This window comes from Spongiibacter sp. IMCC21906 (genome assembly GCF_001010805.1).
GTDB lineage: Bacteria > Pseudomonadota > Gammaproteobacteria > Pseudomonadales > Spongiibacteraceae > Spongiibacter.
In genome coordinates, this window is sequence record NZ_CP011477.1 from 2,551,321 (window position 1) to 2,608,991 (window position 57,671).

Annotated in this window: 46 protein-coding genes and 1 tRNA gene (2 of these 47 only partly in view); 19 read left to right on the top strand and 28 right to left on the bottom strand. The window is 51.1% G+C overall.

What is annotated here, in order from left to right; all coding sequences use genetic code 11:
- The 6 genes from aroA to gyrA form a co-directional block, all read right to left on the bottom strand.
- A protein-coding gene (gene aroA / locus IMCC21906_RS17095) for a 3-phosphoshikimate 1-carboxyvinyltransferase (protein ID WP_047012338.1) crosses the window boundary here: on the bottom strand, positions 1 to 1,187 show its 5' portion. It extends 115 nt beyond the left edge of the window; 1,187 of the gene's 1,302 nt are visible here — the first part of the coding sequence; its start codon is at positions 1,185 to 1,187; the stop codon falls past the left edge of the window.
- A 24-nt stretch (positions 1,188 to 1,211) separates the two neighbouring features.
- Positions 1,212 to 2,108, bottom strand: coding sequence for a prephenate dehydrogenase/arogenate dehydrogenase family protein (locus IMCC21906_RS17100; RefSeq protein WP_231580261.1), 897 nt, complete (start codon positions 2,106 to 2,108; stop codon positions 1,212 to 1,214).
- Positions 2,105 to 3,244 carry a histidinol-phosphate transaminase gene (gene hisC / locus IMCC21906_RS11825; RefSeq protein WP_047012340.1) on the bottom strand — a complete coding sequence of 380 codons (1,140 nt, stop codon included), beginning with the start codon at positions 3,242 to 3,244 and terminating at the stop codon, positions 2,105 to 2,107. Before hisC ends, IMCC21906_RS17100 begins: the two co-directional genes overlap by 4 nt.
- A 10-nt stretch (positions 3,245 to 3,254) precedes the next feature.
- Positions 3,255 to 4,412 carry a prephenate dehydratase gene (gene pheA, locus IMCC21906_RS11830; protein WP_047012341.1) on the bottom strand — a complete coding sequence of 386 codons (1,158 nt, stop codon included), beginning with the start codon at positions 4,410 to 4,412 and terminating at the stop codon, positions 3,255 to 3,257.
- Positions 4,413 to 4,416: 4 nt separating this feature from the next.
- Entirely contained in the window at positions 4,417 to 5,496 is a 1,080-nt protein-coding gene (gene serC, locus IMCC21906_RS11835) for a 3-phosphoserine/phosphohydroxythreonine transaminase (RefSeq protein ID WP_047012342.1), read from the bottom strand.
- 89 nt (positions 5,497 to 5,585) lie between these two features.
- Positions 5,586 to 8,255 carry a DNA gyrase subunit A gene (gene gyrA / locus IMCC21906_RS11840; RefSeq protein ID WP_047012343.1) on the bottom strand — a complete coding sequence of 890 codons (2,670 nt, stop codon included), beginning with the start codon at positions 8,253 to 8,255 and terminating at the stop codon, positions 5,586 to 5,588.
- 270 nt (positions 8,256 to 8,525) lie between these two features.
- Here gyrA and IMCC21906_RS11845 point away from each other — a divergent pair, with 270 nt between their 5' ends.
- The 4 genes from IMCC21906_RS11845 to IMCC21906_RS11860 are packed head-to-tail and all read left to right on the top strand — an operon-like array spanning position 8,526 to position 12,038.
- Positions 8,526 to 9,854: a TRZ/ATZ family hydrolase gene (locus IMCC21906_RS11845; RefSeq protein WP_047012344.1), complete on the top strand. Its 1,329-nt coding sequence runs from the start codon at positions 8,526 to 8,528 to the stop codon at positions 9,852 to 9,854.
- 7 nt (positions 9,855 to 9,861) lie between these two features.
- Positions 9,862 to 10,572: a bifunctional 2-polyprenyl-6-hydroxyphenol methylase/3-demethylubiquinol 3-O-methyltransferase UbiG gene (gene ubiG, locus IMCC21906_RS11850; RefSeq protein WP_047012345.1), complete on the top strand. Its 711-nt coding sequence runs from the start codon at positions 9,862 to 9,864 to the stop codon at positions 10,570 to 10,572.
- Positions 10,569 to 11,231, top strand: a complete 663-nt coding sequence (locus tag IMCC21906_RS11855; RefSeq protein WP_047012346.1) for an HAD family hydrolase — start codon at positions 10,569 to 10,571, stop codon at positions 11,229 to 11,231. The genes ubiG and IMCC21906_RS11855 overlap by 4 nt, the downstream gene beginning before the upstream one ends.
- A 30-nt stretch (positions 11,232 to 11,261) precedes the next feature.
- Positions 11,262 to 12,038, top strand: coding sequence for a YciK family oxidoreductase (locus tag IMCC21906_RS11860; RefSeq protein ID WP_369795763.1), 777 nt, complete (start codon positions 11,262 to 11,264; stop codon positions 12,036 to 12,038).
- A 136-nt stretch (positions 12,039 to 12,174) separates the two neighbouring features.
- Here the strand turns inward: IMCC21906_RS11860 and IMCC21906_RS11865 are convergent, their stop codons facing one another.
- Positions 12,175 to 13,011, bottom strand: coding sequence for an HDOD domain-containing protein (locus tag IMCC21906_RS11865; protein WP_047013384.1), 837 nt, complete (start codon positions 13,009 to 13,011; stop codon positions 12,175 to 12,177).
- Between the two features lie 195 nt (positions 13,012 to 13,206).
- Positions 13,207 to 14,382: an alanine--glyoxylate aminotransferase family protein gene (locus IMCC21906_RS11870; protein ID WP_047012347.1), complete on the bottom strand. Its 1,176-nt coding sequence runs from the start codon at positions 14,380 to 14,382 to the stop codon at positions 13,207 to 13,209.
- Positions 14,383 to 14,955: 573 nt separating this feature from the next.
- Between IMCC21906_RS11870 and IMCC21906_RS16860 the strand changes: the two genes are divergently transcribed.
- From IMCC21906_RS16860 to IMCC21906_RS11890, 5 genes are all read left to right on the top strand, one after another.
- Positions 14,956 to 15,120, top strand: a complete 165-nt coding sequence (locus IMCC21906_RS16860) for a hypothetical protein (RefSeq protein ID WP_156166040.1) — start codon at positions 14,956 to 14,958, stop codon at positions 15,118 to 15,120.
- A gap of 242 nt (positions 15,121 to 15,362) precedes the next feature.
- Entirely contained in the window at positions 15,363 to 16,505 is a 1,143-nt protein-coding gene (locus IMCC21906_RS11875) for a methionine aminotransferase (protein WP_047012348.1), read from the top strand.
- 17 nt (positions 16,506 to 16,522) lie between these two features.
- Positions 16,523 to 17,305, top strand: coding sequence for an amidohydrolase (locus IMCC21906_RS11880; RefSeq protein WP_156166041.1), 783 nt, complete (start codon positions 16,523 to 16,525; stop codon positions 17,303 to 17,305).
- A gap of 266 nt (positions 17,306 to 17,571) precedes the next feature.
- The gene (locus IMCC21906_RS11885; RefSeq protein ID WP_197085896.1) at positions 17,572 to 18,135 is read left to right on the top strand and encodes a glutathione peroxidase; all 564 of its coding nucleotides are present in this window, start codon (positions 17,572 to 17,574) and stop codon (positions 18,133 to 18,135) included.
- Positions 18,132 to 19,172: a DUF3080 family protein gene (locus IMCC21906_RS11890; protein WP_047012350.1), complete on the top strand. Its 1,041-nt coding sequence runs from the start codon at positions 18,132 to 18,134 to the stop codon at positions 19,170 to 19,172. Before IMCC21906_RS11885 ends, IMCC21906_RS11890 begins: the two co-directional genes overlap by 4 nt.
- Here IMCC21906_RS11890 and IMCC21906_RS11895 read toward each other — a convergent pair.
- Positions 19,169 to 20,635 (bottom strand): RimK family protein, encoded by a 1,467-nt coding sequence (locus IMCC21906_RS11895; protein WP_047012351.1) that lies wholly within the window; start codon positions 20,633 to 20,635, stop codon positions 19,169 to 19,171. The two genes, IMCC21906_RS11890 and IMCC21906_RS11895, sit on opposite strands and share 4 nt — an antisense overlap.
- A gap of 159 nt (positions 20,636 to 20,794) precedes the next feature.
- On the opposite strand from IMCC21906_RS11895, the gene IMCC21906_RS11900 reads away from it, so the two are divergent.
- Both IMCC21906_RS11900 and IMCC21906_RS11905 read left to right on the top strand, forming a co-directional pair.
- The gene (locus IMCC21906_RS11900) at positions 20,795 to 21,925 is read left to right on the top strand and encodes a GNAT family N-acetyltransferase/peptidase C39 family protein (RefSeq protein WP_047012352.1); all 1,131 of its coding nucleotides are present in this window, start codon (positions 20,795 to 20,797) and stop codon (positions 21,923 to 21,925) included.
- Complete coding sequence (locus IMCC21906_RS11905; protein ID WP_047012353.1) at positions 21,922 to 23,214, top strand: flavohemoglobin expression-modulating QEGLA motif protein; 1,293 nt, start codon at positions 21,922 to 21,924, stop codon at positions 23,212 to 23,214. Before IMCC21906_RS11900 ends, IMCC21906_RS11905 begins: the two co-directional genes overlap by 4 nt.
- 125 nt (positions 23,215 to 23,339) lie before the next feature.
- On the opposite strand, the gene IMCC21906_RS11910 is transcribed toward IMCC21906_RS11905, so the two are convergent.
- The 3 genes from IMCC21906_RS11910 to IMCC21906_RS11920 all read right to left on the bottom strand — a co-directional run bounded on the left by IMCC21906_RS11910 (position 23,340) and on the right by IMCC21906_RS11920 (position 28,010).
- Entirely contained in the window at positions 23,340 to 23,621 is a 282-nt protein-coding gene (locus IMCC21906_RS11910) for a pyrimidine/purine nucleoside phosphorylase (RefSeq protein ID WP_047012354.1), read from the bottom strand.
- Between the two features lie 81 nt (positions 23,622 to 23,702).
- A complete protein-coding gene (locus tag IMCC21906_RS11915; protein WP_047012355.1) occupies positions 23,703 to 26,807 on the bottom strand; it encodes an efflux RND transporter permease subunit in 3,105 nt (1,034 codons plus the stop codon).
- 42 nt (positions 26,808 to 26,849) lie between these two features.
- Positions 26,850 to 28,010 carry an efflux RND transporter periplasmic adaptor subunit gene (locus IMCC21906_RS11920; protein ID WP_047012356.1) on the bottom strand — a complete coding sequence of 387 codons (1,161 nt, stop codon included), beginning with the start codon at positions 28,008 to 28,010 and terminating at the stop codon, positions 26,850 to 26,852.
- 451 nt (positions 28,011 to 28,461) lie between these two features.
- Here IMCC21906_RS11920 and IMCC21906_RS11925 point away from each other — a divergent pair, with 451 nt between their 5' ends.
- Together IMCC21906_RS11925 and IMCC21906_RS11930 are read left to right on the top strand one after the other, a co-directional pair.
- Positions 28,462 to 29,244: a MotA/TolQ/ExbB proton channel family protein gene (locus IMCC21906_RS11925; RefSeq protein ID WP_047012357.1), complete on the top strand. Its 783-nt coding sequence runs from the start codon at positions 28,462 to 28,464 to the stop codon at positions 29,242 to 29,244.
- Entirely contained in the window at positions 29,245 to 30,009 is a 765-nt protein-coding gene (locus tag IMCC21906_RS11930; RefSeq protein ID WP_047012358.1) for a flagellar motor protein MotB, read from the top strand. It begins immediately after the preceding gene.
- Positions 30,010 to 30,860: 851 nt separating this feature from the next.
- Here the strand turns inward: IMCC21906_RS11930 and IMCC21906_RS16865 are convergent.
- Positions 30,861 to 31,001, bottom strand: a complete 141-nt coding sequence (locus IMCC21906_RS16865; RefSeq protein WP_156166042.1) for a hypothetical protein — start codon at positions 30,999 to 31,001, stop codon at positions 30,861 to 30,863.
- Between the two features lie 349 nt (positions 31,002 to 31,350).
- Here IMCC21906_RS16865 and IMCC21906_RS16385 point away from each other — a divergent pair, with 349 nt between their 5' ends.
- Both IMCC21906_RS16385 and IMCC21906_RS11940 read left to right on the top strand, forming a co-directional pair.
- Positions 31,351 to 32,787, top strand: coding sequence for a DUF3987 domain-containing protein (locus tag IMCC21906_RS16385; RefSeq protein ID WP_082117468.1), 1,437 nt, complete (start codon positions 31,351 to 31,353; stop codon positions 32,785 to 32,787).
- Entirely contained in the window at positions 32,781 to 33,260 is a 480-nt protein-coding gene (locus IMCC21906_RS11940; RefSeq protein WP_047012359.1) for a hypothetical protein, read from the top strand. Before IMCC21906_RS16385 ends, IMCC21906_RS11940 begins: the two co-directional genes overlap by 7 nt.
- A 356-nt stretch (positions 33,261 to 33,616) precedes the next feature.
- On the opposite strand, the gene IMCC21906_RS11945 is transcribed toward IMCC21906_RS11940, so the two are convergent.
- From IMCC21906_RS11945 to IMCC21906_RS11995, 11 genes are all read right to left on the bottom strand, one after another.
- Positions 33,617 to 34,663 (bottom strand): macro domain-containing protein, encoded by a 1,047-nt coding sequence (locus tag IMCC21906_RS11945; RefSeq protein WP_047012360.1) that lies wholly within the window; start codon positions 34,661 to 34,663, stop codon positions 33,617 to 33,619.
- Between the two features lie 100 nt (positions 34,664 to 34,763).
- Positions 34,764 to 35,432 (bottom strand): DUF4433 domain-containing protein, encoded by a 669-nt coding sequence (locus tag IMCC21906_RS11950; RefSeq protein WP_047012361.1) that lies wholly within the window; start codon positions 35,430 to 35,432, stop codon positions 34,764 to 34,766.
- 12 nt (positions 35,433 to 35,444) lie between these two features.
- Positions 35,445 to 37,235: a restriction endonuclease subunit S gene (locus IMCC21906_RS11955; RefSeq protein WP_047012362.1), complete on the bottom strand. Its 1,791-nt coding sequence runs from the start codon at positions 37,233 to 37,235 to the stop codon at positions 35,445 to 35,447.
- Positions 37,236 to 37,275: 40 nt separating this feature from the next.
- Complete coding sequence (locus IMCC21906_RS11960; protein WP_047012363.1) at positions 37,276 to 38,733, bottom strand: class I SAM-dependent DNA methyltransferase; 1,458 nt, start codon at positions 38,731 to 38,733, stop codon at positions 37,276 to 37,278.
- A gap of 61 nt (positions 38,734 to 38,794) precedes the next feature.
- Positions 38,795 to 41,239, bottom strand: a complete 2,445-nt coding sequence (hsdR, locus tag IMCC21906_RS11965) for an EcoAI/FtnUII family type I restriction enzme subunit R (protein ID WP_047012364.1) — start codon at positions 41,237 to 41,239, stop codon at positions 38,795 to 38,797.
- 248 nt (positions 41,240 to 41,487) lie between these two features.
- A tRNA-Ser gene (locus IMCC21906_RS11970) sits at positions 41,488 to 41,580 on the bottom strand.
- A gap of 214 nt (positions 41,581 to 41,794) precedes the next feature.
- Complete coding sequence (gene csrA, locus IMCC21906_RS11975; protein WP_047012365.1) at positions 41,795 to 41,977, bottom strand: carbon storage regulator CsrA; 183 nt, start codon at positions 41,975 to 41,977, stop codon at positions 41,795 to 41,797.
- 82 nt (positions 41,978 to 42,059) lie between these two features.
- Positions 42,060 to 43,274 carry an aspartate kinase gene (locus IMCC21906_RS11980; RefSeq protein WP_047012366.1) on the bottom strand — a complete coding sequence of 405 codons (1,215 nt, stop codon included), beginning with the start codon at positions 43,272 to 43,274 and terminating at the stop codon, positions 42,060 to 42,062.
- A 124-nt stretch (positions 43,275 to 43,398) separates the two neighbouring features.
- Positions 43,399 to 46,020, bottom strand: a complete 2,622-nt coding sequence (alaS, locus tag IMCC21906_RS11985) for an alanine--tRNA ligase (RefSeq protein ID WP_047012367.1) — start codon at positions 46,018 to 46,020, stop codon at positions 43,399 to 43,401.
- A 173-nt stretch (positions 46,021 to 46,193) separates the two neighbouring features.
- Positions 46,194 to 46,379 carry a Trm112 family protein gene (locus tag IMCC21906_RS11990; RefSeq protein WP_047012368.1) on the bottom strand — a complete coding sequence of 62 codons (186 nt, stop codon included), beginning with the start codon at positions 46,377 to 46,379 and terminating at the stop codon, positions 46,194 to 46,196.
- A 58-nt stretch (positions 46,380 to 46,437) separates the two neighbouring features.
- Complete coding sequence (locus IMCC21906_RS11995) at positions 46,438 to 47,265, bottom strand: M23 family metallopeptidase (RefSeq protein WP_047012369.1); 828 nt, start codon at positions 47,263 to 47,265, stop codon at positions 46,438 to 46,440.
- Between the two features lie 65 nt (positions 47,266 to 47,330).
- On the opposite strand from IMCC21906_RS11995, the gene greB reads away from it, so the two are divergent.
- Both greB and IMCC21906_RS12005 read left to right on the top strand, forming a co-directional pair.
- Entirely contained in the window at positions 47,331 to 47,837 is a 507-nt protein-coding gene (gene greB / locus IMCC21906_RS12000; protein ID WP_047012370.1) for a transcription elongation factor GreB, read from the top strand.
- Between the two features lie 38 nt (positions 47,838 to 47,875).
- Positions 47,876 to 49,105, top strand: a complete 1,230-nt coding sequence (locus tag IMCC21906_RS12005; RefSeq protein WP_052763514.1) for an alpha/beta hydrolase fold domain-containing protein — start codon at positions 47,876 to 47,878, stop codon at positions 49,103 to 49,105.
- Between the two features lie 88 nt (positions 49,106 to 49,193).
- Here the strand turns inward: IMCC21906_RS12005 and IMCC21906_RS12010 are convergent, their stop codons facing one another.
- From IMCC21906_RS12010 to IMCC21906_RS12025, 4 genes are all read right to left on the bottom strand, one after another.
- The gene (locus tag IMCC21906_RS12010; RefSeq protein WP_047012371.1) at positions 49,194 to 49,787 is read right to left on the bottom strand and encodes a DUF1134 domain-containing protein; all 594 of its coding nucleotides are present in this window, start codon (positions 49,785 to 49,787) and stop codon (positions 49,194 to 49,196) included.
- A 64-nt stretch (positions 49,788 to 49,851) separates the two neighbouring features.
- Positions 49,852 to 50,448, bottom strand: coding sequence for an NUDIX hydrolase (locus IMCC21906_RS12015; RefSeq protein ID WP_047012372.1), 597 nt, complete (start codon positions 50,446 to 50,448; stop codon positions 49,852 to 49,854).
- Positions 50,445 to 51,038 (bottom strand): uracil-DNA glycosylase family protein, encoded by a 594-nt coding sequence (locus IMCC21906_RS12020; RefSeq protein ID WP_047012373.1) that lies wholly within the window; start codon positions 51,036 to 51,038, stop codon positions 50,445 to 50,447. Before IMCC21906_RS12020 ends, IMCC21906_RS12015 begins: the two co-directional genes overlap by 4 nt.
- A 98-nt stretch (positions 51,039 to 51,136) precedes the next feature.
- A complete protein-coding gene (locus tag IMCC21906_RS12025; RefSeq protein ID WP_156166044.1) occupies positions 51,137 to 52,225 on the bottom strand; it encodes a peptidoglycan-binding protein in 1,089 nt (362 codons plus the stop codon).
- A 453-nt stretch (positions 52,226 to 52,678) separates the two neighbouring features.
- On the opposite strand from IMCC21906_RS12025, the gene gcvP reads away from it, so the two are divergent.
- On the top strand, positions 52,679 to 55,552 hold the full coding sequence (gcvP, locus tag IMCC21906_RS12030; protein WP_047012374.1) for an aminomethyl-transferring glycine dehydrogenase: 2,874 nt from the start codon (positions 52,679 to 52,681) through the stop codon (positions 55,550 to 55,552).
- Between the two features lie 398 nt (positions 55,553 to 55,950).
- A protein-coding gene (locus IMCC21906_RS12035; RefSeq protein WP_047012375.1) for a hypothetical protein crosses the window boundary here: on the top strand, positions 55,951 to 57,671 show its 5' portion. The gene runs 1,132 nt beyond the window's last position; 1,721 of the gene's 2,853 nt are visible here — the first part of the coding sequence; the start codon lies at positions 55,951 to 55,953; its stop codon lies off the right edge, out of view.

Genomic DNA, 57,671 nt, shown 5'->3' on the forward strand with positions numbered 1-57,671 from the left:
GATGCCACCGAAAACGCCATCGCAATTCTATGGTCGTGATGGGAGTTAATGGTCGCTCCCGCCATGGTACCGCCGTCGATCACAATCCCGTCCGGGGTAGGCTCTGCGTTGATACCCAGCGCCACAAGACCATCAGCCATCACTTGGATGCGATCACTTTCTTTCACCCGTAGCTCTTCTGCCCCCGTCAACACGGTGCGCCCCTTGGCACAGGCGGCAGCAATAAACAGCGCCGGAAACTCATCAATAGCCAAGGGCACCTGGTCTTCAGGGATCGCAATGCCCTGCAGCTCGGCGTAGCGTACGGTAATATCGGCTACCGGCTCACCGCCAACGGTGCGCTCATTAAAAACCTGTAAGTCGCCACCCATTGCTCGCAATATATTAATGACGCCGACGCGGGTGGGGTTAATTCCCACATGCTCAATGGTCAGCTCTGCACCGGGGGTAATACTGGCAGCAACCATAAAAAAAGCTGCCGAAGAAATATCCGCAGGTACATCTATATGCACTGCTTTTAATCGTCCACCGCCCTGCAAGCTCGCCTTGGACCCAGCCACCGTCACCGGATACGAAAAACCCTGCAGCATTCGCTCACTATGGTCTCGAGTCGGTGCAGGTTCTACTGTCGAAGTTTCACCTTCCGCATAAATACCCGCCAGCAGCACACAGGATTTAACCTGCGCGCTAGCCATTGGCAATACATAGTGAATGCCTTTAAGCGTTTGCCCGCCACGCAATGTTAACGGAGGGCGTCCACCCTCGCCGGTCTCCACCACCGCGCCCATGTCACGCAGCGGCTTGGCCACCCGCTCCATTGGCCGTTTATTGAGGGAGATATCGCCGGTCATGGTGACATCAAATTTCTGCCCTGCCAGCAAGCCGGCCAGCAAGCGCATAGAGGTGCCGGAGTTGCCGACATAAATGGGCTCGCTGGGCGCGTTTAAACCATCGCGACCCACACCATGAATCACTAACCGACCCTTGTCCGGGCCGTCAATTTTAACCCCCATAGCCTGAAACGCTTTTAGGGTACACAAGGCATCTTCGCCTTCTAAAAAACCATCCACCGTCGTGACGCCATCGGCAATGGCACCAAACATCACTGAACGGTGAGAAATCGACTTGTCACCAGGAACGCGAATTCGGCCCTTCACTTGGCCGCCCGCTTGGAGTTTAAATTCCACAATTATGCTCTCGCTGAGATAGGCTCACTCTGCCTTTTTAGCAGATTGTCCATTGAGATATTGACCCAAAAAATGCTCATCACGAGCCTTTTTTGCCTGGTCAAAAACGGTATAAATCTTTGCGCCATCGCCTTGCTCTATCGCGCTGCGCAGCTCCGCCAAATGACAACTAAACTGATCAATGCCCGCCAACACCGCATCGCGATTAGCCAACACAATATCGTGCCACATGGTCGGGTCGCTGGAGGCAATACGCGTAAAGTCCCGAAAGCCACCAGCGGCAAATTTGAAAATCTCTCCCGCCCGGCCATCTTTCGCCAAAGCGTCAACCAGGGTATAGGCCAATACATGAGGAAGGTGACTGGTAGAAGCCAGTACAGCGTCATGATCAGAAACGGACATGCACAACACCTCAGCGCCGCAGGCCCGCCACATTGCCCGAACCTTCGACACAGCATCAACATCGGTATTATCCAACGGTGTCAAAATCACCCGATGGTCACGAAACAAGTCTGCTTTAGCGGCATCAACGCCGCTCTGTTCCGAACCGGCAATAGGATGCGCCAGTACCAAATTGGCAGGCACTTCACCAAAAATACGCTCTGCAGCTTGCTGCATATTGCCTTTAACGCTGGCAACATCAGTGACAATCATATCCGCAGTCATTAACGGCGCCAAGGACTCCAACACCGCTTCTGCTACCTGGGTTGGCGTAGCGATCACGACCATATCTGCGCCGCGAACCGCCGCTGCCAAATCCAGAGTGTATTCATCAATTACCCCCAGCTCGACACCGCGCTGCAAAGACCCACTGCGGCGGCCTGTCGCCACCACCGTATTAACCATGCCCTGGGCTTTCAATGCGGCCGCAAGAGAGCCGCCCATTAAACCCAAACCAATAATGCAAAGCCGGTTAATCACTGAGCGCGCTCCTGCACCCATTTTTTCAGTTCAGGGCTATTTAGCACTGTCTTAAGGGCAAGCAAAAAACGGGCATTTTCCTGCTCAAGGCCGATGGAAACTCGCAGATGATTGGGCATATCGTATATGCCTACTGGCCGAACAATGACGCCTGACTCTAGCAAAGCCTGATAAATCGGACCTGCTGCACAAGGCAACTCAATAGCAATAAAATTACCCACTGAGGGAATATACGGAACGCCCAACGCGTCGAGACCACTGCAAAGCTGAGCCATGCCCGCACGGTTCACGTCTTGACTGCGAGTAAGATAATCGGCATCTGCCAGCACTGCTTCGGCGGCAGCCAACGCAGGTACAGTCACATTAAAGGGTGCCCGTACCCGGTTCAGTAAATTGGCAACATCTTTATGGCTCACCGCATAACCCACTCGCAAACCGGCCAAACCGTAAGCTTTAGAAAACGTGCGGGTTAAAATTAAATTAGGGTATTCTTTTAATAACGCCAGCCCATCCTCACCCAAACCAGTGCCGACAAACTCAACGTAGGCCTCGTCCAAAACCACCATCACCCGCTCAGGCACCTGGGCCATAAACCGGCGAATATCGGCGAAATCCAGACAGGTCCCGGTGGGGTTATTGGGGTTGGCGATAAACAGCAAGCGAGTGTCGTCCTCAATCGCTGCGGCCATTGCATCCAAATCATGGCCCCACTCTTTGGCCGGGGTGACAATGGCCCGTGCACCTACCGCCTGAACGGAAATAGGATAAACAATAAATGCGTATTGGGAGAAAACCGCCGAACTATTCTTATCCAAAAACACTCGGGCAATTACGTCCAACACATCGTTAGAACCATTGCCCAATGTTAACTGGTCTGGATTAACACCCAGACGGGGCGCCAAGGTGTTCTTTAACGCAAAGCCACTGGCATCGGGGTATAAATGGCTTTCTGCCAGGGCCGCGGTGGCAGCCGCCAAAGCTTTAGGCGACGGTCCCAAAGGATTTTCATTACTGGCCAACTTCACAACATCAACCAGTCCCAGCTCCCGCTCCAACTCTTCAACGGGTTTGCCCGGCTGATACGGCGACAGGCCCTGCACACCGCTATTGGCCAGCGCAATCAAATCACAACTCATAAGCAAGCCCTCAGAGCGCCGCCCTAGGGTAAGACCCTAGCACTTTATACGTCAGCGAATGCGCCTCAATAGCGGTGAGAATATCGGTAATCACCGACTCTTCCTGGTGTCCTTCAAATTCGATAAAGAAAAGATACGTCCACGCCTCACTCCGCGAAGGCCGAGTATCAATTCTGGTCAGCATGACATTGGCCTTTTCAAAAGGCTCCAGCAGTCTGAACAACGCTCCCGGCACATTGCGGGCCGACACCACCACCGAGGTTTTATCACTACCACTGGGGGCAACATCTTCTTTACCAATAATCAGAAAACGTGTGGTGTTATGAGGAAGATCTTCGATATCGCCCGCAAGCGTTTGCAAACCGTATTGCTGAGCCGCTAACTCACCCGCTACAGCCGCCACACTGGCATCAGCTGCCGCCAATTTTGCCGCCTCGCCGTTGCTGCTTACCGCCTGACGCTCAACACCAGGATAATTGGCATCGAGCCAACGCCGGCATTGGGCCAAGGCCTGTTGATGAGCACAAATGCGGGTAATTTTTTGATCGGAATTTTGCTGCATCAAATGCAGGCGAATACGTAAATCCACCTCACCACAGATCTTTAGTGGCGAATGAATAAAGGCGTCCAGGGTGAGCGCCACCATGCCCTCGGTAGAGTTTTCTACCGGCACCACACCGTAATTACAGCGCCCGGCCTCCACGTCACGAAACACCGATTCAATCGACGCTTGAGGCACACTATGAATAGCATGGCCAAAATGCTTGATAGCCGCCGCCTGACTGAAGGTGCCCTCGGGGCCGAGATAGGCGACATCCAGCGGTTTTTCCAACGCCAGACAGGCCGACATAATCTCCCGAAAGATATACGCCACGGTGTCATCGGCCAACGGCCCTTGATTGGCCTCTTTTACCCGCGCCAGTACTTGTGCTTCGCGCTCAGGGCGGTAAAACAACAACTGCTGGGCGCTGTTGCTATCGCCGCTGGACTCAAATTCTTGGGTAGACGCATGCTCGCGCAACTTAACCTCAGCCACTTGCTGAGCACAGCCCGCCCGCTGATTTAACAGCTGATGAATTTGAGTGTCGATACTGTCGATCTGCTGACGCAGATCATTCAAGTTTGTCGACTTAGCCGGGGTCTGATCTTTGTCTTTTTTGGCAGTCATGCACTCAGCCCTTGGTTTGGGCGAAATCTTTCATGTAGTGGATTAATGCATCCACTGCAGACTCGGGCACCGCATTGTAAACGCTGGCACGCATGCCCCCCACCGAGCGATGGCCCTTCAGGTTTAGCAATCCGGCCTCATCGGCACCGGCCAAAAAGGCCTTATCCAAAGCGCTGTCCGCCAGCACAAAGGGAATATTCATTAGCGAGCGACTGGCCACTTCCACTGGGTTACTATAAAAGCCACTGGCATCAATATAACCGTATAGCTTTTCAGCTTTACGGCGATTGATAATTTCCATGCTCTCAAGGCCGCCCTGTTTCTTCAGCCATTTAAAGACCAATCCAGCCAAGTACCACGCCGATGTTGGGGGCGTGTTGTACATGGAATCATTGTCTGCCGCGGTTTGATAATCCATCATTGTCGGCGTAATGCTTTGGGCCTTGCCCAGCAGATCTTTACGTACAATGACAATAGTCAAACCCGCTGGGCCGATATTTTTCTGGGCTCCGGCGTAAATCAAACCAAATTTATTGACATCAATCGGTCGAGATAAAATCGTCGAGGACATGTCGGCGACCAGTGGCGCATGAGTTTTTGGTGTCCAGAAAAACTCTACCCCGCCAATGGTTTCATTGGGGGTGTAATGCAAATAAGCCGCATTGTCACTGAGATTCCAGCTATCAAAGGCGGGAATGGTCGAGAAGTTAGTGTCTTCAGACGATGCCGCCACATTCACACGACCAAAGCGCTTCGCTTCTTTAATCGCTTTTTTAGACCACTGCCCGGTATTGACGTAATCGGCAACATCGCCCTCGGCCATTAAATTCAACGGCACCGCCGCAAACTGACTGCTGGCACCGCCTTGCAAAAACAACACCGCATAATCGTCAGAAATACCCAGCAAATCACGAAAATCCTGCTCGGCGGCATTGGCAATACCCACCACTTCATCGCTGCGGTGACTCATTTCCATTACCGACAGGCCCTTGCCATGCCAGTCCAGCATTTCATCGCGAGCTTGGGCTAGCACCTCTTCAGGGATAGCCGCCGGTCCAGCACAGAAGTTATAGCATCGTGTCATTTTTACTTACTGCTCCAAAAGGTGAAAACAGGAGAGGTATCAACACCCCTCCAATCAAGCTTTTTATCTATCAAGGTCACTTATATCTATCAAGACTCACTAGGGTCATCGCTTGGCGCGTCATCTGGGCCCACATCTGGCGTTTGCTTAGGGATTGCAGCGTCGTCAGTTGCAGCACCATCATTCACCGCCTCTGCACCAAGTTCCGCTTCTTCCAGCTCGGCATCAATATCGGCCTCAGCAACACGCTGCACACCCACCAAATGCTCGTCTTCGCGCAGGCGAATCACCCTAACGCCCTGGGTGTTACGGCCCAGTTGCGAGACTTCATCGGTGCGGGTTCTTACCAGCGTGCCCTGATCGCTTATCAGCATCAGGTCATCGCCTTCAAAAACCTGCACCGCGCCGACCAAATCACCGTTACGCTCAGACATTGTCATGGCAATAACGCCACGGTTGCCGCGACCTTTACAGGGGAATTCTTCAACGGGAGTCCGTTTTCCGTAACCGTTTTCAGATACAGTCAGCACCCGGCCACCCTCGGCCGGAATAATCATGGCGATAACACACTGCTCTTCATCCATGCGAATACCGCGTACACCGCGGGCAGTACGGCCCATTGCCCGCACATCACCTTCGTGGAATCGAGCTGCTTTACCGGCACTGCTCAATAGCACCACGTCGTCATCACCGTTAGTGATCGCGGTGCCAATCAAAACATCACCTTCATCCAACTCCAGCGCCCGCAAACCAACACTTCGGCGACGAGAGAACGCCTCCAGTGGCGTCTTTTTCACCGTGCCTTGTTCGGTGGCCATAAAGATGAAGTAGCCTTCGGTGTATTCCCGCACGGGTAAGATCGAGGTAATACGCTCGCTCTCATCCAGTGGCAGCAAGTTCACCATTGGACGACCACGAGAGTTACGGCCCGCCACTGGAATCTGATACACCTTCAGCCAGTACACTTTACCGATATTGCTGAAACACAAAATAGTATCGTGGGTATTGGCCACCAACAGATGCTCAACAAAGTCCTCTTCTTTTACCGAGGTTGCCGATTTACCCATGCCACCACGACGCTGAGCTTGATAACTATCTAACGGCTGAGACTTGGCGTAGCCATTGTGAGAAATGGTCACCACCCGCTCTTCTTCAGGGATCAAGTCTTCGTGGGTTAAATCCAGTTGCGAGGCGACAATTTCGGTACGACGCTCATCGCCAAAGTCGGCCACCACTTGCTCAAGTTCGCCGCGAATCACCGCCAACAGTGCGTGATGATCACCCAGAATATTCATATATTCTGTTATTTCATCAAGCTTTACCTTGTATTCTTCAAGCAGTTTTTCATGCTCAAGCCCGGTTAGCTTTTGCAGACGCAATTCTAAAATTGCCTGCACTTGCGCAGCGGAAAGATGGTATTTGCCATCCCGCACGCCAAGGTGATCTTCGAGATCATCCGGGCGACAGGCATCGGCGCCCGCCCGCTCCAACATCGCGCTGACATCACCCAATTCCCAAGGGCGGCTTAACAAATTTTCGCGCGCTTCCTGGGTGGTGGCAGAGGCTTTAATCGTGGTAATGACTTCGTCAATGTTCGAGATCGCGACCGCCAAACCTTCCAACACATGCCCCCGTTCCCGAGCTTTACGCAGCAAGAACACGGTGCGGCGAGTAACCACTTCACGACGATGGCGGACAAAGTATTCCAGCAGCTCTTTTAAATTGAGAATACGCGGCTGATTATCTACCAAGGCAACAATATTGATGCCAAAGACGTTTTGCAGCTGGGTTTGGGCGTAGAGGTTATTCAACACCACTTCGCCACTCTCGCCCCGTTTCATTTCCACAACCACCCTCAGACCGTCTTTATCGGACTCGTCCCGGAGCTCAGAAATGCCTTCTATTTTTTTCTCTTTCACCAGCTCGGCAATTTTTTCAATCAAGCGAGCCTTGTTTACCTGATACGGCAACTCGGTGACGATAATGGTGTCTTTGTTGGTCTTCTCATTTGTAATGACCTCAGCCCGAGCACGCACATAAATGCGACCTCGACCCGTTTTATACGCCTCGATAATACCCGCGCGACCATTGATGATAGCTGCAGTGGGAAAATCGGGTCCCGGCACATGCTCCATCAATTCTTCAATCGTGATATCGGGATTATCCAACACCGCCAAACAAGCACTCACCACTTCGGTGAGATTATGGGGCGGAATATTGGTCGCCATGCCCACCGCAATACCCGACGAGCCATTAATCAGCAGGTTAGGAACCTTAGTCGGCAACACCGCCGGAATCTGTTCCGTGCCATCGTAGTTCGGCACCCAATCCACGGTTTCTTTTTCTAAATCCGCCAGCAGCTCATGGGAGAGCTTCTGCATGCGAATTTCGGTGTAACGCATCGCTGCCGCGTTATCACCGTCGATGGAACCAAAGTTACCTTGGCCATCCACCAGCATGTAACGCAGCGAAAACGGCTGCGCCATTCGAACGATGGTGTCGTAAACCGCCGAGTCACCGTGGGGATGGTATTTACCGATGACATCCCCAACCACCCGGGCAGATTTCTTGTAGCCTTTATTCCAGTCGTTGTTGAGTTCGCTCATGGCGAACAACACCCGACGGTGAACTGGCTTGAGGCCGTCCCGGACATCGGGGAGTGCCCGGCCGACGATAACGCTCATTGCGTAGTCAAGGTAGGACTGCTTTAGCTCGTCCTCGATATTTACAGGAAGAATTTCTTTAGCTATGTCAGCCATTAACGGGAGAGTTCCTTATTATGGACCAGGGCACATGTGCGCTTTTTCAGAGTGCAATCTGAATGGCGCCTTCTCGGCCTATTGTTTATCCGCGTCCCTAACAACGGCAAGCACGCCGAACGCGAAAATAAAAGCGCGATGATAGCACAAACCAAGCATGCGTAGACAGCTCAAAATCGCCGCAAATCAAGGCGCTAAGGCTTCGGCCCATCCATATTTTACTCATTGTAGGTATACTGGCGGCTTTATCTTGAGAGAGCGGATTTCCCCATGCCCGAGGCCAAGCCCATTGCAGCCGACACAGTGATCTTTCCTCGCTGGATATTGCCGGTCAGCGACGGTGACCCCATATTAGAAAACCATGCACTGGCAATGAGCAATGGCCTTATTAGCGCCATCTTACCCGCTGAACAAGCCCGCAGCATTGTCACCAATGAAACCATAGAGCTGCCACAGCAAATCCTCATGCCAGGCTTGATTAATGCCCACGGCCACGCCGCCATGAGCTTGCTGCGGGGCATGGCAGACGACCACCCGCTACATGTTTGGCTAAACGACCACATTTGGCCCGCCGAAGGTAAATGGGTAAACGAAGAGTTTGTTAACGATGGCGCCGCGCTGGCAATGGCCGAAATGCTTAAAACCGGTACCACCTGCTTTAGCGACATGTATTTTTTCCCCAGTGTGGCCGCGGAGCTTGCCCACCGCATTGGTATGCGTGCCCAGTTCGCCTTTCCGATTTTTGATTTTCCCAGCGCCTGGGGCAGCGGTCCTGACGAATACTTTCGCAAAGGCCTGGCATTGCGAGACAAGTTTAAACAAAGCGACTTGATTCAAATTGCCTTTGGCCCCCACGCCCCCTATACCGTCGGTGATGAGGCTCTTAGCCGGGTTGCCATGCTCAGCCACGAAACCCAATCCAATGTACAAATTCACCTTCACGAAACCCAACAAGAAGTCGATGACGCCGTGGCCGCCACGGGCAAACGGCCCATTGAGCGTTTAGCCGAACTGGGCTTATTAGGGCCACGCACTCAATGTGTCCATCTCACCGCCATTAACGACGACGATATTGCCTTGCTTGCATTATATGGCTGCCATGCCGTGCACTGCCCCGAGTCCAACCTGAAATTGGCCAGCGGCTTTTCTCCGGTCGAGAAAATGCGCAAAGCCGGTATTAATGTCGCCCTCGGCTCCGACGGTGCTGCCAGCAACAACGACCTGGACCTGTTTGGCGAAATGCGTACCGCCGCCATGTTGGCAAAAGCCGTGGCAGGTGACGCCACCGCCCTCCCCGATATCGCCGCCTTGCGCATGGCCACCATTGATGGGGCCAAAGCGCTGGGCATTGATCATTTGGTCGGCAGCCTCGAGATTGGCAAGCACGCGGATATGATTAGCGTTGATTTGTCTGACTTAGCCCAGCAACCCCTTTACTCGCCGGTTTCACAATTGGTTTACAGCAATATCAGCCATCAAGTACGTCACAGCTGGATTAAAGGCCAACGGATGCTGGATAATGGCGCGCTTACGCAACTGGATAGCCAGGAGCTGGTGAAAAAAGCCGAATATTGGCGCCAGCGAATTAGTGGAGCATAAGATTACAATGCAAGAGTATTCCAATGTCGACCCGGCAGAAATCGCCAAATTTGAAGAGCTGGCGCACCGCTGGTGGGACAAAAACAGCGAGTTTAAACCCCTCCACGATATCAACCCGCTGCGGGTGAACTATATCGACCAACGCTCGCCGCTGGCCGAAAAAAACGTGATCGACGTTGGCTGTGGCGGCGGCATTTTGTCTGAGGCCATGGCGCAGCGCGGCGCCACCGTCACTGGCATAGATATGGGTGAAACACCCCTAAGCGTGGCCCGACTGCACCAGCTGGAATCCGGTGTCAAAGTTGATTACATTCAAACCACCGCCGAAGAAATGGCCGACAAACACGGCGGTCAATACGATGTGGTGACATGTCTGGAAATGCTAGAGCACGTTCCCAATCCCGCCTCGGTTATTCGTGCCTGTGCTGCGCTGTGCAAACCCGGTGGCGACATTTACTTTTCGACCATTAACCGCAATCCCAAATCCTTTATGTTTGCCATTGTCGGTGCAGAATACTTGTTACAAATGCTGCCCAAAGGTACCCATGAATTCAGCCGCTTTATTCGCCCCGCCGAGCTGGGTGAATGGATAAGAGAAGCCAATCTTTCTTTGCAGCACATGACCGGCATGACTTACAACCCGCTGACCAAACGCTACAAACTGACTGAGCGCGACGTCGACGTAAATTACATGGTTCACGTTAAGAAGCCCGCATGACCTTAAAAGCCGTTTTATTCGATTTAGATGGCACCCTGCTGGATACCGCTGCAGACTTTACGTCGGTACTCAACGCCATGCTCGATCGGCATAATATGCCAAGCCAAAGTTACAACGCCGTGCGTCAACATGTTTCCAATGGCGCTAGAGCTGTAGTGGGCCTAGGCTTTAACATGCAGGAAGGTGATGACGGCTTTGCCGAGTTGGTCAACGAATTTCTCGACCGCTACGCTGAGGCCTTATCCCATAACACCTCCCTCTTTCCCGGTCTGGACGACGTACTTAAAAAGCTAGAACGGCAAGGGCTGCAATGGGGCATCGTCACCAATAAACCGGCTCGGTTTACAGAGCCCCTGCTAAAGGCGCTGAATTTAGACGAGCGTTGCGGTACAAGCATTTGCCCAGACCACGTTACTCACCGCAAACCTCATCCCGAACCGATGTTTTTGGCCTGCAAAGAGCTGGACATAGCACCAACAGAGGCCATTTATGTTGGTGACCACCTGCGGGATATTGAAGCGGGCCGCGCGGCGGGGATGGTCACCGTCGCCTGTCGTTATGGTTATATTCCCGAGGACCAACAAGCGGAAGACTGGCTCGCAGACTATGTGATAGACGCCCCGGCTGAACTAAACGATATCGTTGCCAAATTCATCTAATCATTATTATTTTATTTATTGAGGTTCGCTGTGACTAACCCGCCTGTGGCTAACACCCTGCCCCAAAATTTTAATGCCAGCGCAAACTGCTTAGCTGACAAAATCATTCTGGTCACCGGCGCCGGTGACGGCATCGGCAAAGCCGCTGCGCTGGCCTTTGCCCGACACGGCGCCACCGTCGTCTTACTAGGTAGAACCGTAGAAAAACTGGAAGCGGTTTACGACGAAATTGAGGCTGCAGGCTATCCCCAAGCCGCCATTTACCCCCTGCATTTACGGGGCGCGGTAATGCAAGACTACGAACAGCTCGCTAACACCATTGAACAGGAGTTTGGCCGCTTAGATGGGCTGCTGCACAATGCCAGCGTGTTAGGGCAACGTCGAACCATTGCCCAGACCACCGTTGATAGCTGGGATGAAGTCTTGCACGTTAATTTAACTGCACCTTTTATGATGACCCAAGCACTGCTTCCAGCACTCGCCGCAGCAGATAATGCCTCCGTAGTTTTGACATCATCCAGCGTGGGCCGCAAAGGCCGCGCCTATTGGGGAGCCTACTCCGTCTCTAAATTCGGCATTGAAGGCATGATGGAAATTCTGGCAGATGAAGAGTTTCAACTGAACGGGACTCGGGTCAACAGCATTAACCCCGGCGCCACCAATACCGCTATGCGCCGCTTGGCTTACCCTGGCGAAAACCCAGCGACCAACCCCCTCGCCGAGGAGATCATGCCGCTTTATCTGTATTTGATGAGCGACGAAAGCCGCGAGATAAATGGCTGCCGATTTGATGCCCAGCCCAAATAAGGCTCACCAAAAAGTACGCCATGCGTATGCCAGCTTCAGCGCCAACCGACAATAACACCATTAACATGCGGTGCTTGAACCTGAGTTTTGAACCTGGCTGCTATCGCCGATGACCACCAGTCCAGGCGGCCATCGCTCAAGCCTGCAGTAGCGCCTGCATTTGCTCAATTTGCTCTCGATAACCGGCATCGTCTTCATTGGGGTCCACCGACAAGCCCAGCCGGGCAAAAGCTTTAACCGACGACCAGTCCACTTCCCCCATGGGGTGGTCGCTACCAACATAGCTGTGCAAATTGGCGACCGTGACCACGTCAGCGTAATCCGCTACGTCCACATCCCGATCAAACTGTAAATAAGCCTCAGGAATAACAAGCAACTCATCCGCAAACCCCCAAGACGCCAAAATACGCCGCCCAACTTCAGGGGCCAACTGAGCCAACACCAGGTCTAGCAAGCGGGGATGATCTCGCAAAAAACCCCGACCTACCGCATAACTCAGCAACGGCAGAACACCAATTTGGTGAACAATCCCCGCCAACGTGGCGAGTTCAGGCTTAAGGTGGGCTTGGGTTTTTGACAAGGTATGGCTGATGGCTGCCACGTCAATGCTATGTACCCACAAGGCGCGCATCCGCGTATTTAAACTTTCATTGGTCGACAAAAAAATTTGCTGCATTGCCAAGGTCGTTACCAGCGTACCGGTATAAGCCAAACCGATTCGACTGACCGCAGTTTTCACATCAGCAATGGGTTGCCGCGCTCGCAACAACGAGCTATTGGACACCCGGATAATTCGGGCCGCTAGCGAGCTATCGTGTTCAATAATGCTTGCTAAAATAGGAATACTGGCATCGGGGTCACTGGCCGCTTCCCGCACTTCCAGCGCCACCTCCGGCAAGGTCGGCAGCACAATAGAATCGTCTTCTATCGCACTCAGGATATCGCTGCGAATCTGCCCAATCACTTGGCTCATATTGCCGCCGTCGCCCAAATCATTATTTTGCCGTTCAGAATAACAAAGCAACACAATCAGGCTTATCGAGACAAATACTTATCCCCTTGTTTATGGTCAGACCGCACTCAACTAAAAAAACAAAAAGGGATATCTTAGATATGACAAAAGTAGTGCTGTTTGACCCGTATCAAACAGCACTTAATGCTCTTAAATTTATAGCGCGTCGGCCACGGCCTTCAACGCGATATCAAGATCAAGCGTCAGCCCTTGTTGCCCAAAAGCATCCACCAAGGCAGTCAGCAATAGCTCAATATTCTCACGTCGCGCACTGTGGCCCATTAAGCCTATGCGCCATACCTTACCCGCAAAATCACCCAAGCCCGCGCCAATTTCCAGGCTGTATTTTTCTAGCAATAAGCCACGTACTTTGGCGTCGTCGATGCCGTCGGGAATATAAACACTATTGAGCTGAGGCAGTCGTGCACCCGCCTTAACCACAAACTCAATGCCCAGTGCTTCCAGCCCCGCAGCCAGTGCCTGATGCATCGTCGCGTGACGCAACCAGGCATTTTCTAAGCCTTCTTCCTGCAGAGCCACCAAGGCTTCGTGCAAACCATATAAGGCATTCACTGGCGCGGTGTGATGGTAGGCACGTTTGCCACCCTGGCCCCAATAACCCAGAATCAAATTCATATCCAAAAACCAGCTCTGTACCGGCGTTGTTCTGGCTTTAATCGCAGCTACCGCCGCATCGCTAAAGCTGACCGGCGACAAACCCGGTGTGCAAGACAAGCACTTTTGGGTACCGGAATACACTGCGTCGGCTTTCCAACGGTCCACATACAGTGGCACACCACCCAGCGACGTCACCGTATCGACAATACTTAAGCAATTGTGGCGCTTGGCTAGCCCACACAAAGTTTCTGCATCGCTAATTGCACCCGTTGAGGTCTCGGCGTGCACAAAGGCCAAAACCTTGGCATCCGGATGAGCCGCCAGCGTTTGCTCAACCGCATCTGGATCAACAGGGGTGCCCCAGGCTTGATCTACTGCAATGGCAGTGGCCCCACAGCGCTGCACATTTTCTATCATGCGCTTACCAAAAACGCCGTTAACCGCAACAATGGCTTTGTCACCTGGCTCCAGCAAATTCACAAAACACGCTTCCATACCGGCAGAACCGGGGGCAGAAATCGGCAGCGTCAGCGCATTTTCAGTTTGAAACGCATATTTCAGCAGCTCTTTAATCTCGTCCATCATCACAATAAATTGCGGATCAAGGTGACCAATGGTAGGCCGACCAAGCGCATCAAGAATACGCTGTGGAACATCTGACGGCCCGGGCCCCATCAAAACCCGCTGTGGTGCCTGGAAAGAAGAAATACTCATACCTGCCTCGTTTCAGTTCTTGTTTCAGTTAATGGCCCAACCGCAGCCAATAAAGATAAAGCCGACTATTGTAACGAAAATGACGGCTTCAGGGGCTACAAAACATCCCGACTAGCCCTATTCCACAGAAATTCCTCCCCCTTTGCTACAGATACCCCAAATAGGGTATTTCCTAACGGCCCATTAAAATGCATGATATGAAGAAAATATGACTCAGTTAACCGGGGGCTTGATTACACTAATTCGATTGCCGCTGTTGTGACTAAAAAAGCGTCCAGCTAGGCGCGAGAAATGTAGTTTGGTTACGCCAAATAAGTGACGAGCAACGACGAGGGGCGCTTTTTTAGCCTCAATCCACAGGACTGGGGCCATTTTTACCCCCAGCGTTGTTACCAGACACTTGTGTAGAGTGACCAAACCGCATGTCTGGCGCCGAGTTGGAGGTAAAAATGCCCCCCAGCAGCGAGCATCGAATTAGTGCAACCAAGCCCCTACAGAACCTTTTTCGTAATAATATGGTCACAGAATGACTGGCGGCCCCCTGCCAGACATAACACGAAAGGAGTATGTCGCATGACAGAGCGCATTAAAGAGTTCCTTAAGCAACTCTCCCTCGACATCGCCAAGCTGCTTAATATTGACAGCTACGAACAAGACAAGCTTTGCCCCATCAAGGTTGAAAACGAGCAGCCAAGACGCGCTGACAAACGCAACCCTTACCAAGACAGCGGCTACTAATTCTGTAACATCTAAGCTGCAACATATCCGTCCCCAAAAAAGAGAAGTCCTAGGCTTCTCTTTTCAATGTTTATCTTCGACTTTAGCAAATACTCATCTGCGGCCTCCTCCCGAGAGGCTTAACATCATTTGCAAATTTCAATAAGCGGCTAGACGAGCGGCCAGCGACTGCGGACAATAACAGCAAGCTAGCCATTCAGTAACGTTGACCATTCCGTTAAAGGGAACCGCAATCAGTGTCTATGATTAACAGCAAACTCCCCCACGTCGGCACCACTATTTTCAGCACAATGTCTGCGCTGGCCGCTAAACACGGCGCACTGAATCTGTCGCAGGGCTTCCCGGATTTTGCCACCCCCGCGCGATTACTGCAGCAGCTCAATCACCACGCCCTTGCAGGCCAAAATCAATACCCGCCCATGAGTGGCGTTGCCGACTTGCGCAGTGAAATCGCCAAATTGGTCGCACGTTGCTACCAGCGAGAGGTGTGCCCAGAGCAAGAGATCACCGTCACCTCAGGCGCAACAGAAGCCTTATTCGTCGCCATTCACACCCTGATTCAAGCTGGGGATGAAGTGATTATGTTCGACCCCGCCTACGACAGCTACGAACCGGCTATTGCCTTGGCTGGCGGCCGCTGTAAACGACTGGCACTCTCTCCCCCAGATTACCGACCAGACTGGCAACAAGTGGCTGACGCCATCACCGACAAAACCCGCTGTATTATCGTCAATAGCCCCCACAACCCCACCGCCACGTTGCTGAGCAAACAAGATTGGCTGCAACTGGAAAAACTGGTTTTAGAAAACGAGCTGTTCTTAATTAGCGACGAGGTTTACGAGCACATTGTGTTTGACGACCACGCCAGATTGAGCGCCAATAGCTTTCCCGACCTAGCAAGCCGCAGCTTTGTGATCTCCTCCTTTGGCAAAACCTTCCACTGCACCGGCTGGAAAACCGGCTACTGCGTCGCCCCCAAAGCCTTAAGCCGGGAATTTAGAAAAATTCACCAATTTGTTACCTTCACCAGCTTCACCCCAGCCCAACACGCCCTGGCAGATATGCTAGCCGAAGAGCCAGAGCACATTGATCAGCTTGGCGCGTTCTATCAGCAACAGCGAGATTATTTTGCATCAGAAATGGCCGCCAGCCGCTTCACATTGTTACCCAGCACCGGGACCTATTTTATTCTCGGAGATTTCAGCGCCATCAGTGATATGGCCGACACGCAATTTTGCGAATGGCTAACAGAAACCGCTGGCGTCGCCGCCATCCCGCTCTCGGTCTTTTATGAAACGCCGCCAGACAGCAAAATTATTCGCTTCTGTTTTGCCAAACAACACAGCACCTTGCAAGCCGCCGCGAAGAAACTATGCCTGCTATAAAGAGGTCTTCTGTCAATATGAAAGCGATAAACGTTGCCGCGTTACAAAGCGACCTGCACTGGCAATCACCAGAAGCAAACCGCAGTCATTTTGCCGCCCAAATCAGCCAACTGACACAGGTCGATCTCATTGTTCTACCGGAGATGTTTACCACCGGCTTTTCCATGGCCAGCACAGACATTGCCGAACCCAACGACGGCCCGACCCTAAGCTGGATGAAAACCCAAGCCAACACCACCGGCGCCGCCATTACCGGCTCCGTCGCCATTAACGATGACGGCGACTACTACAACCGCATGTACTGGGTAGAGCCCGACGGCCGCGTTACTCAATATGACAAGCGCCACCTCTTCCGCATGGCCGGAGAACACCAACACTACAGCCCCGGCAGCCAGCGGATTATTGTGCCCTGGCGAGGCCTGCGCTTTTGCCTGCAAGTCTGCTACGACCTCCGCTTTCCCGTGTTTTCCCGCAATCGCAACGACTACGACGCCCTAATCTACATCGCCAACTGGCCCGCCGCCCGCGCCCATGCCTGGAAGAGCCTGCTACCCGCACGCGCCATTGAAAACCAGTGTTTTGTAATCGGCGTGAACCGCGTCGGCAAAGACGGCAATGGCCATGACTATAGTGGTGATAGTGTGATATTAGATTACATGGGCAAAACGCTGGAAAGTGCTCCGGAAAATGTCAGTAAGACACTAAGCAGCTCCCTAGATATAAGCGCACTCAATGAATTTAAAGAAAACTTCCCAGCCGAACTAGACGCAGACAGATTTGAGCTTTCTATAACGGGTTAATCATCAAATACCGTATAAAATAAAGTGGCCGGACCACCTTGGGGCTTTGAGCGCAGATGCTATTATCTTTTATTCATTGAATATATTTAGCGTATTAATTGAAGAATCACACGCCTTTAGCAAATATCTCTGAGATGTTGCTAATCACCACGTCGGCCAAAATCCAATTCGTCCTATCCTTGGTATAGCAGTAAGATTGTCTAAAACCTGTAATTATTTGTTGTAGCATAAAATACCAACCGCCACGCCAACAAAAGGAATCCACTATGAATGCCGTTCGTCAGTTCTTCTTGATGGTCTTGGCATGGGGCTGCGCAAGTTTAGGCAATGCCACAGCCTGGCAGTGCCCCGATAGTCTCAACGCTAGCCGCCCCACGCTGGAAGCGGGTGAGCTAAACCTGTGCGACACGGTAAAAAGCGCCAAAGCGGTATTGGTGGTGAACACTGCCAGCATGTGTGGTTTTACGCCCCAGTTTGAGGGCTTAGAGGCGCTTTATCAGGAGTTTAAAGATCAAGGTTTACTGGTGATGGGCGTGCCCACGGCGGATTTTGGCGGTCAGGAATACGAGGACGCGGAAAAAACCTCCAAGGTCTGCCACGCCAATTATGGGGTGAGTTTTCCGATGTTTCGCAAGGCCTGTATTCGCTGCGACAACCCCGATCCACTTCTCGCGTTGGTGGCCAAAGCCAGCGATACCAAACCGAAATGGAATTTCTACAAATATGTGTTTAATCCCCGTACCGGCGAAGCGGAAAGTTTTTCATCAATGACCAAGCCCGATGCCGACTCACTGCGCAAAGCGATTACCGCTATTCTCAATGAAGAATGAAGACAGCCGCGTTGCTATTTGTTGCGCTGGCGCTATTAGCCTGTAGCGTCAGCAGTCCGCTCGGCCCGTCTTGGCAGCGCTATATTTCAAGACTCGAAAATGTCTTGGACCGTAACGCCACCGCGCCCCAGCCCCAAGACTTTCTCCATTACCCCAAACAGCGCGATCTCGTCGTGGCTTTCTCATCTCCCAGCATTAATCTGTTGGACTTTTTACAGCTACGCAAATGCAAACTGGGAGAAACCATTGCCCAGCGCAATAGTATTCTGGGTAAGCATAGCGATGCCGCTGGGCGATTGATTTTTGATTTGCAGTTTCTTGCCCAACTGGAAGACTGTTTAAAAACACTGGATCAGGATAACGACACCGAACTGCGGCAAAGCCTGAAAAAGGCTGGCGCAATTAAACAGCAGGAATTACCTGCACGCATTTTTGCCGCCAGTTTGGCTGGCCCGGAATTTCGCGAGCTGTGGGCCAAACCCAATCGCGCACAAACCTACCCCATCGACGGTGCAGACCCGGCAATTAAGCCTTTAAAACAGTGGTTGCGTTGGCAAAAAAACTGGCTGGCTGGCGAGTGGCAAATAAACCCGAATGCTGTATTGATGACCCTTGGTGAAATTCGCAAAGGTCTAGCGGGGGACTTATTGAATGCACAACGGCTAAATCTAGCAGGGCTGATATCAGCCACCGCGTTGATTGACAGTCGCCTTGGCAACAGGCCTCTTTGCCTTGTCGGATCATCGCCACCGGCTGCCAGCCATTTTCGAAATGTGCTAAGCAAATTTTTTATTGCCGATATTCAAAAAACCGCCAGCCGTATCAACCGTCATCAGCAGCAGTTACTACCGGTGATACACGACATTGAAACTACGCTGTTTGAGGTGATGGCATCGGCAGACATCAAGCTGCCTGAGCAGTACCGGCAATGGCAAAGCAACCGACAACAGCTTTTTGAGTTGCTTATTCAAGCCCATCGAGACCACGTTAACGCAGCCGGTGCCTTACTACATCAATGCGGTATGACGCCGGGTTAACGACGTCGCTGCTCCATTCGACGCAAAAACACATCCATCACCGATTGGTACAAGCCTTCGCCTAAAAACAGGTCTTCGACACCCGAATCTATGCTGGGGTTGTCGTTCACTTCAATCACTACCACCTGCTTATCATTCTGTTTTATATCTACGCCATAAAAGCCATTGCCAATTAATTTGGCCGCTTTAGTGGCGGCATCAATGACCTTCTTGGGCGCTTCGTAAGTAGGCATGGTATCAAAGCCACCTGACTGACTTTTACTGCTGCTGTGCTTATAGATTTGCCAGTGGTTTCTCACCATGTAGTAACGGCAGGCATACAGGGGTTTACCGTCCAGCACGCCAATGCGCCAATCGTATTCGGTATACATAAACTCCTGGGCCAACAGCAGCGCCGACTTATCCAGCAGGCGCTTACTTTCACTCACCAAGGCGTCCCAGTTTTCTACTTTAACGACACCCCGAGAAAAAGCCCCGTCAGGTACTTTTAATACGATTGGGAAACCCAATGTATCTGCGATTCGACGTAATTCCTCGTCATTATCCCGGCGCAAAAATTCGGTTTTGGGTACAGGCACTTTGTGACTGCGCAACAGGTCAGCGAGATAAATTTTATTGGTACAGCGCAAAATAGAGGTGGAATCGTCCATCACCACCAAGCCCTCCGCCTCGGCCTTTTTAGCAAAACGATAGGTGTGATGATCCACCGCGGTGGTTTCGCGAATAAACAAGCCGTCGTATTCCGGTAGACGCAAATAATCCTTACGGGTAATCATTTCTGCAGAAATTCCCAGCGACTCCGCAGCTTTGACAAATCGACGCAGTGCGGTTTTATTACTGGGAGGCAATTTTTCTTCCGGGTCCACCAAAATAGCCAGGTCATAACGAAAGCGTTTTCTGGCTTTGGGTTTACGCCACATTTTGCTACTAAAGGCTTCAAAAGTAGCGGCAAAGCCCTCCTGCTCTTCATTACCCTGCAAATTTTTCAGCGACGTAACTTGCACTTTGCGCAGCCGCCATTGGCTTTTATATTCCAGCGAAATTTCTAGCAACGGACAGGGAAAACGCTCAAATACGGCTTTTGAAAATGCGCTGTGCTCTGCCGACAAGGTTTCGCCAAACCAACTGTGAATTTCCCGTACATCGCCATTTTTTCCCGCCGGGAGTTTTGCCAGCAACGGCTCAATCCCTTCCCATTGGATAGCCGATAATGATTTTCGACCCAATTCGCTCAAGGTTTTTACCGAAGGCAGCACATTGTGCCCCCTTGCCTCGGCAAGGAGAGAACAATAATAACCCGTACCCAAATAGCGATAGCTTCGACAAAGATTAATCACCCTGACCCGCTCTTCTCCATTCGAGGCAACCCGCTCCAAATAGTCATCAAAGGTAATCACATCCTGGCTGGGGAAATAGGGCGACCAATCTTTCAGGTCGTCCACTACGACGTAAAACTGGGCCATGCTGGGCGTCTCGTAAAAGGGCTGTAATGGTCGGCATTCTGAGGCCAGTTTTTACCATTCACAATATGCAAATATGGATTGTGAAGAGTAAATATTGCGCAGTATTATCCCCCAGCTGACGGAGCGGTTTCGCCAGCCGTCAGCACAACTGGAAACACCATGTCAGACCCGATAATTCGCAATGCCACAAGCAGTGATATCGACGCTTTGCTGGAGCTGGAGCAACAGTGTTTTGCTGGCGACCGACTCTCTCGCCGCAGTTTTAAACGCTTTTTAAAACCGGGCCCCCACCAGCTCGCCGTGCTGGTCGACAACGATGCCATTCTTGCCTATAGCTTGCTGCTGTTTCGTTCTGGCACGAGCTTGGCAAGGCTCTATTCCATAGCGCTCGCACCCCAATGCCGGGGACGAGGTTTAGCTGCCCTTCTGTTAGACGATGCCCACAACCGGGCCCGGCAAGCGAACTGCGTTTTTTTGCGCTTAGAGGTCCGGGAGGATAATGCCCCGGCCATCGCTCTTTATCGTAAAAAAGGCTATGCCTGTTTTGATACCGTTGACAATTACTACGAAGACGGCAGCAAGGCGCTGCGCTTTGAAAAGCGCTTAAACCTGGCTGCGCATAGCAGCGACCAGAAAATGCCAAACTATTACGCCCAAACCACTGATTTTAGTTGTGGCCCCGCCGCACTGATGATGGCCATGCATAGTTTGGATAAGTCTGCGCCTATTAACCGCAGCGAGGAGCTGCAACTGTGGCGAGAAGCCACCACCATTTTTATGACTGCGGGTCACGGGGGCTGCTCGCCCCACGGCCTGGCACTGGCGGCATTACGGCGTCAATTTGCTGTAACACTCTATATCAATACTGCCGACACGCCCTTTATTGACAGTGTTCGAAGTGACGAAAAACGCAGTGTAATTGAGCTGGTCCATCAGCAGTTTTTAACACAGCTTAGCGAATACAACATGCCGGTGGAGATAAGTCCGCTGGGGCAGAAGCAGTTCCGAGAAATACTCGAACAGCAAGAACATCTTGTTGCTCTTATCAGTACTTGGGCACTTAACAGAAACAAAGCCCCTCACTGGGTGTACATCAACAAAAGCGATCAAAATTACGTGTATGTTAATGACCCAGATACTGACGATACACTCTGGCAAACCGAGGCAGATTGTCGACATGTGCCGGTCAGTATTGATGCGTTTATTGCCATGGCCAGTTTTGGCCGCCGACGTCTGCGTTGTTTGCTAGCGATTCATCCCAAACCAGGAGGCACATCAAACGCCCAATGAAAACAGATTATCCCCAAGCGCTCAGAGAGCTTTCTGATGAATTAATTGCCATCCAAAAACCCATTTTAATTTTGGATAGCATTAAATGGCCCCAGCGTATCCAAGAGCAATTTCTAGCCACCGGTGCCAACGCTCTTCCTGACATTGGTCCCGACTACTATCAACAGCTGCCCCTGAGCTTTGATCCCAACAGCAAACGACAAGCATTGCTTGGACTTCGTAAAAAAATTCAACAGCGCCTGGGTAAAGACGATCCCCTTGGCAGTATTCTTTGCGAGACCATTGAGCAGTATTTAATTGTCATTGATTTACTTAGCCAACGTGGCACCCCCGGTTTTATGGCCGCCAGCAAAAAACTTTATGGCTCGGCTCGGGACCATTTACGCGGTGACAAAATGACCTTGATAGAAATGGGCCAGCGACTTTGTCATATTTTTTCACTGCCAGCGGCCAGCCACCTTGCAGCCGCCTACCCCAAAAACATCCCTGCCGACGAAGCCGTAAATCAACTCCAACAGCGGCTGTTACCCTACTTTGCCGACAGCGCTTTTAGCGTTAAAGAGACCGACGGTATTGTTTCTGACGCCTCTGCCGGTGGCGATTGCATAAAGGTCAACACCCATGCAGCGTTCTCAAGCCTGGACATTCAAGTATTGGAGGTACACGAAGGATGGGTGCATGTTGGCACAACATTGAATGGCCGTAATCAACCCTGGGCCAGCTGGCTCAGCGTGGGATCGCCGCGTATCACGGCGCCCCAAGAGGGCTTGGCGGTGTTAATTGAAACGCTGACTTTTAGCTCCTTTCCCGCCAGAGCACGACGCATTAGCGACCGGGTTGTTGCCATCGACCTGGCGGAAAATGGCGCCGATTTTATGGAGGTCTATCGCCACTTCATCGATCAGGGTTTGAGCCAAAAAGACAGTTACAAAATTGCCCAGCGGGTATTTCGTGGCGGCGATGTGCGTGGCGGGAGTTGCTTCACCAAAGACTTGTCCTACGTCAAAGGCTTTGTGGAAACCGTGAATTTTATTCGCTGTGCGATTTTATCAAATCGCCCGGAGGTGTTGCCGTTAATGTTTGTCGGCAAGGTGGCTTTAGATGACGTGCCCACCCTTTACCACTATCAACAACAAGGTCTTATTGAGGCACCCCGTTACCTTCCCCCCATGTTTAAAGACCTGAACGGCTTATATGTCTGGTTTGGTTTTTCTAGCGGTATGTCCTTGCTGGACATTGGCAGAATACAAGATCATTTCAAGGCCTTGTTTGAGCGCCAAGGGCTGTAAACGGTTTTGCAGCGAGGCCATAACAGCGACCAAAAATAAAATCATCCTACAAGTTGTAGGCATGCCGACACGGCTGCCGCAAGGCAGTCTGAGGGTGGACCACATTGCGGCAAACATAAAAGCAATTAACCGTAAATGCAGAGATACGCTGTGTTAACGGTTACTTTAAGATTGAACTTGCTTTTACCGGGAACATTAAAACCCTGACCAGCAGAAAATGTCTCCCAGTCATCACTGCCCGGCAGCTTTACCGTCAAGGCACCGCTTAACACTTCCATACGCTCTTCGGCGTCGGTACCAAATTCATACTCACCCGGCCCCATCACACCAATAGACTCGGGTTTGGCCTCACCGTCATAACCTAGGGATTGCACGGCACCATCAAAATAACTGTTGTGTTTAATCATTTAAAAATCCAAGAGTGGAAATAAACAGGGCCGGCAATCATACCGGCCCAATCAACGCGACACCAGAACGCCAGCGCCTTGCTAAGCCTCTGCCTGCTTGGCGTGGCCATAGTCCCGCCCCACATACAAATACATGGCTGGCACAACATACAAGGTAAACAACGTCCCAATTGACATACCAGAGGCAATAACCAAGCCCATTGCAAAACGGGATGAGGCACCTGGGCCACTGGCGAGCAATAGCGGTATCATCGCCATGACCAAGGCTGCGGTCGTCATCAAAATGGGCCGCAGGCGAATAGACGTCGCCTCTTCAATCGCCTCACGTTTAGAAAGCCGGTCATCTTTCTGCAAACGGTTGGCAAAATCCACAATCAAAATACCGTGTTTAGAAATGACCCCAATCAAGGTAATCAAACCGACCTGGGTATAGATATTCAGCGTCATACCAGGAAAGTTACTCAGCTGCATACCGTTGGTCAGCGCCAACAGGTTAATGGTCAGCAATGCCCCACTGATCGACATAGGCACAGTCACCAGAATGATTAATGGGTCCCGGAAGGACTCAAACTGCGCGGCCAACACTAAATAAATAATAATGATCGCAAACAAGAAAGTCGTCGCCAATGCATTACCTTCTTGACGGAGCTGCCGAGAGGTACCGCTGTAATCAATGCTAAACCCGGCAGGCATGACCTCTGCAGCAATATTCTCCACAATTTCCAACGCCTCGCCCTGGGTAACATCTGGCCGGGGCACGGCAACAATGGTATTGGAATTGAGCTGCTGAGCATGGGTAATGGATCGCGGCACAGTGCGGTCGACAATATCAACCACCGTAGACAGCGGGATCAAATCGCCGCTGCGGGTGCGAGTATAAAAGTCTTTAAGCTGCTGGGGGTTCAAGCGTTCTTCCCGCTGAACCTGGGCAATCACTTTGTAGGAGCGCCCCTGGTAGGCGAAACGATTGACTTCGGCACCGGCCATTAAAGCAATCAAATCGGCGCTGAGGCTTTGCATATCCACCCCCATCAGAGCCGCCTTTTCGCGGTTAATTCGCAGCTCGGATTCAGGGCGATCAAAATTCAATTGGGGGGCTGCAAAAAAGAAACGGTTGCTCGCCATAATTCGCCCGACAACTTCACTTCCCACTTCGGCCAATGTTATGGGGTCAGCGGTAGACTTTAACACCAATTCGACCGGATACCCCTGACCCGGCGTGGGCAATGGTGGTGGTTCAAACAGGGCTATTCGCACACCTGGCACGGCATTAAGCTGAGGCGTGAGCTCTGCGGCTACCTCACTCATGCTTTGATCTCGCTCGTCCCATGGTTTGCCGATCAAGCCCACAAAACCTTGGTTGGCTTCTAAAAAACCACCCGAGGCTTGTGCAAACGTATGGCCAACCGACGGGTGGTCAATGCCAATTTTATTGCTCTTGACCATAGAGTCTTTCAAGTATTCTGCAGAGGCGTAGCCATCGGCATCAAGCAAAACCCCAACGAAACCCAAGTCCTCACCCGGTGCCAGTTCAGATGCCGTGGTGCTGTATAAATAAACGCAGGACAACAATACAAGCAAACCAAATATCCCCACCACATGACGGTGGTTCATCGCGTTGTGGGCAGAGCTTTTGTATTTTTTGCGTAAGAACTCAAATTTCTCATCGAGGAAAACCTCCATACGATTTTCCTCGCCATCTGCACCATGCGAGGCTTTAAGCATTTTGCCGCACATCATTGGCGTTAAGGTCAGTGCAATGACCCCAGATATCAATACTGCCCCAGCAAGGGTAAAGGCAAACTCGGTAAACAGGGTGCCGGTAATACCGGTTAAAAAGCCAATAGGAGCATAGACCGCCACCAGCGTAATCGTCATGGCAATAACGGGCCCGACCAGTTCTCTGCCGCCTTTAATCGCCGCGTCCCTGGGGGACATGCCCTCTTCGATATGCCGATGAATATTTTCCAGCACGATAATGGCGTCATCCACCACCATACCGATGGCCAATACCATCGCCAGCATGGTTAACAAATTAATAGAGAAGCCCATGCTGTACATAAAAAACAAGGCGCCAATCAGCGATAACGGCACCGTAACGGCAGGAATCACCGAGCTCCGCAGTGAGCCCAAAAACAGGAAGATCACCACGATAACAATTATCACGGCTTCGATGAGCGTCGCCTGTACATCGGCAATGGCACGGTCGACATATATAGTACTGTCGTAGCCAATCACGCCGTCCAAGCCTTCTGGCATGGCCTTCACGATTTCGGGCCAGCGCGATTTAACCTGGTCAATCACGTCCAACAGGTTGGCATCGGGACGGATAAAAATACCAATAAAGACGCCGGGAGACGCGTCCCAGTATGCCACCGCATCATAATCTTCTGTGCCAAACTCCACCGTTGCCACGTCTTTAAGTTTGACCATCGCATTATCTTCGGAGCGAACAACAAGATTTCGAAACCCCTCAAGATCGTTCAGATCGGTATTTGCCGCCATACCAATTCGCACATAGGCACCTTTGGTTTGGCCTACGGCAGATAAAACATTCTCTCGCCGAATGGCATCAAAGACTTCACTGGCACTCAGGTCATGAGCCTTTAGCTTGGCCGAATCAAGCCACACCCGCATGGCATAGGGCTGCCCCCCATCAATAATAATGCTCTCTATGCCCGAGATAGAGACCAACTCCGGCTCGACAATACGGGTGAGATAATCGGTAATTTGGGTCTTACTCATAGACTCAGATGAGAAAGACAAATACATAGACGCGGTTGAGTTTGCGTTTGCTAACTGGATAACTGGATCTTCAGCGCCATCGGGAAGCTGACTGCGCAGCTTGTTCACCTTGGTGGAAATCTCCGTTAGGGCTTCGTTGGGATCTTTAGTCAGTAAAAGATTAGCGGTAATGCTGGAGACGCTTTGGCTAGAATTTGAGGTTAAAAAGTCAATGCCATCGGCGGTGGCAATCTCTCTTTCCAGTGGCGTGGTAATAAACCCCTCAACCAACTCCGGGTCAGCACCGGGGTAGGCAACGCTTACCGTAATCTGAGCGTTTTGCAGGTCGGGGTATTCCCGCACGTTTAAATCCAATCCCGCGCGAAGACCCAACAATAAAATAACGAGGCTTACCACCACGGCAAGCACGGGGCGTTTAATAAAAATATCGGTAAAGTGCATTTATCCTGTCCTTTTGAGCCGTGGAAGCAATGAGTTTAAAACTTAGCTTTCCGGCGGAGATGGCTCCAAAGAGGTATTAGGGCGCATTGCATTATCGATAATCACCGGCTGGCCACTGCGCAATTTCAATAAGCCCGAGCTGGCCACTTTAGTCCCTTCTTCTAAACCACTGGTAATCTCAACATAATCACCTCTGGCTTTACCCAGACTGACAAAACGCTGTTTAACCAATAGGTCGGTATAAGGCGGTGCACTGGGATCGGGCTCTTCCGGTGGCGGCCCGGCCTCAGGATTTTTTTCTATAACAAAGACCGTCGCGCCATAAGAAGCGTAGTTAATCGCCGTACGGGGTAGGACTAAAACGTCGGCACTGCCAGGCAGATTTAAGGTTAATTGCGCAAACTGGCCAGGCTTGAGGCGCATATCCTCATTGGGAATACGACCGCGAAGGTCAAAGTTGCGAGTGTTGGGGTTCACCTTCGGGTCAATGGCAATCAATTCACCAGCAAAGGTCTCGTCAGCGTAGCCATCCAGCTTCATTGCAATCGTTAGCCCTTCTTCAACTTGGCCAAGCTCGCTTTCAGGCAAGGTGAAATCTACATCGATAGGGTGAAGCGCCTGCAATGTCACCACAAACTGGCCAGGACTTAAATACTGGCCAACATTGACTCGACGAATACCAAGCTGACCAGAAAAAGGCGCGCGAATCTGTTTTTGAGCAACCCGACCACGCTGTGCCGCTGCCGACGCTACTGCCACTTTTGTCTCGGCCATTGCCTTATCGTATTCAGATTTAGAGATAGAGCCACGCTTAAACAATTTCTCAATGCGCTTGCTATCCAGCTCAGCCAAATCGCCCTGAGCCTCCAAGCGATTCAACTCACCCTGCTCTACTGCTGAATCAAGCTCAATCAACAAGCTGCCTTTTTCAACATGCTGGCCCGATTCAAAATGAATCGCCTTAACCACACCATCCACTTCGCTTGCCAGATCTGCACCGTTTACAGCAACCAGTGAGCCTACCGCCGTTAACGTGTTGTCCCACTGACTGCGCTCAACCGTGGCCGAGGTCGTGGTAACCGGAGGCGTTGGCATGTCATTCAGAAAATCATTCATCATCTTATTGCTGAACCACTTCATGCCCACAACGCCGCCAAAGGCAAGCACTGCAAGCGACAACAAAATGATCATCCGTTTACTCATGGAGCATTCCTTTTCTAACTCAGCAATCGGTAAATATGTGTTTCAGTGTCATCATTGTATGCCTGCTAAAAGCAATAACTTTATATTAATACCGTGTTATTTGGGCAACGACCTGACTAAAGGCGACTACTATACAGCGACTTGCTTTCAGACAGCTATTACGAAATGTTAAGGCACCTCTACAAAATAAGAATAAACCACAAGCTAAGGTTTTTAATATCGTTGCTATACTTCCGAACTTCCGATTTTACCGCCCCGCGCGCCCAGCAAACACCAACAGGTAACATTTAACGCGGGCCAAACATACCATGTCCGCAAACGATGTCCGCGAATACAGCTCGCAACGCAACGTCTATTGTTTTTTCTTAACCCTCGGAAAACACTGATTCAAAGGCATTTCGCTCTCCCATAGGATAGCGAGAAGATAAACAACCTAGAAGCGCCGCGACCGATGGACATAGCAACACTATTGGGAATGTTAGGAGCAATAGCGGTCATTGCCGCGGCTATACTATTTGGTGGTAGCGCCAGCAGCTTTATTGATACACCCTCGGTACTCATCGTCATTGGCGGCGGCACCTTAGTCAACCTGATGAAGTTCCCCCTCGGGGATACCTTGGGCGCTTTCAAAGTCGCCTCTCGAGCCTTTTTTCATCGCAGTATGGGCCCACAGGCGCTTACTAATGAATGCGTAGAGCTTGCCAAAGTAGCCCGCCGAGAGGGACTGCTTGAGCTGGAAAACAGAGAGATCGGTAACGAGTTTCTGAACAAAGGCGTACAAATGGCCATTGACGGCGTCGATGACAACCTCGTCAAGTATTTGCTGAATAAAGAAATCAACCTCACCATTGAGCGCCACGAGTCTGGCGAAGCGATCTTTCGGGGCTTTGGCGATGCCTTCCCGGCCATGGGTATGATCGGCACCCTAATTGGCTTGGTGCAGATGATGGCCAATATGTCCGACCCCAAAGCTATCGGCCCGGCCATGGCGGTTGCGCTACTCACTACGTTGTACGGCGCCATTTTAGCCAACACTATTTGCATTCCCGTTGCGGAAAAACTCGCCTTTAGAACAGCAGAAGAGCGGCGTAACCGGCAGCTCATACTAGAGGCCGTTAACGGTATTCAAACCGGTATACAACCCCGAGTTTTGGAAAGTTTGCTCGGCACCTACCTGCCTGAGCAAAAACCTGAAACAGCCAAAGACGCTGCCAAAGCAGAAAAGGCCGCGTAAGTGGAAGCCCCTCCTGAGAAGAAAGCCCCGGCCGGAGCACCCGCATGGATGCTCACATTTGCCGATTTAATGTCGCTGCTGCTGGCCTTTTTTGTATTGATGTTTTCGTTCTCTGAAATGGACAAACAAAAATTTAAAGAACTGTCGGGCTCCCTCAAAGACGCCTTTGGTGTCCAGAAAGAAATCAAAGCAAAAGACACTCCTATCGGCACCAGTATTATCGCCAGAGAATTTTCTCCGGGGCGAGTCAGCTCCACCCCAGACAATGTCGTTCGGCAAGACTCCACCAGCAACCTACAACGCTACGCCTTAGCGCAAGATATCGAGCTGGCAAAATCGATTCTGGAAGTCGAAATCAACCAAGACCAGGTTGATGTTGTCGCCTCCGAAGAAGGCTTTCTTGTTATCCGCATTCGCGAGCACGCCTCCTTCGCCTCCGGTAGCGCAGGCCTGGACAACCGCTTTGACAAAATAGGCAAAAAAATCTCCACCGTCATCAATAGCATCCCCGGCGAAATAATTATTGCCGGACATACCGACAACGTTCCCATCCACACCGACAGCTACCGCTCCAACTGGGATTTGTCCTCCGCCCGGGCCGTATCCATGCTTCATAGCTTAATGGACCTAAGCGGCGCAGATGCCTCACGATTCCGAGCCGTTGGCTACGCGGCATTTCATCCGCTCTACCCCAACGATAGCGAAGAGCACCGAGCAAGAAATCGACGCGTAGAAATTCAAATCAGCCGTAGAGTAGATATGTAAAATCGCGCTGCGCACCGTACGGAATCATCAAACAGCCATACGCGCCATTCATTGCCATTGCCAGATAACTTCACTGCTGATTATCAAGTCTCACCACTTCCTCGCTGATCGGTCGACAAAGCCCCTTTGCTCGTGTCGAGCAACACGATACCCATTCCAGCCTCATCAGAGGTGCTGGATCCCGGGTCACCCATATCCCGGCCCCCGGCGCGTAGGCCGGGACAAGCTTTGAGCCGGTATCCAGAAGACCACGGGTATGAATGAGCATCATCATGAACCCCTGCTCCGAGACACTGGATCCCGGATCACTATGGTGTCCGGGATGACGGGGCTTTGTATGATCGTCTAGCTCTATCTCATCTGGCCAAACCATCCCGTCATACCGGCCCCCGGCACATAGGCCGGGACAAGCTTTGAGTCGGTATCCAGAAAACGAGGGGTATGAATGAGCAACATCATGAACCCCAGTTCCGAGACACTGGATCCCGGATCACCCATATCTCGGACACCCATGGCGTCCCGGATGACGGAGCTTTATATGACCTTCCGGCTCTATCTCGTCGGGCTCTATCTCGCCCAGCTAACTCATGATGACGAAACCTTATGATCTTCCAGCTCTATCTCATCTGGCCGAACCATCCCGTCATACCGGCCCCCGGCGCGTAGGCCGGGACAAGCTTTGAGTCGGTATCCAGAAAACCAGGGGGATGAATGAGCAACATTATGAACCCCTGCTCCGAGACACTGGATCCCGGATCACCCATATCTCGGACACCCATGGCGTCCCGGATGACGGAGCTTTATATGACCTTCCGGCTCTATCTCGTCGGGCTCCATCTCGCCCAGCTAACTCATGATGACGGAACCTTATGATCTTCCAGTTCGATCTCACCTGGCCAAAACCATCCCGTCATACCGGCCCCCGGCGCATAGGCCGGGACAAGCTCTGGGCCGGTATCCAGAAAACCACGGGCATGAATGAGCATCATCATGAACCCCAGTTCCGAGGCACTGGACCCCGGATCCCCCATATCTCGGACACCCATGGCGTCCGGGATGACGGAGCTTTATATGACCTTCTGGCTCTATCTCGTCGGGCTCCATCTCGCCCAGCTAACTCATGATGACGGAACCTTATGATCTTCCAGCTCTATCTCATCTGGCCAAACCATCTCGTCATACCGGCCCCCGGCGCGTAGGCCGGGACAAGCTTTGAGCCGGTATCCATAAAACCACGGACGTGAAACGCAAGGAAGCCCTGCAACAAATCTGCAAACTGAACTTCATATACTTGCCTGTTTTCCTTTTCCATTTTAAGTAGCCCCTAAGGCCAGCAACCTCATGCCTAGCGACCACGCTCGTACTCCGCAGACACGAACAAAACCGGTGATTTTTATTTTGCACTCGCTGATTATTGTCTGTTTGACCGTCGCCTTTCTCACTGGGATGCGCATTGCGGCGGCTACCGAGACCAGCGGCGTTGCGGGAATACTGAGCAAGTGGTTACCCCAAGGCAATGTGTTTTACTGGCATATCCTTACCGGCATGAGCATTTTGTTTATCACCATCAGTTATCTCGGCTACATTTTTTTAACCGGCCACACCAAACGATTACGCCGAATTCCTCACCAGGCATTATTTTCAAAAGAGAACCTATTACGGCAAATTATCTGGCTAGGACTGGCATTGGTCACAGGATCGGCGACAACGGGACTGTGGATGTATCTCGGTCCAGGCGGCAACTGGCAGCTACTGCTTTCACAAATTCATTATGTTTTTGCCTGGATTTTTATTATTTACACATTCATCCATGTAGTCAGTATTGCGACCCTGGGAGGAATACGCCGCCTCAGCGCAATTTTTATTCCCCGAATGACATCAATAGGCTCAGCACTCGTCATTTTTATTATCGCTGGCAGCGCAGCCATTATCGCTTATCAATTTGGTAATACACCCCAAGCCAGCCTTATGCTCCACTACCATAATCGAGCGGTTACCCTTGATGGCAAAGCCGCTGAGGGCGAATCTGGCGAAATGGGTGCCCGCCGCCTATCCACTCACCTGATGGTACAACCGATAGTTAGTAAAGAAGTGTTAGCCGACCCACTATTACTAGGCCAAGGTTTTATAGCACGCTTTCTAATCTGCCATGAAAGCAGTATTGCCGGCACGCGCTTTCTCGCCAATCGCGATGCAACAATAGGCCCACATGATGATCCTGCCCTTATCGCCTATTGGACACGACTTGCCGAGTTGTTGGCAATTCCTGTAAACATCAACGAGGAAACCGGCGGATTGGATCTGCACATCCTAGAAATTACCGACGCGGCCTACCAGCAATGGGAGGCTTTACACGATGGAATAGAGCGACACCTGGCACCTGGCGGCATGTTCATCAATATTAAAGCTTTTGCGTCAAAGGCAGCAGAAAACGCAGCTAGAATTGCGGCGGTAATGGCATTTGTTGAAAACGAGAAAATTACAGCAAATCATATTCAGCGCGCAGGCCAGCTGACCTCATACTATTTGGAATCAATGGCGGCACGCACTGGTGACGCCGCAAACGATTTGGAAGACATTCAGGCGCGAGAATTACTCGACTGGATAATCCAACACGGCGGCAAACTCGAAGCGGCTCAATTTAAGTATTTACCAAACACATTCCGCAAGGCCAGCAAAACCAGAAGTATACTTCAAAGGCTTCGCATGGATGGCCATATCAATGCGCAAATTGGCACTGGTGGCAAGGAGGTATACTGGGAGATTATCCAATGCTAGATCTAATTGCCGAGGGCATGGAGATACGTAATCAGTTGCCGATACAGACGGCGGTGGCAATCGCCGCACCAAATCCGCAACCGCCCGCAATGATCCGCAGCTATCCGCAAACCAGAAATAACCACAGAAACTCAGTAACCATGGGAGATTCAGAGGATTATACTGATGAAATCAGCAAATCCGCAGTTTCCGCAACCCCTGCTATTGTTGAACTTAGTATCAATGCGTTCAATAACGACGGCTTAGAGCTAACGCACGACGACCTCATCTTTCTGCGACACCATTTACCGTTCGATCCAAGTCATCGAGACGCAGCCCTCGCTCGTTACAGGGAGATATGGCATGAAGCCATGACAGAAGAACCAGCCGAGCACAGAAAGCAAAACAAAGGCAGGTTCGTCGCCAACACTTGGCTGAGGACTACAAACTTAAAAGCACTACCCCCTAAGTATTTCGACAAAAAGGATATATGAGACGGCAGGACGACTCCTTTAGCTAACTTTACCGCCATGATAATGTTAGCCACATGGATGACCCAGACTATGAATACTTAAAGATACCCGACAATTTAATACCCAAGCCCGGCCCGGGCCGTGTCGGCGCATTTTCATTAGCTGCTGCTATGGTCCAATTCTGGGCATTGACCACATTCTATCCGCTATATCGTGTGAAGTTCTGCCGCTGGTCGCACTTATTAGGGGCCTAAGCACTGAGATATGACTACTGTGTAGTCACTTGCCGATAAAATCGGAAATAGCGTGGAAACCACTTCTTTTTTGGGGCGTAACAGTTCCATTGCTTCGAAGGCCCTGAAAGTCCGCCTCAGGCGTCAGGATCCCTTCACTGGAATCCAGCCTAATGTCTCTAACTGCTGCCAGGCTGCATTAACATGGGATTGCGTCATTATCTGTTTTTTACGAGGGTTCCAAGCTTGTACCTTGCTTAGCGCCTGATAAGCGTTGGTGGCACCCTCGCGTGTTGCTACCCAGTGAACACTAGCAAGCAGTTCCATGCCAAAAGGTGACTGGAAGCCCTCAATCAGCTCAGCCACTTCACTCACTCGCTTTAAAACGCCGGGGTCTATTTCTTGTAAGTAACGATTAGCCTCGGCTAGGGCCGTATCATCCGGGGTGATTTGAGACTCAACAACACCGTCCCCCACCCCGTGGAGATAGTGTCCGTCCATACGATCGAGGGCATGGCGTAGGTTGTCAGCGTAAGGGCCAAACTTGTCTTTTACAAAGTTCAGTTTCAAGCTCTGGCCGGCCTCTTGCAGAAAGTAAGCTAATTTCTGCACCTCGATTTTGGATAACCCATAGTCAAGGGCTTGGTAGGTTTTGAGCAAAGCCAGAATAGCTGCGCGCCCCGGGGTCATTTTGGGGGCTGGGGTGTTCACTTCAAGCTCTACCGGTGCCGCTCCCTCCTGGGGCTCAAATAGGCGTAACTCAATATCGACCTCGGCAAAATAACGCTCAATCAGCGGGCGAACGTCGCGCCAATCTAACCCGCCGTTACCGCAACCCAAGGGCGGCATCACAATAGAGCCTATGCCTCGCTCGCGTACCACCTCGAGCAAATCGGCCAGGCCTGACTCAATATCTGCCAGCTTTGACGCATTACGCCAATGGGCTTTGGTGGGGAAGTTGATAATAAACCGCGGCGTTGCCAAACCGCCCAAATCGTAGACAAACATGCTGCCGGGCTTCACTTGTCCGGCTTTACAGGCAGCAGAATAGGCTTTGAAGTTTTGGGGCCACTTCTTTTTAAACTGCAGAGCGATGCCTTTACCCATCACCCCCACGCAGTTAACGGTGTTAACAATGGCATCGACATCGTGCTGCTTAAGCAGATCTCCACTGGTTGTCACTATTGCCATATTTCACCTTTACGTTTGATAGTCCCCTGCAGGTACTTAGGGGACCATTGTACCCTGAAATCTCGATGCTTTGAGTACCACTTGCGTTATAACTGTGCGCTTAGAAATACCATTCTGGCATTGTCTGTACGCTCAAAGTCACCCCAGCCGCACCGGCTAAGTCTCGCACGCGCTGAGCAGCTTGGTCATTGGCAAGCCCAATGCGGGTAAACCAGTCAATAGGCACGGCATTTTTAACCAAAAACTCCGCCTGACGCTTTTCTCGACGGTCTAGGTACTTCGCCGGCTCGTGGCGATCGTGAAAATATCGGCAAAAGCCATCAAGGGTTGGCGGCTCTGTTAGCAAGTCCCAATCTATGGCGTCTTTCAGCTGGTACGGGTCGGTATAGGCTACGCTATAAGCCTTGGTCGCATTACGATCATAAAATACGAACTCGGCACCTTCATCCACCACCCGCCTCACATGCAGCTCAAAATGCACAATATCTGCCTGGCCGTAATGGCAACCTGCCACTTGCCCGTGGTGTATAGCACTTAACATGGGCGAGCGCGGAGCAAAATAAAACGGCACATAGTCGTGAATGGTGCCGCCGGGCGGATCCACTACCGCCCTTGTCGAGCGCATACCTTGAGCCCCAGCATGGGCGATATTGTGGTAACCCAGTTGTAAAGCCTCGCCGCGAGTTTTCGACACCAATGCACGCTGCTGAAAAATCGCCGCCAAATTATCAATGGCTGTGATATGAAACAAACGCACAGGGACTGGCATCGCGCACATAAATCAGGACTCGCACATTTCCGTGTCAGCCGCTAAAGCCCCCGTCACCACCGCATCGGTAAAGTGTTGCTGGGTTTGTTGGGCGGTTTGTAGGCGTTGTTTGAGCTGGTCGCAGAGGGTGGTGAGCTCTTCGACTTTGGCGACTATCCTTTTTTGTTCTTCAACGGGTGGAAAAGGGAAAACCAAGTCTCTCAATAGCCCTAAATTTAGGACGTTCATAGTTGAGCCATGACTTTTCTCATATAACTCGTCTTGTATCAATTGACTACCTAAAACCAATCTAATGTATTCCCTGTATACATCTGGGTTTAACCCCAGTTTTACCAAACGCGGGTTAATAATCCCTCGCTGACAACTGTCACTTAAAATCAACACCTTTCCTATTGTCCCAACCAAGCTGATCAATATGTCTCCTGGTTGAACACGGCATGACTCTAACGCCAGATATTTGTCCTCACTAATGTAATAGTCACCAATATTTTCATCATTCGAAATCACCTGCTCTTGACCATATATTTTATATCCAGACTCTACATACATCGTTTTCTTCAATGCCGACCCAAAAGGGCCTGCTTTTAGAGCATTCTTCTCATTTTTGGCGATATTATCGAACTTACACCACTCCCACCCCTCCGGCAGTTCAAACGGTTTTTCTTCGTCGGTGATGGGCGGCAGGGGTTTTTGTTTTTTGATTTTTCTATCTTTTATCAACTGCTCTTTTTCGGCGGCGATGCGTTTTAGCAGTTCGCTGGCGGGCTCGTCGGTTGGGTCTTGTTTGACGAGTTTGCCCATGACGGCGAGTTGCAGGATGGTTTGTTTGAGTTTGTCGATGGCGTGCAGGCCTGCGATGGTGCTGGGAAAGAGGATGTCCCAGTTTTGCTCTAATCTTGCCCAGTTTTCCATTAGCTCGGTGTGGCTTTTGGCCTGGGTGAGTGCGTCCAGCAGGGTATCGGCCAGGGTGGCGTGGGCGTCTAGGCTTTGCTCGGTTTGGTTTTCCAGCTGGTCGCAGAGGGCCATTAGCTCATCAACTTTGGCGACTATGCGGTGTTGTTCGTGTTCGCCAGGGAGTCCAATGACATAATTAAGGAGCTCTTCTTGCTTAATTCCAGCAACGGTGGTGCCAGTCCCTTTGATTTTCAGAGTTGCAAAGGTATTCAAGAAAAATTCAATATTAATGCATGAAGGAAGTTTCACTGCTTTTAGATCTTGATTAATGGCTATAGGAACTCCGGCGATGCCGATCTTCCCCAATCCCATTCTTGTACAGATTAAGACATCTCCAGAGTCGGCTAACTTACTCCCTGATTCAAGTCCGGCCTCAGTAATATAATCCTGAGTCTCATGAATATAACGCGACTTTCCTAGATCTTTAACACTTGCCCAAGGAATATCGCCATCCCAAAATTCGCTATTCCGCTTACTGGGCGTTCCACCACTAATAATGGAGCTAAAAAGCTCTCCCAATCGAACCCACTTCCAACCCAAAGGTAAATCGAAGTGGCACTCTTCTTTTGAAATTTTCGTTAGCTTTTTAGGTCGTTTAATCTTTCCGGCTTTTATAAGCTGCTCTTTTTCTTCGTTAATATGTTCTAGTAACTCACTCGCAGGCTCATCATTCGGATCTTGTGGCACTAATTTACCGCGCACGGCCAACTCTAATATCAGCTCGCGCAGTTTTTTGATGCCGTGTAGATCAATCTTTTTAGAACTGCCACGGCCGGTGCTGGCTTTGCTCTGGATGCTGGACGTCCAGAGGTCAATATTGTCGGTGATTAAATTTTCTACTTTATTCATAGATTGCCGCGTCGCTGACGCTCCTCGCAATGACGTGGGCTTAGTGAGAAAGTGCCTCAGCCAGAATGGTTTTCAGCTGGTCACGCAGGGCCTGTATCTCTTGCTGTTGCTCGGCGTATTGGGCCAGTAGCTGCTCAGGATCGTGCACCACTTGTTCTTCGACATGGGGGTTTTTAATGTCGAGGTTGTAATTGCGCTGTTTGATCTCGTCGATGCTGACTTTCCAGGCCCAGCGGTTTTCCTCGCGAGTGTTAAAACCATCTTCGCGCTTGCCCCACCACTTACGGCACTCGCTAAAGTGCTCCAACTGCATGGGTTTGGTTTTATTAAAGGCTTTAACGCCCTCGGGCAATGGCAGCTCGTAGTACCAGACCTGCTCGGTGGGCTCGACTTTATCAAAAAATAAAATATTGGTTTTAATGCTGGTGTAAGGCGCGAATACCGAGTTGGGCAGGCGCACTAGGGTGTGCAAGTTGCACTCTTTAAGCAGTTGCTCTTTGATTTTGGTTTTTACGCCCTCGCCAAACAAGGTGCCGTCGGGCAGTACCACGGCGGCGCGGCCGCCCTCCTTCAACACTTCGATAATCAGCTGCAAAAACAAATCGGCGGTTTCGCGGGTTTGCATCTCGGCGGGGAAGTTTTTCTCGATGCCGTCTTCTTCGGTGCCGCCAAAGGGCGGGTTGGTAATCACCACGTCTTTGTCGGCATCCCAGTTAGACAGCGGCTGATTGAGCGTATTGCCGTGGCGAATATTGGACGGCACCTCGATGCCGTGCAGCAGCATATTGGTGGTACACAACAGGTGCGGCAGCTGCTTTTTTTCGACACCGGCAATTTGGCCTTGCAGGGTTTGGTAGTCTTGGGTGGTTTTTTGGTAGTGAGTGCGAATATGGTCGGTGGCGCAAGCCAAGAAACCGCCGGTGCCGCAGGCCGGGTCGAATACGGCTTCGCCCAGTTGCGGGTCGATCATTTCGACAATAAAGCGGGTAACGGCGCGCGGGGTGTAGAACTCACCGGCGTTGCCTGCGCTTTGTAAGTCTTTCAGGATTTGCTCGTAAATATCGCCAAACAGGTGGCGCTCGTTGGAGTTGGTAAAATCCACCTCGTTGAGCTTATTAATGACTTGGCGCAAGAGCGTGCCGTTTTTCATGTAGTTGTAGGCATCGCTAAAGGCTTCGCGCACGATAAAACCGCGCGGGTTGGTTTTGATATTGGCGCTGTAGCTTTTTAGCGTAGGGAATAGATCGTCGTTGACGAACTCTAACAACTCATCGCCGGTGATGCCCTGCTCATCCGCCGCCCATTCGCGCCAGAGGTATTTGCTGGGGATGGGTTCGCGGTAGTCGTCTTGCTCTAACTCTAACTGTTCTTCTTGGGCATCAAATATTTTAAGAAACAGCAACCAGCTAAGCTGGCCCAAGCGCTGGGCGTCGCCGTCTACCCCGGCGTCTTTGCGCATAATGTCTTGGATGGATTTGATAACGGTACTGATGGACATAGGTTTCTCTATTGATAACTGCCGCCCGCTATAAGGCGAACGGCAGGCTTAGGTTTTGGGTTTATGCGCTTTTATCGGACTTGTGATAGAGCTGGCGCTCTAGGTCCGCGACAGCCTTTTGGTATTTGGGTTTGCCGCCAAAACCCTGTTTGACGATCTCAAGCGGCGAGCCGTATTGGCTGATAGGCTGGACTTTGAGCACGTTCATGCTTTCGATTTCGGGGATACCCGCATCGGCGTATTTGTCCAGTAAAGCCTCCAGCACGGCGCGAGCAGTGCCAGAGTATTGGCCAAAATAGTTTCGCTTTTTGACGTTATTTGCCCGCTCTTGCCGGGTAAGCGGCGGCTGATCAAAAGCGACGTGGCAGATTAAATCAAAGGCGTCCAGGTCGCGGCCTACATCCTCGCGCAGGGCTTCCCAGATGACGCCTTGTTCGGCCAGCTCGTCCATGACCGCTTGTTTTCGGTCGGCGGCGTTCCATTTATTGATAAATTCATCCAGCGAGGCAAACTGCTGCTGCACGGCTTTGCGGGTGTAGTCTTTAAAGGATTCGGTGACCAGCTTGCCGTCGGCGTCGTAATATTGCACGCGTTCGTCCAGCTTTTTAACGGTGACGCCAGAGACGTGGTACTTGATGTATTCGCTTTCTTCGCAGCCCTCCATGGGGCCATCGTCAAAAGGCGTATCAACGCTGTACCCGGGCCACTCGCCTTCACTTATTTCGCCAGTGTTTTCGGTATCGCCCTCCGGGTAATCATCCTCATTGAGGTTAGTGGGGTCGTTTAGGGCGTCTTCTATTTCAGTGTTTTCTGGGTCGTTAATCTCGGCGGGGCTTATCACCAGAATTTTCTCGGGCACGCCGTCAAAACGCTCGTCGGCAAATAGCTCGGTGGCTTTTTTAAAGTCGAGGATGGTAAACCAGAGTTTGTTGTAGCGGTCGTCTATGCGGGTGCCACGACCAATGATCTGCTTAAACTTGGTCATGGATTGGATGTTTTGATCCAGCACCACCAACTTACAGGTTTTAGCATCGACGCCGGTGGTCATTAACTCCGAGGTGGTGGCAATAACTGGGTAGGGTTTTTTGGGGTTAATAAAGTTATCCAGCTGAGCTTTGCCGATGGCATCGTCACCGGTGATCTTCATCACGTACTTATCGTCTTTGGCAACTTGCTCGGGATTTAGATTCACCAGAGCCCGGCGCATACGCTCGGCGTGGTCAATGTCGTTACAAAAGACGATGGTTTTGGCCATCGGGTCGGTTCGCTTGAGGTAATTGGTGATGGTTTCGGCTACCAGCTCGGTGCGCTCGTCAATGACCATGGTGCGGTCAAAGTCTTTTTGGTTGTAGACGCGGTCTTTAATCACCTCGCCTTGTTTGTCGGTTTGGCCTTTGGTGGGGCGCCAGCCTTCTACGTCGATGTCTATATCCACGCGCACGACTTTGTAGGGGGCGAGAAAGCCGTCTTCAATGCCTTCTTTAAGCGAGTAGGTGTACACCGGCTCGCCAAAGTAGTCGGTGTTAGAGACTTCCTCGGTTTCTTTGGGCGTGGCCGTCAAACCGATTTGGGTAGCGCCGCTAAAGTATTCCAAGATTTCGCGCCAAGCGCTGTCTTCGGCGGCGGAGCCACGGTGGCACTCGTCGATTACGATAAGATCGAAAAAGTCCGGGTCCACTTGCTTGTAGGCTTTTTGGTGTTCTTCGGGGCCGGTTAGGGCTTGGTAGAGGGCCAGGTGAATTTCGTAGGCTGGGTCTACCGTGCGCTTGGTGATTTTGGTCATCGCCTCGCCGAAGGGCTGAAAGTCGTTAATGCGAGTTTGATCCACCAATACGTTGCGGTCGGCCAAAAACAAGATGCGCTTTTTCTGCCGTGCCTTCCATAAACGCCAGATGATTTGAAAGGCGGTATAGGTTTTGCCGGTGCCGGTGGCCATTACCAGCAAAATACGGTCTTGGCCGCTACTGACGGCTTCAATGGATTTGTTAATGGCTTGTAGCTGATAGTAGCGCGGCGTCTTGCCGCTACCGTCGTCATGGTAGGGCTGCTGAATAATCGGCAGCTGGGCCTCGGTATAACCTTTGTAGGCGCAGTACTTTTGCCAGAGGGTCTTGGGGCTAGGAAAATCTTGCAGGCTGATTTCGGATTCAAGTTGCGCGGGGTTGGTTTTATCGTGAAAGATAAAACCATCGCCATTGCTGGCAAACACAAAAGGAACGTCCAGTAGGCGGGCGTAATCCAGCCCCTGCTGCATGCCTTTGCCGACCTCGTGCTTATTGGCTTTGGCCTCAATCACCGCCAAGGGCAGGTTGGGCTTGTAATCCAGTACAATATCCGCCGATTTAACGGTTTTACGCATACCCATTTGGCCGCGCACAATTACTTTGCCATCACGCAGCTTCACTTCTTGGCGAACCTGAGTCATTTTGTCCCACCCCGCCCCCTCTACCGCCGGCAAAATGTACTTAGTAATGATGTCCGTTTCACTGAGCTTCTTTTTATCCATACCGAGCCTGTTGAAGTTGTGTGCTGCCTTTACGTTACCTATTGGGTGTTTGGCACATAATATACCAGTGAAAGCCAAATACATTTAATTTGGACAGGTTAAATGCAGGGTGCGAGAGCGTGGGGCGGCGTAATAAATCACGCGAGAATCAAGAAGACTGAATCAGAGTAAATTTCCGTACAGTTACCGTACTCGCCCATATTCCAGATAAAACAAAGCCCGCATATAGCGGGCTTTGTTATTGATTATGGCGGAGAAGGAGGGATTCGAACCCTCGATGAGGCTATAAACCCCATACTCCCTTAGCAGGGGAGCGCCTTCAGCCACTCGGCCACCTCTCCAAAACTTCTTTTTAAGCATCACTTTTTCATGCCAAGCAATATAAAAGAGGATGCTTAAAACGCGGCGTGATGATAAGTTTTATGACGTTCAAAAAGCAAGTCAAACGACGGCTTTTTGAACAAAGACAAACACTTATCTCTGTACGCGTCTTACGAAACGGGCGGCATGATACCACACTGAGCGGATATGCAAAGACCTAGGACGGCTTTTTTGCTATTCCTTTTCCCCGGTCTTCTCACTTTGAATGCGATCGTAAATTTCCTCGCGGTGAACTGCAACATGCTTGGGCGCATTCACCCCAAGCCGAACTTGGTTTCCTTTAACACCAAGAACAGTAACGGTGACTTCATCACCAACCATCAGTGTTTCACCGATACGACGCGTTAGAATTAACATAGTGGCTTCTCCTTTTTAGAGCCCTAATCCATTACCTCTGGCGTCCCTTCCAATGGTCCTGCCTTGCTTACGTATTACACTATCAATCCAGATCAAAGGCTGAATGTAATGATCTAACCGCAAGCTCCAAATACTTCTCATCGATCACGACAGAAATTTTTATTTCTGACGTGGTTATTAGCTGAATATTAATGGATTCGTCAGCCAAGGCCTTGAACATTTTGCTGGCAATGCCAGCATGGGAACGCATTCCCACTCCCACCAGAGAGACTTTTGCAATTTTATCATCGGTTTTGACTTCACGAGCGCCAGTTTGTTGCACTAAAGTTCGTACAATTGCTTCGGCTTTGCCCATGTCGCCCCGACTCACTGTAAAGGTCAAGTCAGTCGTATTGTCTTCTGCGACGTTTTGAACAATAACGTCGACTTCAATATTCGCATCACTAACCGGCCCTAAGATCTGATAGGCCAAGCCTGGGGTATCTGGCACGCCAAGCACTGTGATTTTTGCTTCATCGCGGGTGAAAGCGATACCCGAAATTGCCGGGTTTTCCATATCGTCTGGTTCCTCTAAGCTAATCAAGGTGCCGGGGCCGTCTTGGAAGGCGTGCAATACCCGTAACGGGACATTGTACTTTCCGGCAAACTCCACCGCGCGAATTTGTAACACTTTTGAACCTAAGCTGGCCATTTCCAGCATTTCTTCAAAAGTAATCCGTTCCAGCCTTCTGGCCGAGCTTACAACTCTCGGGTCAGTGGTATACACACCGTCCACATCTGTATAAATCTGGCACTCATCAGCCTTTAAGGCTGCCGCCAACGCCACACCCGTGGTGTCGGAGCCACCTCTACCCAAGGTGGTAATATTGCCCGCTTCATCCACGCCTTGAAAGCCCGCCACAACGACGACATTTCCCGCGGATAAATCCGACCGAATTTTCTGGTCGTCTATATCTTTTATACGCGCTTTGGTATGGGCCTCATCGGTAAGGATGCGGACCTGGCTGCCAGTATAAGACTTAGCACCATAACCAAGGTCATGTAGAGCCATACACAGCAAAGAAATGGTGACTTGTTCGCCGGTAGAGACGAGCACATCCAGTTCCCTTGGTGTCGGGTTCCCTTGCATGGCCTTGGCCAATTCGATCAAGCGGTTGGTCTCTCCGCTCATTGCCGACACGACAACAATAATGTCGTGCCCTTGATCGCGGAAACCTGCCACTTTTTTAGCCACAGCTTTGATACGCTCAACCGTACCGACCGAGGTACCACCAAATTTTTGAACAATCAGACTCATGTTAACAATCTACTAATGCGCACCCTGCGCTGGAGGGGGCCCATTAAACACCAGATAAACAGTAAAGGAAACGACCTCTTTTGCGCCATACGTGATTTACGTAGTAGCCAGCAATTGCCAGCCCTCATCCCGCACTCACATAGTCTTTCGCTACCTGTAAGGCTTGCGGAATAGCTGCGACATCACTGCCACCACCTTGAGCCATATCCGGTCGACCACCGCCTTTACCACCGACTGATTCGGCGGCCCGTTTCATCAGCTCTCCCGCTTTAAAGCGGCTTGTCAGGTCTTTGGTTACCCCCGCTGCCAAGGCGACTTTATCACCGTCAGCTGCTGCCAACAAAACCACCCCAGAACCCAACTTATTTTTAAGCTGGTCCATGGTGTCTCGCAGGGTTTTAGCATCGGCGCCGTCGAGCTGAGCCGCCAGCAATTTCACACCGGCAAACTCTTCAACTTTGGATAACAGGTCATCACCAGCTGAACTGGCTAACTTAGACTTGGCTGCAGTCAGTTCTTTCTCAAGTTGCTTTTGCTGGGCCAATAGCTGCTCAACTTTCGTTACCAATTTGTCACGGCCCGTTTTGAGCAAGCCAGACAAAGCGACAAGATCGCTATCGGCACGATCAAAAACCTCAAGAGCCGCCCCGCCGGTGACCGCTTCTATTCGACGAATGCCCGCAGCAATCCCCGCCTCGCTAACGATTCGCATCATGCCAATATCGCCGGTGCGAGTCACATGGGTGCCACCACAGAGCTCAACAGAGAAGTCGCCACCCATGCTTAGCACCCTAACTTCGTCGCCATACTTTTCACCAAACAACATCATGGCGCCACGCTCTTTGGCGCTGTCGATATCCATTTCTTGGACTTCAACCGGGGTGTTGCGACGGATTTCAGTATTGACTAAGCCCTCTATCTCTGCCAGCTGGTCTTTGCTGATCGCTTCAAAGTGAGAGAAGTCAAAACGCAGTCGCTGGGAGTCAACCAGGGAGCCTTTTTGATTAACATGCTCCCCCAAAACCTGACGCAATGCCGCATGCAGAAGATGGGTAGCGGAGTGATTTAAAACCGTTGCACCACGAATGCGGTTATCCACTTCTGCTTTAACCGATGCGGATTTAGCAGCGGTGCCGCGACTGAGCACACCGTAATGAATATGGTGCTTGCCCGCTTTTTGGGTATCGCGCACTTCAAAACGGAAATCATCACCTGTAATGACACCGGCGTCGCCGACCTGGCCACCCGACTCTGCATAAAACGGGGTGCGATCTAAAACCAAGGCGCCTTCGTCGCCCTCTCCCAACGCATTCACTAGCTGGCCATCTTTTATCAGCGCTATCAGCTGCGCGTCACCCGCTAAATCGTGATATCCCGTAAATTCCGTTTCACCGGCAAGATCCAGCTGAGCACCCATATCCATTTTAAAATTAGATGCCGAGCGCGCCCGCTGACGCTGGGCTTCCATTGCCGCTTCAAAGCCCGGCATGTCCAGAGTCAAATCCTGTTCTCGGGCAATATCTGCGGTGAGGTCCACCGGAAAACCGTAGGTGTCGTAAAGACGGAAAACCGTTTCACCAGGAATTTCTTTGCCGTTTAAACTTTGCAAATCTTGTTCTAGGATTTTCATCCCTTGATCCAAGGTTTTTGCAAACTGCTCTTCTTCCAGCAATAACACCTTGGCAATTTGCTCGCCGCGCTCATGCAGCTCGGGATAAGCATCCCCCATTTCGGTGGCCAAGGGCGCAACCAGCTGATGAAAAAAGGCTTGTTGGGCACCTAGCTTATTACCGTGACGAGCGGCCCGACGAATGATGCGACGTAGAACATAGCCCCGCCCTTCGTTAGAGGGCATCACGCCATCAGCGATCAAAAACGCACAGGAGCGAATATGGTCAGCAATCACCCGCAACGAGGTGTGGGTTTTGTCTTCTACCTTTAAAACCGCTGCAGTGGCATCTATCAGATTCTGGAACAGGTCAATCTCATAGTTGCTGTGCACACCCTGCAACACGGCGGCAATACGCTCCAATCCCATTCCGGTGTCTACCGACGGCGCTGGCAGTGGCGTCATGGAGCCATCCGCGCCCCGGTTAAATTGCATAAAAACGTTGTTCCAGATTTCGATATAGCGATCGCCATCTTCTTCTGGGCTGCCCGGAGGACCACCGGCCACGTCGGGGCCGTGGTCATAAAAAATCTCGGTACAAGGACCACAAGGGCCGGTGTCGCCCATAGACCAGAAATTATCCGAGGCGTATTTTTCGCCTTTGTTGTCCCCAATGCGAACCATACGGGCTTCGGGCACACCCATTTCCTGGGTCCAAATGGCATAGGCTTCGTCATCATCGGCATAAACCGTAACCCACAGCTTGTCTTGATCAATGCCCAGCCACTCTGGTGAAGTCAAAAAATGCCAAGCAAACTTGATGGCATCACGCTTGAAATAATCACCAAAACTGAAATTACCCAGCATCTCAAAAAAGGTGTGATGACGGGCGGTATAGCCGACATTTTCCAAGTCGTTATGCTTGCCTCCAGCGCGAACACAGCGCTGGGAGCTAACCGCTCTGACATACGGACGCTGCTCTCGGCCCAGGAAGGCGTCTTTAAACTGCACCATTCCCGCATTGGTAAATAACAATGTAGGGTCATCGCCAGGTACCAGCGAGCTGCTCGCAACTGCGGTGTGACCATTACTCTCAAAATAGCGAATAAAGGCATCACGAATGGCAGCACTTTTCATGGTTCAGGTCTCTCAGTCTCGTCGCTATCCTCCCCAGAGGAGATAGCGATAATTTGTAGATATAAATAGCAACCGCCAGCCCATGTGAGCTGGCGGAAAAGTCGGTAAGTATATAGAAATGGAGGGATATTGTATCCTGCCACAACGTTGGAAAGCCGCCAACTGCGCCGAGTTTAGCTCAGCTTTTCTTCAGTATTAAGGGGGCGAGCCTCAGATTCCAGCATGACGGGAATGCCGTCGCGCACAGGATACGCCAACGCGCTAGCTCGGCAAATTAACTCATTGCGCTCTTTATCAAACTCCAACGGTGCCTTGCTGACCGGGCAAACCAGTATTTCCAACAGTTTTTTGTCTATCATTTACACATCACTCGTATCAATTCTTTTGGTTTTGGTACGCCTTAATTTATCGCTTGGCTTATTGGCCTTTGTCCGGCGAACGCGTTGGCATATCACCAACTAACAGCTCGGGGTCCAAACGTTTACCAAACCAATTCATTCGCCAATCAAGGTGTGGACCAGTGGCTCGACCTGTTGCACCCACTTCGGCAATGGGCTGCCCCTGTTCAATATTTTGGCCTTCTTTAACCAAAATCTTACTGAGATGGATAAACGTTGAAGAAATACCCTGGCCATGATCAATAATCAGCGTACCGCCAGAGTAAAACATATCGTCATACGCCAAGGTGACAACGCCAGCAGCCGGGGCAACCACTTCAGCGCCAACCGGTCCGGCCACATCCACCCCGTAGTGAGGTCGTCCGGGGCTGCCATTATAAACACGCTGGCTGCCGAACACACCGGTTATTGGCCCCTGTAACGGCCAGATAAACGATTGGGCAAAATCTTGTCGATATAAAAATTCTGCTCGTGCGCCCCGGACTAACGCCGCTTCTTTTCTAATACGATCCAGCACTGACGCCGGCGGGGTAACGGTTTTTTGAGGTACGCCTTCTATACGCTGAATATTGTATTGACGCTGCTCAACATCCAGCACCTTTGCTTCGCACTGATCATCCGCGGCACAAAGTTTGAGCGTTACTTTTTCAGGCGCGTCTCTATCAAAACCAAAGGCAAACAAGCCGTTATCTGCAACTTTAACGCTTTCGTCACCCACAAAAACACGGGTTTCCGGCGCGACTTCACCCCATACCATTGCGCCCTGAATCAACTGGCCATGCAATTCAATCTCAGCAAAAACCGACGGTGAAAGGGCAAACAACATAATTGCGATATAATTTTTCATTGGGATATTTATTCTCCATTGCCAGCTGCAATACCATACTCTTTTAATAACAACGAAAACAGCATATGTCGAGATACCGACCACCTCGCCCACAAGGCTCCAACTACATCACCCCCCAAGGTGAACGAGCGCTCCGAACAGAGCTTAGAGAGCTCTGGAAAGTAGAGCGCCCCCAAGTCACTGCGGTGGTACACGAGGCCGCCAAAAATGGCGACCGCTCAGAAAATGGTGACTACATTTATGGTAAACGTCGGCTGCGAGAAATAGATAGCCGAGTTCGATTTTTAACCAAACGCCTAGAAAATCTCACTGTTGTCGCTGAGCTCCCTAGCGACCGGCAACGGGTCTTTTTTGGCGCCTGGGTCACCGTCGAAAAAGATGACGATGGTGAGCAGCAACGCTATCGTATCGTGGGTCCAGATGAGTTTGACCTCAGTAAAAACCACCTGTCGATGGACTCGCCATTTGCCCGAGCCATGCTCGGAAAACGGTTAAATGACGAATTCGTCGTTGCAAGCCCTACCGGAGAACAGGTTTACTATATCGCCGCCATTGACTATGAACCGCTCTAGCAGGCGTTAATCAATAATGTAAAGGAGTTATCTCGACAATGTTTTTGCTCTCACTCATTTGGGCGTGGACCGCATGGAACCTCTACCGTCCTCACAAGCAAAGACCAGAAGCGCTTGCGGTCATGAGTTTTATCTTCGGGATGCTTTTTGGCGAAATCGGTCTCCATCTTGTCGCCTTAGAAATTCTACTCACTCTGTTAGTCATCAGCTTTAACGAACTTAGCGGCATCGGCGACGCCTTGGGGTTAGCCATCGCCATGGCCAGCTGGCTGGCCATTGGATTATTTTACTTTCGTGCTCGGCGCACTGAACCGGTTATGGAGCAAGCCGTTCGCTACGCATTAGACTTGCCCGCCGATGCCCCCCTGCCCACCGACGGTATAGTTTGCCACGAGCCCGACTTTAAGCGGCTGCTCAATCCCTTTAACTTCAAAGCGCCGGGAACCACGTCTTTTCGCAATATTGAATACCACCGTGAAAATGGTCGACCACTGCACGTTGATATATACAGCCCTCAAGCAAAGCCAAAAAACGCGCCCGTGTTATTACAAATTCATGGCGGCGCGTGGATGGAGAAATTCGGCAGCAAGGAGCAACAAGCGCAACCATTAATGTCGCAGCTCGCGGAAAATGGCTGGATCTGTGTCGCTGCACAATACCGGCTCAGCCCCAGTGCGACGTTTCCAGACCATATTATTGACTGCAAACGCGCCTTGCGCTGGGTAAAAGAACATATTGCCGACTACGGTGGTGACCCCGATTTTATTATCGCCACCGGTGGCTCAGCCGGTGGCCACCTAAGCAGCCTTTTGGCCTTGAGCGCGAACACCCCTGACTTCCAACCCGGCTTTGAAGAAGCGGATACCCGCGTCCAAGGTTGCGTACCATTTTATGGCTTCTATGATTTTCTCAATGAAGAGCAGCGCGGGCACCAGCGGATACAAAACTGGGTGCTGTATCGAGTCTTTAAAAAGACCTTAGCCGAAGCACCTGAGCTGTGGAAAGCGGGCTGCCCGGCATCGTGGGCAAGCGAAGACGCGCCGCCATTCTTGATCATTCATGGTGAGTGCGACTCGCTGGTGCCCTGCACTGAGTCTCAAAATCTTTATGAAATACTCAGGGAGAAATCAAAACAGCCTGTTGCTTACGCCGAACTGCCCGATGCCCAGCATGCCTTTGACATCCCGGTATCACTGCGCACACAAATTGTGGCAAACACGCTCTGTATTTATCTTTGCGAAATGCACCGGCGCTATCAGGAAGGATAAAACCAACACCGCCCTACTGACATACAGCAGGGCGGTGGTTTACGTTACAAACTCATTTTTAGACGGTTGTAATCAGCTTAAGAACGACCTAAAACGGAATCCAAGATTTCTTTTTAGTGTAATGGGTGTATCCCACATTGGCACCACCACGCAGGCCCACTCCCGTACGAATCGGTGCTAGCGTTACCTCGCCACTACGTTGGTAATTGACGCCCACGCCAGCTACCACGTAAACGCTGCCTTCAACACCGGGGAAGCGCTGGAACAACTGCTCTGCGTCATCAAGCTTATATACCAGCGTGAACACCTTGGAGGCATTGGCGCCCAAATCAAAGCCTACCGACGGCCCTTGCCAAAACACTTTTTGGGTTTCACCTGCCACCGTTTGCAGCTCGCCCTTACCGTAACGAACCCCAACCGATATCGCCGCAGAAATTTCTTCTCCAGCAATAATGGCATTGGGGCTGCCTTGATCTTCAAACACTTTCTCTACCGCTTTTGCCAGACCTTCGGTGGTTTCACCAAAAAAGGCATTGGCTTTTTCAAGCACTTCCTCTTGGCTAAAGCCATTATTAGTTTTGGTGGCGGTGTTTGTTTCCTCTTCGGTCGCAGCGGGTTGCTGGGCCGCAGCCAGGCCAGTAAACAGCGTTAACACCATCGCCAATAAAGATGAGCGAATCATTGTTATTTTCCCTTTGGTCATAGTTTATGCCCCTGAAAGTTGAGTGCTTTTAAGTAAAGCGCGACTAAGCAACCTCTGCAAGCGTCGATAGCAATTTAGTCATATCACCTCCGCACTCTGACAACAAAATCCGTAATTTTAACAACGCCGCCACACTAATCGCATCGGTGATCCGACCATCCATAGCCATCGCTATTGCTTCATGCAATGCCAGTCGCTGAACTTCAATGTCTTCGGTGGGTTCTAGATCAGCCTCTCCTTGGGTCAAATCCAAAGCCAAAAACACCTCCGCAGACTCATCGCATACTGAATTTGATAAATGCATGTCCATCAGTTTAAAACAGCGCTGGGCTCGCAGCCCCGTCTCTTCGGCAAGTTCTTTTCGGGCCGTTGCCACCGCCGATGCATCAAGGGGGCAGCCTCCTTCCGGAATCTCCCAGCTCTCAACTTCAAGCGGGTAACGAAACTGCTTTACCAAGTAGGTATAGCCCTCTTCGTCCAGCGGCAATACCCCTACTGCCTTGCTCTGAAAGCAAACTTTACCGTAGATTCCCTCGGTGCCACCGGGCGTAATAACCTCATGATGCTCAACCCGTATCCACGGATTCTCGTACACTGTTTTGTTACTTAAACGGCGCCAAGGGCCGATGTCTTTGCTCATGCTGCCTCCAGGCACGCCGTCACCCGCTCCCGAAGCTTAGACAGCGTATCGTCATTAAACCAAGGATTCTTTTTCAGCCAAATTTGATTACGAGGTGACGGATGGGGTAGCGGAAAAAATAGCCCGCTGCCATCGTGGTTCTTCACTCTAGCCGTCAGCGTGGGGTGCGCTTTTTGCAGGGACGTCGGCAAATAATACCGTTGCGCATACTGGCCAATTAGCAGCACTAACTTGACATGGGGTAGATGCTTCAATAGCAAGTCATGCCATTTGGGCGCGCACTCCGGCCGCGGCGGCAAATCGCCAGATTTGCCTTTGCCGGGGTAGCAAAAACCCATCGGCATAATGGCAAGACGAGGATCAGAATAAAATTGCGTCCGGTCCATCTGCAGCCACTGCCGAAGCCGATCGCCAGAGGGATCATTCCAGGGAATCCCGGTTTTGTGAACACGCGTGCCTGGCGCTTGGCCAATCAATACTATTTTTGCCCGCGGCTCCGCCACCACAACTGGCCGCGGTCCCAGCGGCAAATGCGCCGCGCAGTGTTGGCAAGCTCGGATATCAGACAAGATGTTTGGCAATGCACTCATGCCCGCATTGTGCGCAGGAAAGCTGCCCTCAGCAAGCAGCTAGCGATATATCCACAATAGACAACGGCAAAAAAACACCATCAAAAACCTAGCCACACTTATTCGCTAAGAACGGACAAACCCAATGCATCGAAGGTCTCAATAGAAACCCGCCCTTTAGCCAGCCCCTTTGCCTGCTGATATTCAGCTACCGCCTCTTCGGTACGCTTGCCCATCTTACCGTCGGCGTAACCCGGGTCGTAACCTGCTGCCTTCAAGGCTTTTTGCAAACGGCTCACTTGAGCAGTGGTAAAAGCGGGTTTACAAAGAATTTCTCGCCAATCCAATTTGGCATCGGCCACTTTCTCTCGATACTGAAAGGTTTGGTACTCAGGGGGGACAACACGCCTGACTTGGCGTTCAGGCTCGACGATGCGTCTTACCCGAACTGTTTTATAGGTAGCAGGGTGGACAATTTCCACCGTGTGTTCAGGAATATCCACCACGCGCTTAGAAAGCGTTTCGAACACGGCTGGAATAACTTCGGTACGGTATTTTGCCGACGCGACCAACACCTGTTTGCTGATGTTTCGGTATTTTGCAGGGGTCGTCTCCAGGTGCAAAATTTCGCCGGTTTCTTCATCAACCCGTTCTTTAGCACCTCGACCAGCACGCCAAACTTGTTGCTCGGGAACCTCCAGCACCTGTTCGACGACGGTTTTATATGTCGCCGGTGCCACCAGCACCTGTTTTCGCCGTTGGGGCAACACCTCCGTTCGCTCCTCCACCCATTTATAGGTTGCTGGCACCACTTTTAGCTGTATATGCTCCTCGCTGACCATCACTTGCTCTTCTACCCATGCCATTTTTGCTGGCAGCATGTCTACTTGTTCTTGGGCTTCTTTTACAATCCGACGTTCACTGCGCTCTACATACTGTGCGGGCACCAGCATTTTGGCGTAACAACTACCACTTTTCGCGTTGGGAGGCATATTAGACAACGGCTGGGTATCGGCTTGTTCTGCACGCAGCTTCTCAATTTGAATAAGGGCATCAGCCAGCGCCCCTTCCAAATCATTAATGCGTTCGTCACTTTGGGTATAAACCGGCGGCACGGCAGCAATATGATTCCGCTGTGTCGATGGCAACTGACAAGCCATCAAACTCCCAACAATCGCCAATACCAAAATCGTCTTACCTAGTCGCAACGCACAGCCCCTGTTAACAAAAAAATGCCGTCTAAATATAGTTGTTAGGGGCGGCGTTTTCTATCATTTAACGCGACTATTTTTGGCGTACTTATCAGTATTAAGTAATTGTTATTTAACTAATTATCAAGATAGCAAGCACTGTAATCTAGCATTTAAAATCAACCTCCTTTTTAAACTTTTAATACACCAAAAAATCATTCCGCACCCACTCCCCCAGAAATACATCTGACCCAAACCTACACCCCAACCACATACACTTCACGAGCTGATTAAACAAACCGAGCACCGACTTAAAAACCCATCAATAGACCGGAAAACCCTATCGCGACCAAGCACTTTGCTATAAACGAACAAAGGCGTTTCCATACGCTGAAGCCCAGGCAAACTCTCGCACTTTATGGTTTAATAGCGCCCTTTCACTTTTCAGCTTAAAGGCAGGCACGACGCAGTATGACAAGCGCTATTGGCTCACTTTTTTCCCATGACGAATTCTTGCAACGTCATATTGGCCCAGACCAACAAGAACTGCAGGCAATGCTGGATAGCGTGGGAGCATCATCGCTGGATGAGCTAATTGAACAAACCGTGCCAGCGTCGATATTACGGGGCGCCATGCCATTACCTGCCCCCCAAGGCGAAAGCGACACCCTTAATGAGCTAAAAGCCATCGCCCAGAAAAACCAAGTTGCCCAAAGTTTTATTGGCATGGGCTATCACGACACCATTACCCCCGCCGTTATTTTGCGAAATGTGCTGGAAAACCCCGGCTGGTATACCGCATATACACCCTACCAACCCGAAATTGCCCAGGGTCGGCTGGAAGCACTGCTAAACTTCCAGCAAGTAGTTATGGACCTGACGGGCCTGGAATTGGCCAACGCCTCGTTGCTTGATGAATCCACCGCTGCAGCCGAAGCCATGGCCTTATGCAAGCGCATTGCCCGCAAAAACAAGAGCAATGTGTTTTTAATTGATGAAAACTGCCACCCGCAAACCATTGCTGTCGTTAAAACCCGGGCACTGCCTCTTGGGCTCGACGTTGTGGTCGCTGACGCCCAGTCTGCCCTGACCACCACAGAATGTTTTGGCGTATTACTGCAATATCCCGGCAGCAACGGGCAGTTAACGGACCTGCGCCCACTGATAGAGGAAGCCAAGCAACGTGACATCAGCACCGTGGTCGCCGCCGATATTTTAAGCTTATTACTGCTGACACCTCCCGGCGAGCAAGGCGCAGACATTGTCATTGGCAGCGCCCAACGCTTTGGGGTGCCCATGGGCTTTGGCGGCCCCCATGCCGCCTTTATGGCCACCAAAGACAAATTCAAACGCTCCCTGCCCGGCCGCATTATTGGGGTATCGGTGGATACCAAGGGTAAACGCGCCCTGCGCATGGCCATGCAAACCCGCGAACAACACATCCGCCGGGAAAAGGCCACTTCTAACATTTGCACCTCCCAGGCACTACTGGCAGTCATGGCGTCTTTCTACGCGGTGTATCACGGCCCTCACGGTCTTAAAAAAATCGCCGCCCGCTGTAACCGCCTGGCAGGATTGTTTGCACTCGGCCTGGAAAAAATGGGGTATCAGTGCAACAAACAATTTTTTGACACCATTTGCGTTGATACCGGCGACGATACCGGCCGCATTTTTAATGCCGCCGCAGACCAGCTCATAAACCTTCGTCGCTTTGATAGCCAACTCAGCATCAGTTTTGATGAATGCAGCAAAGTTGAAGACCTGCAAAAACTTTGGCAGCTGTTTCAAACCGACCAACCCTTACCAAATGTCGCAGCCTTAGACGAAGAATTGCCCCAGCTACCCGGCATCCCCGCTACGCTACAACGTCAAAGCGAGGTGCTAAGTCATCCAATATTTAATCAATACCACTCCGAAACAGAAATGCTGCGTTATATGAAGCGGCTGGAAAATAAAGACATCGCCCTGAACCACTCGATGATCGCCTTGGGCTCCTGCACCATGAAGCTAAATGCGACCGCAGAGATGATCCCCATTACCTGGCCAGAATTTGCGCGCATCCACCCCTTTGCACCTAAAAACCAGGTCTCGGGCTACCTGGAAATGATCCGTCAATTAGAAGCGCAACTTGTCGCCTGCACTGGATACGACCATTTTTCTATGCAACCTAATGCGGGCTCCCAAGGGGAGTACGCTGGTTTGCTAGCTATAAAGCGCTACCACGAAAGCCGAGGGGACCACGAACGTAATATCTGCCTTATCCCCAGCTCAGCCCACGGTACCAACCCAGCGTCTGCAGCCATGGCGGGTATGTCCGTTGTTATTGTTGGCTGTGACCGCCAAGGCAATGTCGACATTGAGGACCTCAAAGAAAAAGCCCAACGGCATAGCGGTGAACTCGCTGCCATTATGGTCACTTACCCCTCAACACACGGGGTATTTGAAGAAGGCATTCGGGATATTTGTAAAATTGTTCACGACTGCGGTGGCCAGGTTTATGTTGATGGCGCCAATATGAATGCATTGGTAGGCGTGGCAGCGCCCGGCGAATTTGGTGCCGACGTCTCCCACTTAAACCTGCACAAAACCTTCTGTATTCCCCACGGCGGCGGCGGACCCGGCATGGGGCCTATTGGTGTAAAAAGTCATCTTGCGCCATTTTTACCCAACCATCCCGTGTCCAGCGTCGACGGAATTGAAGCCAGCAACGACACCATCTCTGGCGCCACCTATGGCAGCGCCGGCATACTGCCCATTTCGTGGAGCTATATTCGCTTGATGGGCGCAGAGGGTCTTAAAAAAGCCACCCAGGTCGCCATCCTCAACGCCAACTATGTTGCCAAGCGACTCAGCCCCCACTTCCCCGTGCTCTACACTGGGCGCAATGACCGCGTCGCACACGAGTGTATTATTGACCTGCGTCCGCTTAAAGACAGCAGCGGTATTACCGAAGAAGACATTGCCAAACGCCTTATGGATTACGGCTTTCACGCCCCAACCATGTCGTTTCCCGTGCCCGGCACACTGATGATTGAGCCTACCGAAAGCGAATCGCAGTACGAGCTGGATCGTTTCTGTGACGCCATGATCCAAATCCGTCAAGAAATTGCCCAGGTCGAAAGCGGACACTACCCGGCAGACAATAACCCGCTAGTAAATGCCCCTCATAGCTATAACGATGTTGTCGTCACTCATTGGGACCATCCCTATTCCAGAGAAGAGGCTGTTTTTCCGGTTGCCAGCTTGAGAGAAAACAAATACTGGCCATCAGTAAACCGAATCGACAATGTCTATGGCGATCGCAACCTGTTCTGTGCCTGTCCGCCTATTGAAAGCTACCAATAGCGGGCTTAAACCCCAGAATTAGGTCTAGGCATTAAGTGTTTGTTAAGGCAAAATAATTTACAATGCGAAAATATATCGATGGCCACCAACGACACATGCGGTATGGTTATCACAGTGAACGTTGGGGCGAGTCAAAAATGATCGACGCATCCATGGATTGGTAGCAGCTACGCTAAAAAGAAAAATTTGACTCAAGGCCCCAAAAACGCGTATTTAAATAGCTGATTTACTACCTAATTCACAGAATTGGGATTCAGGTATGAACTAACATCCAAGCTTAGATGCGAACATATTGTGTTTGTGGTCAAAGTCCGTAAAACTACGGCCACTTATACCATAAGGCACTAAAAACCTCTTAATAATCTGCAACACAGTCGAACTCTCCTGGAGGGGGATAAATGAAAACCTTTAAGCATGCCCTAACGTTAGCGCTCGCCGCTGGCCTGCTATCCGCTTGCGGCGGTGGCGGTGGCTCAAACAGTCCCGACAGACCGGGACTTCGATTAGACCCCGAAACCCTTCGTATTGAGTTCCCCAATGGCAATATTCTAGCCGGCACTGGCAATGCCATGATCCAAGCCCGTATGCTGGCTCTTCAAACAGACGGTATTGAAGATAATCAAACCCCTGAGCTGAACGTAACAGCTGATACTAACTGGAGTATTACAGGTTCTGACAATGACCCTGTTGTTGCAGCAGTAGCCGATGAAGTTCGTGACGCAGGCTCACTGGGCAATGTCATCGATATTCTCAGCACTATTCGCCTGACAACGGCCGACACAACTAAGAATCTAGCCTTGGCGGGTAGCTATAGTTTTAGCGGTCAGACCTACAACTTATCATCGCCCTTTAGTGTGCGTCCGCCTATCCCAAATGGCCCAGCCTTTATCAGTGGCCCAGGCGCTATTGCACTAGACCCACTAAATGATGTTGTTCCAGATGACGTCGCATATCAGTTGTTACAACCACTGAAAGAAATCCCAACACCTGAAAACCAAACAGGTACAGTACGCTTCTGTTCTGACAGTGATTTCTTAGCCTTCAATGGCAATCAGCCTTACACTCAAGGCTCAGCTCCGGCAACCATTACCAATCCATTCTTTGGTAATGACGATAACCAAACCGTCGTGGTTACAGTTCAGGTTATCGACCCTGATTTCGATTGTGATGAAATTGGTGAGACCCAAGTTGGCGGTACTGACGAAAATCCGATTTTTCTGTCACCGGACTACACCAAAACTGTTCAGCTGATCCCTGCCGTTGTTCAAGCGGGCGGTGTCACTATCTGCGGTATCATCAACCCTGAAGTTGACGCCTGCGGTACTGATGGCACGTTTAACGATGCAAGCTATCTCAGCGATTGTCGCGGCCTAAACAGCACCAGCATTGATGTACCTGCTGGCGAAAATCTGCAAATGGTTGCACGCTTAAACTACACCAACCCAAGTAACGGCAACCAACCTGCCTTCACTGACTATCGCTGTGCCGCAAGCGGTCGCCTGACATGGTCTGCCGACGGTGACCCAATCTTTGATAATGGTTTAGATGCTGACGACGGTTCTGCCAGCTTTATCAGCCGCAGTGAATTCCTGGATATTGCAGATAGCAACCCAAGTTCTGACGTCACCGGCAGCTTCGACAACAACAATGGCAGCCCTGCTATCACCGATTCCTTAACGCTAAATCTGGTTGATTCAACGGTTAGTGATATTGAAATTGTGCAGGTCGATCCAGACCCAAATGCGCCTAACACGATCTTCCTGAACATTCTGCAAGAAGATCTGGATTACCGTGCCCAGTGTACCTTTGGCGAAAGTAACCCCGTTACCGCTACGTGTTCTGACGCCTGTGTAAGCTGGAGTGTAGAAGATGAAGACTTACTAACGGTTAATCCTGAAACAGGCTCAACGACGACTGTTTCTTCCACTGACGGCAGCACCGTCGGCAGCGCCGATCTTATCGCTACTTACACTTGCGCACCCGGTATCAATGACACTCAAGAGATCACCACCGTAGACGATCCCGTGGTTGAGCTGCATCTCTTACAGGTATCTAACGCCAACGAAGACCCCGAAGTTCGCAATGTCGATGCCTTCTCTTGTGTTGGTAGAACTGACTT

Coding starts and splice junctions, on each gene's coding strand:
- serC (WP_047012342.1), bottom strand. CDS start 5,496: ATGACACGATGCTATAACTTCTGTGCTGGACCGGCGGCTATCCCTGAA.
- IMCC21906_RS11885 (WP_197085896.1), top strand. CDS start 17,572: ATGAATGCCGTTCGTCAGTTCTTCTTGATGGTCTTGGCATGGGGCTGC.
- hisC (WP_047012340.1), bottom strand. CDS start 3,244: ATGAGTTGTGATTTGATTGCGCTGGCCAATAGCGGTGTGCAGGGCCTG.
- IMCC21906_RS12005 (WP_052763514.1), top strand. CDS start 47,876: ATGTTTTTGCTCTCACTCATTTGGGCGTGGACCGCATGGAACCTCTAC.
- IMCC21906_RS12020 (WP_047012373.1), bottom strand. CDS start 51,038: ATGAGTGCATTGCCAAACATCTTGTCTGATATCCGAGCTTGCCAACAC.
- IMCC21906_RS11925 (WP_047012357.1), top strand. CDS start 28,462: ATGGACATAGCAACACTATTGGGAATGTTAGGAGCAATAGCGGTCATT.
- IMCC21906_RS11895 (WP_047012351.1), bottom strand. CDS start 20,635: ATGGCCCAGTTTTACGTCGTAGTGGACGACCTGAAAGATTGGTCGCCC.
- IMCC21906_RS11955 (WP_047012362.1), bottom strand. CDS start 37,235: ATGAATAAAGTAGAAAATTTAATCACCGACAATATTGACCTCTGGACG.
- IMCC21906_RS11915 (WP_047012355.1), bottom strand. CDS start 26,807: ATGCACTTTACCGATATTTTTATTAAACGCCCCGTGCTTGCCGTGGTG.
- IMCC21906_RS11855 (WP_047012346.1), top strand. CDS start 10,569: ATGACCTTAAAAGCCGTTTTATTCGATTTAGATGGCACCCTGCTGGAT.
- hsdR (WP_047012364.1), bottom strand. CDS start 41,239: ATGGATAAAAAGAAGCTCAGTGAAACGGACATCATTACTAAGTACATT.
- gcvP (WP_047012374.1), top strand. CDS start 52,679: ATGACAAGCGCTATTGGCTCACTTTTTTCCCATGACGAATTCTTGCAA.
- IMCC21906_RS11870 (WP_047012347.1), bottom strand. CDS start 14,382: ATGAGTATTTCTTCTTTCCAGGCACCACAGCGGGTTTTGATGGGGCCC.
- IMCC21906_RS11940 (WP_047012359.1), top strand. CDS start 32,781: ATGCTAGATCTAATTGCCGAGGGCATGGAGATACGTAATCAGTTGCCG.
- IMCC21906_RS11900 (WP_047012352.1), top strand. CDS start 20,795: ATGTCAGACCCGATAATTCGCAATGCCACAAGCAGTGATATCGACGCT.
- IMCC21906_RS11995 (WP_047012369.1), bottom strand. CDS start 47,265: ATGAAAAATTATATCGCAATTATGTTGTTTGCCCTTTCACCGTCGGTT.
- IMCC21906_RS11960 (WP_047012363.1), bottom strand. CDS start 38,733: ATGTCCATCAGTACCGTTATCAAATCCATCCAAGACATTATGCGCAAA.
- IMCC21906_RS11945 (WP_047012360.1), bottom strand. CDS start 34,663: ATGGCAATAGTGACAACCAGTGGAGATCTGCTTAAGCAGCACGATGTC.
- IMCC21906_RS11880 (WP_156166041.1), top strand. CDS start 16,523: ATGAAAGCGATAAACGTTGCCGCGTTACAAAGCGACCTGCACTGGCAA.
- IMCC21906_RS11920 (WP_047012356.1), bottom strand. CDS start 28,010: ATGAGTAAACGGATGATCATTTTGTTGTCGCTTGCAGTGCTTGCCTTT.
- IMCC21906_RS11845 (WP_047012344.1), top strand. CDS start 8,526: ATGCCCGAGGCCAAGCCCATTGCAGCCGACACAGTGATCTTTCCTCGC.
- IMCC21906_RS16865 (WP_156166042.1), bottom strand. CDS start 31,001: ATGATGATGCTCATTCATGCCCGTGGTTTTCTGGATACCGGCCCAGAG.
- IMCC21906_RS11980 (WP_047012366.1), bottom strand. CDS start 43,274: ATGAGTCTGATTGTTCAAAAATTTGGTGGTACCTCGGTCGGTACGGTT.
- IMCC21906_RS11990 (WP_047012368.1), bottom strand. CDS start 46,379: ATGATAGACAAAAAACTGTTGGAAATACTGGTTTGCCCGGTCAGCAAG.
- IMCC21906_RS11950 (WP_047012361.1), bottom strand. CDS start 35,432: ATGCCAGTCCCTGTGCGTTTGTTTCATATCACAGCCATTGATAATTTG.
- greB (WP_047012370.1), top strand. CDS start 47,331: ATGTCGAGATACCGACCACCTCGCCCACAAGGCTCCAACTACATCACC.
- IMCC21906_RS11875 (WP_047012348.1), top strand. CDS start 15,363: ATGATTAACAGCAAACTCCCCCACGTCGGCACCACTATTTTCAGCACA.
- ubiG (WP_047012345.1), top strand. CDS start 9,862: ATGCAAGAGTATTCCAATGTCGACCCGGCAGAAATCGCCAAATTTGAA.
- csrA (WP_047012365.1), bottom strand. CDS start 41,977: ATGTTAATTCTAACGCGTCGTATCGGTGAAACACTGATGGTTGGTGAT.
- pheA (WP_047012341.1), bottom strand. CDS start 4,412: ATGACTGCCAAAAAAGACAAAGATCAGACCCCGGCTAAGTCGACAAAC.
- IMCC21906_RS16860 (WP_156166040.1), top strand. CDS start 14,956: ATGACAGAGCGCATTAAAGAGTTCCTTAAGCAACTCTCCCTCGACATC.
- alaS (WP_047012367.1), bottom strand. CDS start 46,020: ATGAAAAGTGCTGCCATTCGTGATGCCTTTATTCGCTATTTTGAGAGT.
- IMCC21906_RS11865 (WP_047013384.1), bottom strand. CDS start 13,011: ATGAGCCAAGTGATTGGGCAGATTCGCAGCGATATCCTGAGTGCGATA.
- IMCC21906_RS12010 (WP_047012371.1), bottom strand. CDS start 49,787: ATGATTCGCTCATCTTTATTGGCGATGGTGTTAACGCTGTTTACTGGC.
- IMCC21906_RS16385 (WP_082117468.1), top strand. CDS start 31,351: ATGCCTAGCGACCACGCTCGTACTCCGCAGACACGAACAAAACCGGTG.
- IMCC21906_RS12015 (WP_047012372.1), bottom strand. CDS start 50,448: ATGAGCAAAGACATCGGCCCTTGGCGCCGTTTAAGTAACAAAACAGTG.
- IMCC21906_RS11890 (WP_047012350.1), top strand. CDS start 18,132: ATGAAGACAGCCGCGTTGCTATTTGTTGCGCTGGCGCTATTAGCCTGT.
- IMCC21906_RS11905 (WP_047012353.1), top strand. CDS start 21,922: ATGAAAACAGATTATCCCCAAGCGCTCAGAGAGCTTTCTGATGAATTA.
- gyrA (WP_047012343.1), bottom strand. CDS start 8,255: ATGGCTGACATAGCTAAAGAAATTCTTCCTGTAAATATCGAGGACGAG.
- IMCC21906_RS11910 (WP_047012354.1), bottom strand. CDS start 23,621: ATGATTAAACACAACAGTTATTTTGATGGTGCCGTGCAATCCCTAGGT.